The sequence below is a fragment of the Shewanella sp. FeAMO genome (genome assembly GCF_053653955.1).
In genome coordinates this window covers 3,682,867-3,738,770 of sequence record NZ_CM132201.1, presented here as the reverse complement: position 1 = coordinate 3,738,770, position 55,904 = coordinate 3,682,867, and the positions used below count along the sequence as shown (strand labels likewise).

General features: G+C 53.5%; 55 protein-coding genes and 6 tRNA genes (2 of these 61 only partly in view). 27 read left to right on the top strand and 34 right to left on the bottom strand.

Features of this window, described 5'->3' with window-relative positions; genetic code table 11:
• Together ACWAU4_RS16850 and ACWAU4_RS16845 are read left to right on the top strand one after the other, a co-directional pair.
• Positions 1 to 469 carry the 3' portion of a DJ-1/PfpI family protein gene (locus ACWAU4_RS16850; RefSeq protein WP_028781593.1) on the top strand. 89 nt of this gene lie to the left of the window's left edge, so the window shows 469 of its 558 coding nt (coding positions 90-558); the start codon falls outside the window, past its left edge; it ends in the stop codon at positions 467 to 469.
• A 76-nt stretch (positions 470 to 545) separates the two neighbouring features.
• The gene (locus tag ACWAU4_RS16845; RefSeq protein ID WP_054745756.1) at positions 546 to 866 is read left to right on the top strand and encodes a ribbon-helix-helix domain-containing protein; all 321 of its coding nucleotides are present in this window, start codon (positions 546 to 548) and stop codon (positions 864 to 866) included.
• Positions 867 to 960: 94 nt separating this feature from the next.
• On the opposite strand, the gene ACWAU4_RS16840 is transcribed toward ACWAU4_RS16845, so the two are convergent.
• The 12 genes from ACWAU4_RS16840 to leuS all read right to left on the bottom strand — a co-directional run bounded on the left by ACWAU4_RS16840 (position 961) and on the right by leuS (position 14,379).
• Entirely contained in the window at positions 961 to 2,262 is a 1,302-nt protein-coding gene (locus ACWAU4_RS16840; RefSeq protein WP_208125016.1) for a DEAD/DEAH box helicase, read from the bottom strand.
• A 272-nt stretch (positions 2,263 to 2,534) separates the two neighbouring features.
• The gene (locus ACWAU4_RS16835) at positions 2,535 to 3,716 is read right to left on the bottom strand and encodes a serine hydrolase (protein WP_093982408.1); all 1,182 of its coding nucleotides are present in this window, start codon (positions 3,714 to 3,716) and stop codon (positions 2,535 to 2,537) included.
• 128 nt (positions 3,717 to 3,844) lie between these two features.
• On the bottom strand, positions 3,845 to 4,636 hold the full coding sequence (locus ACWAU4_RS16830; protein WP_454290333.1) for a septal ring lytic transglycosylase RlpA family protein: 792 nt from the start codon (positions 4,634 to 4,636) through the stop codon (positions 3,845 to 3,847).
• On the bottom strand, positions 4,623 to 5,618 hold the full coding sequence (gene mltB, locus ACWAU4_RS16825) for a lytic murein transglycosylase B (protein ID WP_454290332.1): 996 nt from the start codon (positions 5,616 to 5,618) through the stop codon (positions 4,623 to 4,625). The genes ACWAU4_RS16830 and mltB overlap by 14 nt, the downstream gene beginning before the upstream one ends.
• 11 nt (positions 5,619 to 5,629) lie before the next feature.
• Positions 5,630 to 6,733 carry a rod shape-determining protein RodA gene (rodA, locus tag ACWAU4_RS16820; protein WP_025889581.1) on the bottom strand — a complete coding sequence of 368 codons (1,104 nt, stop codon included), beginning with the start codon at positions 6,731 to 6,733 and terminating at the stop codon, positions 5,630 to 5,632.
• Positions 6,717 to 8,561 carry a penicillin-binding protein 2 gene (gene mrdA, locus ACWAU4_RS16815; RefSeq protein WP_025011673.1) on the bottom strand — a complete coding sequence of 615 codons (1,845 nt, stop codon included), beginning with the start codon at positions 8,559 to 8,561 and terminating at the stop codon, positions 6,717 to 6,719. The genes rodA and mrdA overlap by 17 nt, the downstream gene beginning before the upstream one ends.
• Before the next feature lie 87 nt (positions 8,562 to 8,648).
• On the bottom strand, positions 8,649 to 9,119 hold the full coding sequence (gene rlmH, locus ACWAU4_RS16810) for a 23S rRNA (pseudouridine(1915)-N(3))-methyltransferase RlmH (protein ID WP_039034324.1): 471 nt from the start codon (positions 9,117 to 9,119) through the stop codon (positions 8,649 to 8,651).
• On the bottom strand, positions 9,119 to 9,448 hold the full coding sequence (rsfS, locus tag ACWAU4_RS16805) for a ribosome silencing factor (RefSeq protein WP_025011675.1): 330 nt from the start codon (positions 9,446 to 9,448) through the stop codon (positions 9,119 to 9,121). Before rsfS ends, rlmH begins: the two co-directional genes overlap by 1 nt.
• 91 nt (positions 9,449 to 9,539) lie before the next feature.
• The gene (gene nadD / locus ACWAU4_RS16800; protein WP_454290331.1) at positions 9,540 to 10,232 is read right to left on the bottom strand and encodes a nicotinate-nucleotide adenylyltransferase; all 693 of its coding nucleotides are present in this window, start codon (positions 10,230 to 10,232) and stop codon (positions 9,540 to 9,542) included.
• Between the two features lie 9 nt (positions 10,233 to 10,241).
• Positions 10,242 to 11,273: a DNA polymerase III subunit delta gene (holA, locus tag ACWAU4_RS16795; protein WP_208125015.1), complete on the bottom strand. Its 1,032-nt coding sequence runs from the start codon at positions 11,271 to 11,273 to the stop codon at positions 10,242 to 10,244.
• The gene (locus tag ACWAU4_RS16790) at positions 11,273 to 11,782 is read right to left on the bottom strand and encodes an LPS-assembly lipoprotein LptE (protein ID WP_109248059.1); all 510 of its coding nucleotides are present in this window, start codon (positions 11,780 to 11,782) and stop codon (positions 11,273 to 11,275) included. Before ACWAU4_RS16790 ends, holA begins: the two co-directional genes overlap by 1 nt.
• Before the next feature lie 17 nt (positions 11,783 to 11,799).
• Entirely contained in the window at positions 11,800 to 14,379 is a 2,580-nt protein-coding gene (leuS, locus tag ACWAU4_RS16785; RefSeq protein ID WP_454290330.1) for a leucine--tRNA ligase, read from the bottom strand.
• Positions 14,380 to 14,501: 122 nt separating this feature from the next.
• On the opposite strand from leuS, the gene ACWAU4_RS16780 reads away from it, so the two are divergent.
• Positions 14,502 to 15,002, top strand: a complete 501-nt coding sequence (locus ACWAU4_RS16780; protein ID WP_025011679.1) for a zinc ribbon-containing protein — start codon at positions 14,502 to 14,504, stop codon at positions 15,000 to 15,002.
• 163 nt (positions 15,003 to 15,165) lie between these two features.
• Here the strand turns inward: ACWAU4_RS16780 and ACWAU4_RS16775 are convergent, their stop codons facing one another.
• The 5 genes from ACWAU4_RS16775 to ACWAU4_RS16755 are packed head-to-tail and all read right to left on the bottom strand — an operon-like array spanning position 15,166 to position 19,312.
• Positions 15,166 to 15,819 (bottom strand): tetratricopeptide repeat protein, encoded by a 654-nt coding sequence (locus tag ACWAU4_RS16775; RefSeq protein ID WP_025011680.1) that lies wholly within the window; start codon positions 15,817 to 15,819, stop codon positions 15,166 to 15,168.
• Positions 15,806 to 16,651 carry an SDR family oxidoreductase gene (locus ACWAU4_RS16770; RefSeq protein ID WP_167717464.1) on the bottom strand — a complete coding sequence of 282 codons (846 nt, stop codon included), beginning with the start codon at positions 16,649 to 16,651 and terminating at the stop codon, positions 15,806 to 15,808. The genes ACWAU4_RS16775 and ACWAU4_RS16770 overlap by 14 nt, the downstream gene beginning before the upstream one ends.
• Positions 16,652 to 16,665: 14 nt before the next feature.
• The gene (locus ACWAU4_RS16765; RefSeq protein ID WP_044735010.1) at positions 16,666 to 17,337 is read right to left on the bottom strand and encodes a TenA family transcriptional regulator; all 672 of its coding nucleotides are present in this window, start codon (positions 17,335 to 17,337) and stop codon (positions 16,666 to 16,668) included.
• Entirely contained in the window at positions 17,337 to 18,968 is a 1,632-nt protein-coding gene (locus ACWAU4_RS16760; RefSeq protein ID WP_208125013.1) for an AMP-binding protein, read from the bottom strand. Before ACWAU4_RS16760 ends, ACWAU4_RS16765 begins: the two co-directional genes overlap by 1 nt.
• Positions 18,965 to 19,312, bottom strand: coding sequence for a thermostable hemolysin (locus ACWAU4_RS16755; protein WP_454290329.1), 348 nt, complete (start codon positions 19,310 to 19,312; stop codon positions 18,965 to 18,967). The genes ACWAU4_RS16760 and ACWAU4_RS16755 overlap by 4 nt, the downstream gene beginning before the upstream one ends.
• Before the next feature lie 47 nt (positions 19,313 to 19,359).
• On the opposite strand from ACWAU4_RS16755, the gene ACWAU4_RS16750 reads away from it, so the two are divergent.
• Positions 19,360 to 20,435 (top strand): IS3 family transposase gene (locus ACWAU4_RS16750; protein ID WP_208124939.1). Its coding sequence is split into 2 segments (ribosomal slippage): positions 19,360 to 19,609 and positions 19,609 to 20,435, totalling 1,077 coding nucleotides; the frame shifts between segments, so codons are not numbered across the junction.
• Between the two features lie 28 nt (positions 20,436 to 20,463).
• Here ACWAU4_RS16750 and ACWAU4_RS16745 read toward each other — a convergent pair.
• From ACWAU4_RS16745 to ACWAU4_RS16715, 7 genes are all read right to left on the bottom strand, one after another.
• On the bottom strand, positions 20,464 to 20,886 hold the full coding sequence (locus ACWAU4_RS16745; protein WP_454290328.1) for a thermostable hemolysin: 423 nt from the start codon (positions 20,884 to 20,886) through the stop codon (positions 20,464 to 20,466).
• A 112-nt stretch (positions 20,887 to 20,998) separates the two neighbouring features.
• Positions 20,999 to 22,552 carry an apolipoprotein N-acyltransferase gene (lnt, locus tag ACWAU4_RS16740; RefSeq protein ID WP_454290327.1) on the bottom strand — a complete coding sequence of 518 codons (1,554 nt, stop codon included), beginning with the start codon at positions 22,550 to 22,552 and terminating at the stop codon, positions 20,999 to 21,001.
• The gene (gene corC / locus ACWAU4_RS16735; RefSeq protein ID WP_025011682.1) at positions 22,549 to 23,430 is read right to left on the bottom strand and encodes a CNNM family magnesium/cobalt transport protein CorC; all 882 of its coding nucleotides are present in this window, start codon (positions 23,428 to 23,430) and stop codon (positions 22,549 to 22,551) included. The genes lnt and corC overlap by 4 nt, the downstream gene beginning before the upstream one ends.
• Positions 23,431 to 23,462: 32 nt before the next feature.
• A complete protein-coding gene (gene ybeY / locus ACWAU4_RS16730; protein WP_044735008.1) occupies positions 23,463 to 23,924 on the bottom strand; it encodes an rRNA maturation RNase YbeY in 462 nt (153 codons plus the stop codon).
• Entirely contained in the window at positions 23,914 to 24,960 is a 1,047-nt protein-coding gene (locus ACWAU4_RS16725; protein ID WP_025011683.1) for a PhoH family protein, read from the bottom strand. Before ACWAU4_RS16725 ends, ybeY begins: the two co-directional genes overlap by 11 nt.
• A 129-nt stretch (positions 24,961 to 25,089) precedes the next feature.
• Positions 25,090 to 26,514 carry a tRNA (N6-isopentenyl adenosine(37)-C2)-methylthiotransferase MiaB gene (miaB, locus tag ACWAU4_RS16720; protein WP_025011684.1) on the bottom strand — a complete coding sequence of 475 codons (1,425 nt, stop codon included), beginning with the start codon at positions 26,512 to 26,514 and terminating at the stop codon, positions 25,090 to 25,092.
• A gap of 97 nt (positions 26,515 to 26,611) precedes the next feature.
• Complete coding sequence (locus ACWAU4_RS16715; protein ID WP_025889590.1) at positions 26,612 to 26,935, bottom strand: hypothetical protein; 324 nt, start codon at positions 26,933 to 26,935, stop codon at positions 26,612 to 26,614.
• A 152-nt stretch (positions 26,936 to 27,087) separates the two neighbouring features.
• On the opposite strand from ACWAU4_RS16715, the gene ACWAU4_RS16710 reads away from it, so the two are divergent.
• The 9 genes from ACWAU4_RS16710 to ACWAU4_RS16670 all read left to right on the top strand — a co-directional run bounded on the left by ACWAU4_RS16710 (position 27,088) and on the right by ACWAU4_RS16670 (position 31,132).
• Positions 27,088 to 28,356, top strand: coding sequence for an FAD-dependent oxidoreductase (locus tag ACWAU4_RS16710; RefSeq protein WP_096140868.1), 1,269 nt, complete (start codon positions 27,088 to 27,090; stop codon positions 28,354 to 28,356).
• Positions 28,357 to 28,548: 192 nt separating this feature from the next.
• Positions 28,549 to 29,136 (top strand): aminoacyl-tRNA hydrolase, encoded by a 588-nt coding sequence (gene pth, locus ACWAU4_RS16705; protein ID WP_025011686.1) that lies wholly within the window; start codon positions 28,549 to 28,551, stop codon positions 29,134 to 29,136.
• Between the two features lie 85 nt (positions 29,137 to 29,221).
• Positions 29,222 to 30,313, top strand: a complete 1,092-nt coding sequence (gene ychF, locus ACWAU4_RS16700; protein ID WP_025011687.1) for a redox-regulated ATPase YchF — start codon at positions 29,222 to 29,224, stop codon at positions 30,311 to 30,313.
• Between the two features lie 176 nt (positions 30,314 to 30,489).
• A tRNA-Met gene (locus tag ACWAU4_RS16695) sits at positions 30,490 to 30,566 on the top strand.
• A 32-nt stretch (positions 30,567 to 30,598) separates the two neighbouring features.
• A tRNA-Leu gene (locus ACWAU4_RS16690) sits at positions 30,599 to 30,683 on the top strand.
• Between the two features lie 35 nt (positions 30,684 to 30,718).
• Positions 30,719 to 30,793 (top strand) — tRNA-Gln (locus tag ACWAU4_RS16685).
• A 20-nt stretch (positions 30,794 to 30,813) separates the two neighbouring features.
• Positions 30,814 to 30,888, top strand: a tRNA-Gln gene (locus ACWAU4_RS16680).
• 25 nt (positions 30,889 to 30,913) lie between these two features.
• Positions 30,914 to 30,990 (top strand) — tRNA-Met (locus tag ACWAU4_RS16675).
• A 67-nt stretch (positions 30,991 to 31,057) separates the two neighbouring features.
• A tRNA-Gln gene (locus tag ACWAU4_RS16670) sits at positions 31,058 to 31,132 on the top strand.
• A gap of 299 nt (positions 31,133 to 31,431) precedes the next feature.
• On the opposite strand, the gene ACWAU4_RS16665 is transcribed toward ACWAU4_RS16670, so the two are convergent.
• From ACWAU4_RS16665 to ACWAU4_RS16655, 3 genes are all read right to left on the bottom strand, one after another.
• Positions 31,432 to 31,845, bottom strand: coding sequence for a hypothetical protein (locus ACWAU4_RS16665; RefSeq protein WP_071237171.1), 414 nt, complete (start codon positions 31,843 to 31,845; stop codon positions 31,432 to 31,434).
• A complete protein-coding gene (locus tag ACWAU4_RS16660; RefSeq protein WP_025012151.1) occupies positions 31,842 to 32,300 on the bottom strand; it encodes a hypothetical protein in 459 nt (152 codons plus the stop codon). Before ACWAU4_RS16660 ends, ACWAU4_RS16665 begins: the two co-directional genes overlap by 4 nt.
• 94 nt (positions 32,301 to 32,394) lie before the next feature.
• Positions 32,395 to 33,528 (bottom strand): pyridoxal phosphate-dependent aminotransferase, encoded by a 1,134-nt coding sequence (locus tag ACWAU4_RS16655; RefSeq protein ID WP_208125011.1) that lies wholly within the window; start codon positions 33,526 to 33,528, stop codon positions 32,395 to 32,397.
• Positions 33,529 to 35,220: 1,692 nt separating this feature from the next.
• Here ACWAU4_RS16655 and ACWAU4_RS16650 point away from each other — a divergent pair.
• Complete coding sequence (locus ACWAU4_RS16650; protein WP_071237174.1) at positions 35,221 to 35,565, top strand: hypothetical protein; 345 nt, start codon at positions 35,221 to 35,223, stop codon at positions 35,563 to 35,565.
• Positions 35,566 to 36,070: 505 nt separating this feature from the next.
• Positions 36,071 to 36,553, top strand: coding sequence for a hypothetical protein (locus ACWAU4_RS16645; protein WP_208164126.1), 483 nt, complete (start codon positions 36,071 to 36,073; stop codon positions 36,551 to 36,553).
• A gap of 421 nt (positions 36,554 to 36,974) precedes the next feature.
• Here the strand turns inward: ACWAU4_RS16645 and ACWAU4_RS16640 are convergent, their stop codons facing one another.
• The gene (locus tag ACWAU4_RS16640; RefSeq protein ID WP_208125009.1) at positions 36,975 to 37,949 is read right to left on the bottom strand and encodes a transposase; all 975 of its coding nucleotides are present in this window, start codon (positions 37,947 to 37,949) and stop codon (positions 36,975 to 36,977) included.
• Positions 37,950 to 38,242: 293 nt separating this feature from the next.
• On the opposite strand from ACWAU4_RS16640, the gene ACWAU4_RS16635 reads away from it, so the two are divergent.
• Positions 38,243 to 38,917 (top strand): Shedu anti-phage system protein SduA domain-containing protein, encoded by a 675-nt coding sequence (locus ACWAU4_RS16635; protein WP_144218729.1) that lies wholly within the window; start codon positions 38,243 to 38,245, stop codon positions 38,915 to 38,917.
• Positions 38,918 to 38,924: 7 nt separating this feature from the next.
• On the opposite strand, the gene ACWAU4_RS16630 is transcribed toward ACWAU4_RS16635, so the two are convergent.
• The gene (locus tag ACWAU4_RS16630) at positions 38,925 to 39,896 is read right to left on the bottom strand and encodes an IS110 family RNA-guided transposase (RefSeq protein ID WP_454290326.1); all 972 of its coding nucleotides are present in this window, start codon (positions 39,894 to 39,896) and stop codon (positions 38,925 to 38,927) included.
• A 334-nt stretch (positions 39,897 to 40,230) separates the two neighbouring features.
• On the opposite strand from ACWAU4_RS16630, the gene ACWAU4_RS16625 reads away from it, so the two are divergent.
• Positions 40,231 to 40,521 (top strand): hypothetical protein, encoded by a 291-nt coding sequence (locus ACWAU4_RS16625; RefSeq protein WP_039034289.1) that lies wholly within the window; start codon positions 40,231 to 40,233, stop codon positions 40,519 to 40,521.
• A 181-nt stretch (positions 40,522 to 40,702) separates the two neighbouring features.
• On the top strand, positions 40,703 to 41,065 hold the full coding sequence (locus ACWAU4_RS16620; protein ID WP_101060084.1) for a hypothetical protein: 363 nt from the start codon (positions 40,703 to 40,705) through the stop codon (positions 41,063 to 41,065).
• Between the two features lie 599 nt (positions 41,066 to 41,664).
• Here the strand turns inward: ACWAU4_RS16620 and ACWAU4_RS16615 are convergent.
• The 3 genes from ACWAU4_RS16615 to lolB all read right to left on the bottom strand — a co-directional run bounded on the left by ACWAU4_RS16615 (position 41,665) and on the right by lolB (position 44,238).
• Positions 41,665 to 42,612, bottom strand: a complete 948-nt coding sequence (locus ACWAU4_RS16615) for a ribose-phosphate pyrophosphokinase (RefSeq protein ID WP_028779717.1) — start codon at positions 42,610 to 42,612, stop codon at positions 41,665 to 41,667.
• 79 nt (positions 42,613 to 42,691) lie between these two features.
• Complete coding sequence (gene ispE / locus ACWAU4_RS16610) at positions 42,692 to 43,570, bottom strand: 4-(cytidine 5'-diphospho)-2-C-methyl-D-erythritol kinase (RefSeq protein WP_208125007.1); 879 nt, start codon at positions 43,568 to 43,570, stop codon at positions 42,692 to 42,694.
• A complete protein-coding gene (gene lolB, locus ACWAU4_RS16605) occupies positions 43,567 to 44,238 on the bottom strand; it encodes a lipoprotein insertase outer membrane protein LolB (protein WP_208125006.1) in 672 nt (223 codons plus the stop codon). Before lolB ends, ispE begins: the two co-directional genes overlap by 4 nt.
• 238 nt (positions 44,239 to 44,476) lie before the next feature.
• Here lolB and hemA point away from each other — a divergent pair, with 238 nt between their 5' ends.
• From hemA to ACWAU4_RS16565, 8 genes are all read left to right on the top strand, one after another.
• Positions 44,477 to 45,727 (top strand): glutamyl-tRNA reductase, encoded by a 1,251-nt coding sequence (gene hemA / locus ACWAU4_RS16600; RefSeq protein WP_028779720.1) that lies wholly within the window; start codon positions 44,477 to 44,479, stop codon positions 45,725 to 45,727.
• Positions 45,728 to 45,741: 14 nt separating this feature from the next.
• The gene (gene prfA / locus ACWAU4_RS16595) at positions 45,742 to 46,827 is read left to right on the top strand and encodes a peptide chain release factor 1 (RefSeq protein ID WP_025011691.1); all 1,086 of its coding nucleotides are present in this window, start codon (positions 45,742 to 45,744) and stop codon (positions 46,825 to 46,827) included.
• An 11-nt stretch (positions 46,828 to 46,838) separates the two neighbouring features.
• Positions 46,839 to 47,684, top strand: coding sequence for a peptide chain release factor N(5)-glutamine methyltransferase (gene prmC / locus ACWAU4_RS16590; RefSeq protein WP_190532959.1), 846 nt, complete (start codon positions 46,839 to 46,841; stop codon positions 47,682 to 47,684).
• A gap of 156 nt (positions 47,685 to 47,840) precedes the next feature.
• On the top strand, positions 47,841 to 48,236 hold the full coding sequence (locus ACWAU4_RS16585; RefSeq protein WP_025889918.1) for a SirB2 family protein: 396 nt from the start codon (positions 47,841 to 47,843) through the stop codon (positions 48,234 to 48,236).
• Entirely contained in the window at positions 48,236 to 49,027 is a 792-nt protein-coding gene (locus ACWAU4_RS16580; protein ID WP_096140857.1) for a transglutaminase family protein, read from the top strand. Before ACWAU4_RS16585 ends, ACWAU4_RS16580 begins: the two co-directional genes overlap by 1 nt.
• A 79-nt stretch (positions 49,028 to 49,106) precedes the next feature.
• On the top strand, positions 49,107 to 50,378 hold the full coding sequence (locus ACWAU4_RS16575) for a DUF819 family protein (RefSeq protein ID WP_371872575.1): 1,272 nt from the start codon (positions 49,107 to 49,109) through the stop codon (positions 50,376 to 50,378).
• 44 nt (positions 50,379 to 50,422) lie between these two features.
• Positions 50,423 to 51,271, top strand: a complete 849-nt coding sequence (kdsA, locus tag ACWAU4_RS16570; RefSeq protein ID WP_025011695.1) for a 3-deoxy-8-phosphooctulonate synthase — start codon at positions 50,423 to 50,425, stop codon at positions 51,269 to 51,271.
• Positions 51,272 to 51,452: 181 nt separating this feature from the next.
• Complete coding sequence (locus tag ACWAU4_RS16565; RefSeq protein ID WP_208125005.1) at positions 51,453 to 52,325, top strand: DMT family transporter; 873 nt, start codon at positions 51,453 to 51,455, stop codon at positions 52,323 to 52,325.
• A gap of 1 nt (position 52,326) precedes the next feature.
• On the opposite strand, the gene ACWAU4_RS16560 is transcribed toward ACWAU4_RS16565, so the two are convergent.
• Both ACWAU4_RS16560 and ACWAU4_RS16555 read right to left on the bottom strand, forming a co-directional pair.
• Positions 52,327 to 53,112, bottom strand: coding sequence for a substrate-binding domain-containing protein (locus tag ACWAU4_RS16560; protein WP_044734998.1), 786 nt, complete (start codon positions 53,110 to 53,112; stop codon positions 52,327 to 52,329).
• Between the two features lie 69 nt (positions 53,113 to 53,181).
• Complete coding sequence (locus tag ACWAU4_RS16555; RefSeq protein WP_028779725.1) at positions 53,182 to 54,951, bottom strand: flavocytochrome c; 1,770 nt, start codon at positions 54,949 to 54,951, stop codon at positions 53,182 to 53,184.
• Between the two features lie 285 nt (positions 54,952 to 55,236).
• Here ACWAU4_RS16555 and ACWAU4_RS16550 point away from each other — a divergent pair, with 285 nt between their 5' ends.
• On the top strand, positions 55,237 to 55,904 hold the 5' portion of the coding sequence (locus ACWAU4_RS16550) for a porin (RefSeq protein ID WP_243756793.1). It continues 349 nt past the right edge of the window; the window shows 668 of its 1,017 coding nt (coding positions 1-668); the start codon lies at positions 55,237 to 55,239; its stop codon lies off the right edge, out of view.

Here is a 55,904-nt window from a genome sequence, read left to right as displayed (position 1 = left end):
GGTTACTGCTGTGTGCCCTGAAAAAGAGGCCGGTGATACTGTCAGGACGGCTATTCATGATTTTGAAGGCGATCAAACCTACAGTGAAAAACCTGGGCACAACTTCGTCCTCAACGGTGACTTTGAACAGATAAGTGCCGATGATTTTGATGCGCTGTTGATCCCCGGCGGCCGAGCACCCGAGTATCTGCGTCTCTATGATGAAGTGCTTGAGCTGGTTCGAGCCTTTGCCAAGGCGGATAAGCCGATTGCCGCAGTCTGTCATGGGGCGCAACTGCTGACCGCCGCCGGAGTGGTGCAGGGCAAGAAGGTGTCGGCTTATCCTGCCTGTGCCCCCGAAGTGCGCCAAGCCGGTGGTGAATATGCCGATATCGAGGTGACAGAAGCGATTACTGACGGCAAGTTGGTTACAGCGCCGGCTTGGCCTGCCCATCCTCAGTGGTTGGCGCAGTTCCATGCCTTGCTCTGAATTCCACTGCCCAGGGCCTTGTCCGCTCTGACGGAAAAGGTCATCTAAACGGGTCTTTCACTTGGCCGGAGATGCTATGTGTGAAATCTATTCCGGGGCGGCTCCCGCCTTGTTTGAGTTGAAAACCCGCTCGGTGCGTTTGGGTGGCGTCGTCACCAGTATTCGCCTGGAAGCGATTTTTTGGCAGTTGCTGGAGGATATCGCTGCCGAGGCGGGGTTGAGTCTCGGTGAGTGCCTCAGCCGTATACACCAAGAGGCCTGCTGCAAGGAAGGGCGAGTCAGCAATTTTGCATCCTTGCTGCGGGTGGCTTGCACCACCTATCTCAATCGCGGTGAGCGCTTGTCCCTTAGGGGAGCAAGCTTTGCCGCCGAGAATGCAAGTGTTTCCAGCCAGTGATAAATCCAGCTAAAACTCAACTAGCCAAAAGCCGCGCAGTGCGCGGCTTTTTAATGATTCAACATCGGAGCAAAAGCCCGTCAAGCGGGGCGGCTCATTTGAGCTTCTTGGGCTTGATGCCGCTGGAGCCGACTTTAACCTTAACTCTGCGGCCGGACATGCTCTTTTCCGCCGCGACCTGCTCCGATGCGCTGCTGGCGCCCGGCTTTTTCTTGGCGAAGCTGCGGCGCTTTTGCAGTTGCTTGAGCAGGATATCGCGATTACTCACTTCATAGCCTGGCATCATGATGCGCTTGAGTTTTTGGCCGATCAGTTTTTCGATGTCGGCCAGAGTGCGCTCTTCTTCGCGGCTGACAAAAGAGATGGCGACCCCCGTCTTGCCGGCGCGGCCGGTGCGACCAATACGGTGCACATAGTCCTCAGCCAGGAAGGGCAGATCGTAATTGACCACATACTCGAGATCCGGAATATCCAGGCCGCGGGCGGCCACTTCGGTGGATACCAACACTCGTACCTTGCCTTCCTTGAATTCTCTGAGCGCCCGGCGACGGCTGCCCTGGGCTTTTTCACTGTGCACCACGGCACTGGCGATACCGTCGAGATTCAGTTCCTTGACCAGATGATCCGCATCTTCACGGGTGGCGGTAAACACCAGCACCTGCTGCCAGTTCTTGCGCCCGATAAGCTCAGACAGGAGTTCACGCTTGCGGCGCTGCTCTACCGGGTAGACCACCTGGCTGACGGTCACCGCTGTGGTGTTTTGGCGGTCGGCCGTGATGACCTTGGGCTTGTTCATTATCTCATCGGCCAGGCGCCTTACCGCGCCAGAGAAGGTGGCCGAGAACATCAGATTTTGCCGTTGCTTGGCGGCGCTCTGAAGTATTTTGTTGATATCGTTGATAAAGCCCATATCCAGCATACGGTCGGCTTCATCCAGCACCAGCACTTCCAGCGAGCCCAGACTCAAGTTACCGGCCAGCAGTTGTTCCAGTAAACGCCCCGGAGTGGCCACCACTATGTCGGCGCCTTGCTTGAGCTTGTTGACCTGAGATGCCGACTTGACGCCGCCAAACAGAGTGGCCACCGACAGTTGCAGGTATTTGCCGTATTGGCGGGCATTGTCGGCAACCTGGGACACCAACTCACGGGTCGGTGCCAGGATCAGGGCCCGGATATTGCCGGGTTTGAGTTCGAGCGGGGTATCCTGCAGGCGCTGCAAAATAGGCAGCACAAAGGCGGCTGTCTTGCCTGTGCCCGTCTGGGCGCTGGCCAGCACGTCCTGACCGCGGCGAACCGCAGGGATGGCCTGTCTCTGAATCGGTGTCATGCTCTCATAACCGCACTCATTGAGCGCGCGGAGTATTTCGGGGGCAAAACTGTAAGATTCAAACTTCATCTCGATATTCCTGTATTCAACAGCTTGGCGTGTGTCTTAGCTATTTCGGGTGTCGGCGGCCCAAATGCCGGAAGCTCAGGCCTGAGTAAACGCCAAGTGCCGGGATAACCCGGGCGGGCGCGGAGTATAGCAAAAAAATCCACCAAGGCCTGCTCATTTCTGCTTTATTCTTGCGCTGCAAGGATAAATGCCCTGAGGCGCTGCGGATATCACTGTCTCTTGCAGATACAAGAATGCCGCCCGCAGGCGGCATTCTCTCACGATTTATTGGCTTAGCTGAACCAGCCGGCAAACATCTGCTTGAAGTAGTCCATCAGCTTGCTGAACCAGCTGCCTTCGTTGACTTCTTCCAATGTCACCAGTGGGAACTGGGCAATGTCTTTGCCATCGAGCTGGAAGTATACCCGGCCGACGACTTCACCCTTGGCCAGCGGTGCGGTCAGCTCTTTGGTCAGTTCGAAGTTGGCCTGCAGGTTTTTAGCCTGACCCCGGTTGATAGTGACAGGAGTGTCAGTGGTTACACCCAAGTCCACTGTGTCACGGTCGCCGTACCAGATCTTCTGGGTGACAAAGCTGTCACCGGCCTTGTAAGGGGTGATGGTTTCAAAGAAACGGAAGCCATAGTTGAGCAGTTTCTTGCTCTCGGCCTTACGGGCGGCTTCACTCTTGGTGCCCATGACCACGGCAATCAGGCGCATGCCATCTTTGGTGGCTGAGGATACCAGGTTATAGCCGGCACCCGAGGTGTGGCCTGTCTTGATGCCGTCGACATTGAGGCTGTTATCCCACAAGAGGCCGTTACGGTTGTACTGCTTGATACCGTTGTAGGTAAAAGATTTTTCCTTGTAGATATCGTACTCGTTGGGTACATCACGGATGAGGGCCGCGCCCAGCAGCGCCATATCATAGGCGGTAGATTTGTGGTTGTCTGAATCCAGGCCGTGGGAGTTTTCAAAGTAGCTGTCACGCATGCCCAGCTGTTTGGCCCAGGAGTTCATCAGATCGACGAAGGCGCCTTCGGTTCCGGCAATGTGCTCGGCCATGGCAACACAGGCATCGTTACCGGATTGGATAATGATACCCCGGTTCAGATCCGAGACTTTAACCGTCTTGCCGACTTCGATAAACATCTTGGAGGAGTCGGGGAAGTTCTTCGACCAGGCGTTCTTGCTGATGGTCACATCGTCATCGGGAGAGACATTACCCGCCTTGATCTCCTGACCTATGACATAGCTGGTCATCATCTTGGTCAGGCTGGCAGGGTTGAGGCTTTCGTAGGCGTTATTTTCCGCCAGTAAGCGCCCTGAGTTGTAATCCATCAAGACATAGGCCTTGGCGGCAACATCCGGTGCATCTGGGACGACTATCGGGGCATTGTTGGCCTGTGCGGCGGAAACTGAGGCACAGGCCAACAACAGAAAGGCTTTCGCGGGACTTTTTACAAAATTCATCATTACCTGAATACGTCTTCTGGTTGGAGTCGGAAAATATGCTGAAATTCGCAGCGAGTATAACATTAGTCGACCGGAGATTTCAGTTAAGGTTCCTTAATTAGTTAAAAATATGGTGGAATTTTGAACGCTTATGATTTTGGTTCAGTCACCATATAGCTGCTCGGGAAGCCTTCCTGCTTCAGCTTTTCCAGCAATTTGGCGGCAATACCTTCATGGCTGACCGGGCCGAGTTGCAGCCTGTATACCGGCTTGGCATCGGTAATTCGGCTCTTGACCTGATACTTGTTTTCAAGCTCTGAAGCCAACTCAAGCAGACGTTCGCGCGAGCCGGATGCCATCACCTGCACATAGTGCAAATTGTCGCTGCGAAGCTCGGCCATGGTCTGGCTCTCTTCACTGTCCTCAAACAGGACTTCCAGCCTCACCCTGGCGGTGCCTGTCTTCAGCATGTCCAGCCGGTAAGCCGCGGCGTAGGACAGATCTATCACTCTGTCGGGGTGAAAGGGGCCACGGTCATTGACCCTGACAACCACGCTCTTGTTGTTGGCCAGGTTGGTGACCCTGACATAGCTGGGCAGTGGCAATGTCTTGTGCGCCGCCGACATGGAGTACATGTCATAGGTTTCACCGTTGGAGGTCAGATGGCCGTGAAACTTGGCACCATACCAGGATGCCAGCCCTTCGGCCTTGTAACCTCTGCCGGATGGCATCACCTGGTAGGATTTGCCTCTGACCTGGTAATCCTTGTTGCCCTGTTTGCTGTAGGGCTCGAACCTGGGGTGGGCATCTTCCACCTTGGAGACATCCGGGGCATCGGCCGGAGGCCTGTCATCTTTCATGGTGTAACGGCCCGAGTTGCCGGCACAGGCGGCCAGCAAAATCGAAGCGGTCAGTGGCAGCAATAGTTTAAGTCTTGTCATGGTGGGCTTTAAGTTGTTCACTGAATTGATAAACCGCCATGGCATACAGCGGGCTGCGATTGTAACGGGTGATCACATAGAAGTTGTTCAGCCCCAGCCAATAGTCTTTGGCATCGGCCTGTTCCAACTCGATAAGCAGTGCTTTTTGGCTGGCATCCAGATCCCGGTTTTCCTTCAGTGCCACCTCGGGAGAGAGGATATAGGCCACTTGGTAATTGAGCTTTTCTCCCTTCCAGACCTTGGCCTTGGGCGTAGCTGTGGTGCTCAGTTCCAGTGCCACCGGCTCACCGGCTTTCCAGCCGTGACGGTGAAAATAGTTGGCTACTGAGCCTATGGCATCGTCGACACTGCCCAGCAGATCCCGCTTGCCGTCACCGTCAAAGTCGACCGCGTAGGCCAGATAGCTTGAAGGAATAAACTGGCCATAGCCCATGGCGCCGGCGTAGGAGCCCAGGAGGGTTTCCTTATCGAGTTGCTCCTCTTTAAGCAGCGTCATCAGCTTGGCAAATTCGCCGCGAAAGAAAGTCGCCCGTGGCGGGTAGTAGAATCCCAGGGTATAGAGGGCATCGATCACCGGGTACTTGCCCATGTAACCGCCGTAGAAGGTTTCAATACCGATAATGGCCACTATGATTTGCGGATCCACGCCATAGGTCTTGGCGGCGCGCGCTATGGTCTGTTCGTGCTGCTGCCAGAAACTCAGCCCGGCTTCGAGGCGCTTCTCGGTCAGAAAAATGGGGTAGTACTGATGCCAGGGTTTGGCCTCCCAAGGACTGGAGATGGCATCCAATACCGCCTGGTTTTTCTGGGCCGAGGCGAGGAAGCTTTCGACTTCTTCTTGACTAAATCCCTGGCTCCGTTGCTGTTTGATAAAATCCTGCTTGAGCTGCTCGGGAGAGGGCACCTCGGCGGTGGCACAGGCGCTGAGGTTGAGACTCAGCAGCAGGCCCAGAGGTGCGAGCAGCTTTTTGAATGTCGGCATGTAAGGCGTTCCTATCTGTCGATGAAGCGTCTATGGGTGTGAATACTCATTAGAATGCCAAAAGCGGCCATCAATGTCAGCATAGAGGTGCCGCCATAACTTATCAGCGGCAGTGGGACTCCCACTACGGGCAAAATACCGGACACCATGCCGATATTCACAAACACATAAACGAAGAAGGTGAGGGTCAGCGAGCCGGCCAGCAAGCGGGCAAAGCTGGTTTGAGCCCTGGAGGCGATCACCAGGCCGCGGCCGATTACATAGAGATAGAGTGCCAGCAGCAGCAGACTGCCGATAAGGCCAAACTCCTCGCCGATCACGGCGAAGATAAAGTCGGTGTGGCGCTCCGGCAAAAACTCCAGTTGCGACTGAGTACCATCGAGCCAACCCTTGCCCCAGAGTCCGCCTGAACCTATGGCAATCTTGGACTGAATAATGTGGTAGCCGGTACCGAGCGGATCGGCCTCGGGATCCAGCAAGGTCATCACCCGATTGCGCTGGTAGTCGTGCATCAAAAAGAACCACAGAATCGGCAGCAGCGCCAGCACAGCGGCGATAAAACCGCCGACAATGGCCCAGCTCATGCCGGAGAGAAACAGTACAAAAATTCCTGAGGCGGCCACCAGAATTGAGGTGCCGAGATCCGGCTGTTTGGCGATAAGCAGAGTGGGGATCAGCAAAATCACCCCGGCACCGGCCAGATAACGCTTCTTTGGCGGCAAGGGAAACTTGGAGATAAACCAGGCCATGGTGATAGGGAAGGCCAGTTTCATCAGCTCAGACGGCTGAAACTCCATAAAGCCCAGGTTGAGCCAGCGTTGGGCGCCCTTGTTGATCTCACCGAAGAAATGCACCCCCAGCAGCAGCGCGACCCCGGCAATATAGATGGGTAGAGCCCAACGGCGAAACACCTCGGGGTTAATCTGGGCGATAAACAGCATTAGTCCAAGGGACAGCCCCATACGGAATAGCTGCCGCTCCATCATGGCCAGGTCTTCACCGCTGGCAGAATAGATGACGAACAGGCCAAAGCCCATCAGGCCCAGGATGCCGAGCAGCAGCGGCAGATCGATATGCATCTTCTGCCAGATATTGGGTTTACGGCTGTGGCTCATGTTTCAACTCCCAGGTATCCCGTAGCAGATATTCATCCAGCATGGCCCGGGCAACCGGCCCGGCGTTGGCGCCGCCCCAACCGGCGTTTTCCAGTACCACCGCCAGCACTATTTTCGGATTTTCGTAGGGGGCATAGGCGATGATCAGCGCGTTGTCGCGCAGATGCTCGTCAATGGAGTCCGCATCATACTTCTCATCTTCGGCAACGCTGAAGACCTGGGCGGTACCTGTCTTCATCGCCGCGGTATAACTGGCATCAGTGAAGCGACTCTTCTGCGCGGTGCGGCGCATGGCCTCGTTGATGATCTCCCAGTTATTTTTGTTTTTCAGCACTATAGGCGGCCTTTCATCCACAGGCGTCTCGATGCGGGCTGTGTTGTCCTTGATGGCCTTGAGCAGGTGCGGAGTAAAGCGTTTACCGCGGTTGGCCAAAATGGCAGTGGCATTGGCCAGCTGCAACGGCGTGGTGGTCCAGTAACCCTGGCCAATCCCGACCGAGATGGTGTCGCCTATGTACCAGGGTTGGTTGTACTTGAGGCGTTTCCAGTCCCTCGATGGCATTACCCCGGCAGACTCTTCGAAGATATCCACCCCGGTATTCTGACCGAAACCGAATTGATCCATAAAGCCGGAAATCTTGTCGATGCCCACTTTGTAAGCCATGTCGTAGTAGAAGGTATCGCAGGAGTGAACTATGGAGTCATATACGTCCACCCAGCCGTGGCCCCAGCGTTTCCAGTCGCGATATTTACGGTCGACCCCAGGGATCTGCCAAAAGCCCGGATCCCAGATGCGAGTCTTCTCGCTAATGGTTTGATCTTCCAGTCCCAGGAGCGCCAGATGTGGCTTGACCGTGGAGGCCGGGGCATATTGCCCTTGGGTTGCGCGGTTAATCAAGGGGCGTGAGCGACTGTTGAGCAGCTCGCTGTATGCCTTGGAACTGATCCCGTGCACAAACTGGTTCGGGTCATAGCTGGGGCTGGAGACCATGGCCAGAATCCCGCCGTCTCTTGGGTCTATTGCCACGATTGAGCCGCGGCGGCCATCCAGCAGTTCGGTGGCCTTTTGCTGCAGCTGCAGATCCAGCGTCAGGTAGATATCTTGTCCTGGCTCGGGCTGGGTCACCTTGAGGGTGCGGACACTACGCCCCAGGTTATTGACCTCTTCCTCCAGATGCCCGGGCAGGCCGTGGAGCAGGCTCTCATAGAACTTTTCTATCCCCTGTTTGCCAATGTCTTTGGTGGCGGCATAGTTTTTCCAACTGCCGGAGCGTTCCAGCGCGTCTCTGTCCCTGGAGTTGATTTTGCCGACATAGCCCAGCACATGGGTCAGCAGGCTGCTGTAGGGGTAGTGGCGTTTAAGACCGGCATCGACATAGAAACCATCGAACCTGTGTTGGTTAACACTGAACAGGGCCACCTCGTCTTCCGTCAGCCGGGTCTTGAGCGGCAACGGCTTGAAGCGGCGGTGATATTTCAGTGATTCGGTGAAGCTGTCACGCTCATCCTGACTGAGGTCGATAACGGTCGAAAGCTCATCCAGCGTCTGCTGCATGTTCTTCACCTTCTCAGGGATTACTTCCAGGGTGTAGAAGGGCAGGTTCTCTGCCAGCAGCTTGCCGTTGCGGTCATAGATCAGGCCGCGGCTGGGCGCCAGCGGTACCACTCGGATACGGTTATCATTGGAGCGGGTTTCGTAGTCTTTGAAAGACACCACCTGCAGATAGTAGAGGTTGCCGAGCAACAGGCTGAGCAAAGCGACCACGCAGACAAAGGTAAACAGCGCCCGGCGTTTGAACAGTGCCGCCTCGGCGGCGTGATCATGCATGGTTATTCGCTTTCTACGCGGCAATGGATTCTCTCCGGCTCAAACAGTTAATGCAAAGTCAGCTAATGCAAGTGGCTCTTGGGTGCCTTATTCCCTGTGGTAGGGATGATTGTTGTTGATGCTCCAGGCCCGGTAAAGACTCTCGGCCACCACGACTCTCACCAAGGGGTGGGGCAGGGTCAGGGCCGACAGACACCAGCTTTGGCTGGCGGCTTGTTTACAGGCGGGAGCCAAGCCTTCCGGGCCGCCTATCAGCAGGCTGACATCCCGGCCATCGAGCTGCCATTTTTCCATGGCAGAGGCGAGTTCCGGAGTAGTCCAGTTCCTGCCCGGCAGATCCAGAGTGACGATATGGTTGCCCTTGGGAATCGCGGCCAACATGGCTTCGCCCTCTTTTTGCAGAATACGGGCGATATCGGCATTCTTGCCCCGCTTGCCGGCAGGAATTTCAACCAGCTCCAGCGCCATGTCCCTGGGGAAGCGGCGCTGGTACTCGGCGAAACCCTTGCTGACCCAGTCCGGCATTTTGGTGCCTACGGCAACGAGTTGCAGTTTCATCAGGCGTTGGCGTCAGACCAGAGTTTTTCCAACTGGTAATGTTCGCGGGTTTGCTCCTGCATCACATGCAGAATCACATCACCCAGATCCACCAGAACCCAGTCGCTGCTGTCGCGGCCTTCTACGCCCTGAGGTTGCATGCCGGCTTGCTTGGCTTCGGCAACCACATTTTCAGCAATGGCGCGAACATGGGTCTTGGATGTGCCTGAGCAGATAACCATAAAGTCGGTCACGTTGGACTTTTTGCTGACATCCAGCACGACTATGTCCCGAGCCTTGAGATCATCGACCTTGTCGACAACAAATTGTTTCAGTTCTGTGCCTTGCACGCTGAAGATCCTCTCATGTTTTTGATCAAGCGCAGTAGTATATCAGCGCAGGCGGGCAAGTCCCATAGCATTTATCGCCCATCCACCGCAGTTAACCGCCAAGATAGAGGCGGTTTGCGACTATATACTCGAGCACGGCTTTGGGCATGGCGGCGCGGCAGGCATTAATGTCACCGGCAGCGATGGCGCGGCGAATGGCCGTGGAGGAGAAGGGCTGCGGCTTGACCGAGAGGCTGATGATTTTGCCGTATTGTGCTTTTTCAATGCCACCGCTACTGCTATTGCCATTTGCATCGTCACAGACTCTTGCCGCCAAGGCCTGGGTGACCGAGCAGCCTCTTTGGGCCAGTTCGGTTTGGATTTCGGCGTCCTTTGGTAGGTTCCAGTCCGGGCGCTGGCAAACCACCAGGTTACACAGGGAAAACAGCCGCTGCCATTGATGCCAGCTCGGCAGCGACAGCAAGGAATCTGTACCCATGATGAATTGAAATTCGGCGCCTGGGAAAGCCTGCTGCAGCGCTTCCAGCGTCGCGACGCTATAGGAGGGGGCATTGCGCTTGAGCTCGATATCGCAAATGTCCATATCGGGGAACTCGTCGCAGGCCAGTTTAAGCATGGCCAGGCGCTGCTCGCTGCTGGCGGTGGCCTTGGCCTTGTGCGGCGGAATATGGTTCGGCAGCAACCAGAGCTTATCCAGCTCTAGCCGGGCTTTGACTTCGGCTGCGGGTTTGAGGTGACCATAGTGAACTGGGTCGAAAGTACCGCCCATCAGCCCGATACGCATCCTGTCTCCTCAGTCGAACTCAATATGGCCAAGGTGGCGCGCCGCCTTGGGATCGAACAGCAAACACAGATGGGAAAGGCCGGTCCAGTTTTCCTGGCCTTGCTGTTTCAGTGCCAGCTCCAACTTGGAGGCGATAGCCAGCATGGACTCTATGGCTTCCAGGCTCAGCCGGGTGAGGGCGCCCTGATAGAGCGGCTTGCGCTTGTCCCAAATTCTATGCTTGCCGAACAGGCTATTGAGGTTCTCGCCCTGACTGCGGGCCGATTGCAGCGTCAGCAGCAAGGTCAGCTCCTTTTGCAGCGCCCAATGGATAATGGGCATGGCGGTTTCTTCGGCCTTGAGCTGGGCAAGGATATGTTGGGCCTTATCCTGTTGGTTGGCCAGCAGGGCATCGGTCAATTGGAATACGCTGAAGCGGGATTGGTCTTCGAAGTAGCGGCTCAGCTCTTCGCTGTCCACAGGACGGGCTCCGGCCAGCAGTTGCAGCAGTTGCATCGCCTGATCGGCCGCCAGCAGATTGCCTTCGTAGAGGGCATACAGCATGGCTCTGGCATCGTTTTTGAGATTGAGCCGATAGTATTGAATACGGCCGTCGAGCCAGCGCTGGAACTGGGCCCCTTCGGGTGTGGCGCAAGGAACATAAAGACCCTGGCTGTCCAGGGCTTTGAACCACTTGCTGTTTTGCTGATCGCGGCCAAGCTTGGGGCCGTCGATGATAAGCAAGATATCCGGGTTTTGTTCGGCAATAAGGCTTTGCAGCATGGCGCCGCCATCTGCACCCGGCTTGGCCTGGGGCAGGTTGAGCTCTATGATTCTGCGACTGGCAAACAGGCTCATGGCGTGCCATTCGTTGGCGAGATCCTGCCAGTTGAAGTTGGCTTCCTGAGTCAGCTGTAACCTTTCTTCAAAGCCTTGGCTGCGGGCGGCAGCCAGGATTTGCCGCTTGCTGCTGTCCAGCAGATAGGGATCGTCGCCCAGCAGCAGATAGCAGGATTTCAGCGGCGACAACTGCCGGTGTAACTGATCCGGATAGACCCGCATCAGTTCACCTCGATGGCGGCCAGAGTCTGGATGATGTTATCGGCGGCCTGAATGCGCATCTCTTTGACCAGCAACTCCATCTCCCGGCTCTTGGCCAGCGCGGTGCGGGGATCGTCGAGATAATCGCGGCGGATTTCCACATCGAAAGGTTGTGCTTCCTTGCCCGGCAGAGACACGGCAAAACGCACATGGTAGATGAGTTCATATTCGGCGACGTTGCCTGTGGGGTAGAGCGACAAGGTTGAGCGCTCCAGAGTGTCGCTCAGCAGCACCAGCCGGGGAATGCCCTTGGCGGGTTCCTCTATGCCGACATTGTTGAGACGCAGGCGTTCACGCACCAGGCGGCTCAGCTCGCTGTATTTGTCGCTGCTCTCCAGGCTCAGCTTGCTGAGCTCGGGCGGAATGGAATAACTTCCCTGAAGTTGAAAGCCGCAACCGGCACTGGTCATAATGACCAGTGCCAGCAGGGCGAACATCAACTGCTTCACGCTTAAAGATAGTTTCAGCATGGATGTCCTGTTTTTTCTCAGTTGGCGACTATGTTCAGCAGTTTACCGGGAACATAGATCACCTTGCGGATGGTCTTGCCTTCGGTGTGCTTCATCACCTGCTCATCGGCCAGACCCAGGGCTTCGACCTCTTCCTTGGCAGCATCGGCTGCCACAGTGATCTTGGCTCTGAGCTTACCGTTGACCTGCACCACGATAAGCTTGCTGTCTTCGACCAGTGCAGATTCGTCGGTTTCAGGCCAGCTGGCTGACTCGATATCGCCTTCCATGCCCAGCTCCTGCCACAGGTTGAAGCTCAGGTGTGGGGTGATGGGGTACAAGAGACGCACAATGGCAGACAGGGCTTCGGCCATCAGGGCTCTGTCCTGCTCGGTTTCCTGTGGAGCCTTTTGCAGCGCATTCATCAGTTCCATCACGGCGGCAATGGCGGTGTTGAACATCTGACGGCGGCCGATATCGTCGGTCACCTTGGCGATGGTCTTGTGCAGTTCGCGGCGCAGCGCTTTCTGCTCGCCGGTCAGTGCCGCGATATCCAGCGCTGGAGCCGCGCCCTTGGATATATGGTCGTGGGCCAGTTTCCACAGACGCTTGATAAAGCGGTGGGCACCTTCTACGCCTGACTCCTGCCATTCCAATGTCAGCTCCGGTGGTGCGGCAAACATCATGAACAGTCGCACAGTATCGGCGCCGTACTTCTCCACCATCACTTGCGGGTCGATGCCGTTGTTCTTCGACTTGGACATCTTGCTCATGCCGGTGTAAGTCAGCTCATGGCCTTCGCTGTCCACCGCCTTGAGGATCCGACCCTTGTCGTCTTTCTCAACCACGGTCACTTCCAATGGCGATACCCAAACGCGGGCGCCTTTCTCGTTGCTGTAGTAGAAGGCATCGGCCAGTACCATGCCTTGAGTCAACAGACGCTTGGCAGGTTCATTGGAGTTAACCAAACCGGCATCACGCAGCAGTTTGTGGAAGAAACGGAAGTACAACAGGTGCATACAGGCGTGTTCGATACCGCCTATGTATTGATCTACCGGCAGCCAGTAGTCGGCCTTGGCTGGATCCAGCATCTGATCGGCCTTGGGCGAGCAGTAGCGGGCATAGTACCAGCTGGACTCCATAAAGGTGTCGAAGGTGTCGGTTTCGCGCAGGGCATTTTGGCCGTTGACTGTGGTCTTGGCCCACTCTTTATCGGCCTTGATTGGGCTTTGGACCCCATCCATGACCACATCTTCCGGCAGAATGACCGGCAGTTGTTCTTCCGGCGTAGGCATCACAGTGCCGTCTTCCAGAGTCACCATAGGGATAGGTGCGCCCCAGTAGCGCTGGCGGCTGACGCCCCAGTCGCGCAGACGGAAATTAACCTGGCGCTTGCCTTTGCCTTCGGCACTCAGCTTGTCGGCGATGGCGTTGAAGGCGGCTTCAAAGTCCAGACCATCGAACTCACCTGAGTTGAACAGTATGCCTTTTTCAGTGTAAGCGGCTTCAGAGATATCCAGCTCGCCGTCGGCAGGCTTAATCACGCCCTTGATGGCAAGGCCATACTTGGTGGCGAACTCATAGTCACGCTGGTCGTGGCCGGGAACCGACATCACGGCGCCGGTACCATAGTTCATCAGGACAAAGTTGGCGGCCCAAACCGGGACTTCTTCGCCTGTCAGCGGGTGGATCGCCTTGAGCCCGGTATCGACACCTTTCTTCTCCATGGTGGCCAGCTCGGCCTCGGAGGCGGTGCTCTGCTTGCACTCTTCAACAAAGGCTGCCAGCGCCGGGTTGTTGGCGGCGGCTTTCTCGGCCAACGGGTGACCGGCGGCAATGGCCACATAGGTCACGCCCATCACTGTATCCGGACGTGTGGTGTAGATGTCGAAGCTATCGTCGGAACCAGCCACCTTGAAGGTCATCTCGACGCCTTCGGAGCGACCAATCCAGTTACGCTGCATGGTCTTGACCTGCTCAGGCCAACCTTCGAGGGTATCGATATCGTTCAGCAGCTCTTCGGCGTACTGAGTGATCTTGATAAACCACTGAGGGATCTCTTTTTGCTCAACCACAGTGTCGCAGCGCCAGCAGCAACCATCGATAACTTGCTCGTTGGCCAGTACAGTCTGGTCATTGGGGCACCAGTTGACCGAAGCTGTTTTCTTGTACACCAAGCCTTTTTCATACAGTTTGGTGAAGAACCACTGTTCCCAGCGATAGTATTCCGGGGTACAGGTGGCAATTTCACGGCTCCAGTCGTAGCCGAAACCCAGCATTTTCAGCTGGTTCTTCATGTAATCTATGTTTTCATAGGTCCAAGGCGCCGGCGCAGTGGCGTTCTTGATCGCGGCATTTTCTGCCGGCAGACCGAAGGCATCCCAGCCGATGGGCTGAAGCACATTTTTACCCTGCAGACGCTGGAAACGGGAAACTACGTCACCTATGGTGTAGTTACGCACGTGTCCCATATGCAGCCGACCTGAAGGATAGGGGAACATAGAGAGGCAGTAGAACTTCTCTTTACTCGGATCTTCGGTGACTTCAAAAGTTTTCTTTTCTGCCCAGTGCGTTTGCACTTTGGCTTCGATTTCTGAGGGATTATATTGCTCTTGCATCAGGTTTTTCGGCAATGCCGCCCATTATTTTGACATGCGCGCTATACTGCGCCGTTTAGATCTGCATAGAATAAACCAGAAGTGAGTCATTAAGAAAGGTTCGTCTTAAAGGAGTATTGGCCATGAGTGAGAGAAGTACGGAGTTACTGGCGCTGTATCAGGCCTTGATTGACAGAGTCAAACAACAGTATAACCAAGATAACTCATTGACAGTTAAGAGCTTATTTAACTCTATCAAGGAAGGGAAAGAGTATTTGGCCATCAAGCAGCAGGCCGGTGAGGCCGAGCTGTCTCTGGTCGAGGAGTTCCTCAAGCGGGATATCGCCAGTTATATCCAGAGCCAAACGGAAGATGACATCAGTTACAGCCCCACTATGCTGACACTGGAAAATACCCTCTGGCATTGGCTGGGCGAAATCAGTGACCGCAGCCAGGTGGAGTGGCACGAACTGGCCCATGAGTTCAAACACCATGGTTATTATCAGAGCGGCGATATCGTCAGTCAGGGCAAGATGGTCTGCAGTAACTGCGGCCATGAGATGGACTTCGAATTCCCAGGCATCATTCCCGATTGCCCCGAGTGTGACCACTCGGAATTTACCCGTGAAGCGCTGGCGCCCTGAATCATAGATATTCAGGCTTTCAATGGCTTGGAGCTCAAGGGAAAAACCTTAAACCCACAGACATAAAAACGCAGGCTCCGGCCTGCGTTTTCTATGCTGTTTATGCCGTTTGAGACTGGCAGGCTTTGGCTGCAGATGTGCCGCTTCTCAACACAGGTTGTGATCAACTGTTATCGCGATAGGCGGCGATTTTGGCGAGTGCTGCCTTGATTTCCTGCTTGCGACCCGCATCTGCCAGCTCGCGCCCTGGCCTTGGGGCGGCTTCGAGAGCCTTTTGCAGGAAAGGCAGGGCTTCGTCATACCTGTCCTCTTCCAGCAGGAAGTCGCCGTAGAAGTAGTTGCTGTCTATACCATCGGGGTTGAGCTCCAACGCCTGTTTCAGCAACTCCTCGGCCTTGTCATCGTCCCCAAAGCCCAGCGGCCAGCCGGGCACCTTGTAGTAAAGCACCCCAAGACTGGTGTAGGCCGAGCCCTTGAGCGCGGTGGGATCTTGCTTAAGCGCCTGCTCGAAATCACTGCGAGCCCGTTTGGCATATTTGAGGGCACCGAGGCCGCCGCTGACCCCGGCATAGGTAGAGTTGATAATCCCGTGCCAGATGCGCACGCCTGTACTTTGGGGGTGGGACTGCACCGACTCATCCGCCAGCTTCAGCAGTTTGACAAAGGCTTTTTCCTGCTCGTCGCCGCTGAGTTGATAGTTGTTGATGGCCCAGTCGTGTTGCAGCTGTTTGACGGCCAGATCGCTGGCGTCATCGGCCCAGAGCGAAGGACTCACCAGCAGCGCTGCGCTCAGGCACAAGAGTTTAAATGGCTTCATGTTTCTCTCCTTCGGTGATGGGGTTGGCCGTGTCTTGTATTGGCATGGCCCTTTGGCAAAACTGGCGGATAAGTGGCAGTTTCTTGCGGGTATCATTGTTAACCAGGCCGGGCAGCAGGGCGTTTATCCGCACAAACAGCTTTTCCGGCCAACCGATAAAGCGGCGGCCCCGGCGATTATCGGCCAGATCGCGGCAGAGGATGTCGGCCACCCACTCAGGGCTGTCCTGACGGTTGCCGAGCGCTGAATTGAGCTGGCGCATCGATTCTGTATTGAGTTCGGTATCCGTGGCTCTGGGGGCGAAATAGAGCACCTTAATCTTGCTGTCGGCCAACTCCCGCTCCAGTGCTTCGGTAAAACCCCTGAGGCCAAACTTGCTGGCGCAGTAAAGGCTGGAACCCGGGTAGCCTATGCTGCCGAGAATGGAACCGACATTGATGATGGCGGCCTCGGACTGGCGTTTGAGCAAGGGCAGCAGGGTGCGGCAACAGTTGATGGGCGCCTCCAGGTTCACCGCCATCATGGCGCGGGTATCACAGGTGTCGCTGGCTTCCAACATGCTGAGTTGATTGACCCCGAGGCAGTTGATTAACACCTTGGGGCTGAACACTCCGGCGGCTTGGCGCAGCTGACATTGACCGCCACTGCAGCTCAGATCGGCGCTTAAGGTGTGATGCTCCCCGGCAAGGCTCTGTTTCAGGGCATCGAGCTTGGCTTGATCCCGGCCGCAGAGCAGCAGTCTGGCGCCTTTGGCGGCCAGCGCCCTGGCGATGGCGCTGCCGATGCCGCCACTGGCGCCTGTGATGATGACATTCAGATGTTTGAGTTCCATATTGGTCACCGTTTTCAGGAGGCCAGCGCCAAGGCCTGGGCCGGCGCCAGCTCGCGGAAGATGTTGCCGTAGAGGCGGTAGAAGTTGTTGGCTGCGTGAATGATCAAGGCCTGTTCTTCGGGATCCTCAATCCGGTTCATCAGCCCCTCAAAGAAATGGATATGTTGCTTATCCAGTTCGCCGTGAGACTTGAGATAACTGAAGGCCGAATCCGGCAGCCCCAGGCGCGATTGCACTTTCTCGGCTGCCAGCAGCGCCAGATTAATGCTGGTGCCTTCCAGTACATTGACCATGCCGAAAAAGCCCAGCGGACTTACCCGATTCACCATGTCGTAGGCGTAAGCCACCATGACCTCTGTGGCAAACAGCGGCGTGCTGCGTCTGGCCTTTTCCTTGTCAAAACCGCAGGCGGCTATGTCATTGAGGATCCACTCCTGGTGGCCTTGCTCCTCTTCGATATACTCGGCTACCGCCACCCTGAGCCATTCCTTGCTTTCCGGCAGTCTGGCGCCTGTGGCCATGAGCAGCGGCGAAGTGTGCTTCACATGGTGATAGGCCTGGTGCAGGAAGGCGACATATTCCTCCAGGCTTATCTCTCCTTGCAGGCATTTGCCTATGATAGGACTGGCCAGCAGATACTCGCGGCCGCTCTGGGTTGCTTGTTGTAATTGGTCGTAGAAATTCATTATAGGGCTCCCTCAATATATGGGGTTTCAGATAGATAGAGCTGTTCTATTTGAGCGGCCAGGGCGCTCAGTAGTGAGGCGCGCTTGACCCTGCCATTGGCTGTGGTGTGAGGCTTGAGCTCGGTTTCATTCAGTCTTATCCAGCGTTTGATCCTGGCGTAGTCGGGCAGTGTGGCATTGACCGCATCCAGCCAGACCTGGAGCTGTTCATTGCTGACTTGGAGCGGAGCGCACAGCAGCGCGCTGAGCCAGGGTTTGGCGTCGCCAAGCACCATACACTGACTCAGCAGCGGTTTGGCCATCAGCGCCGACTCCACCCACTCAGGGCTGATATTGCGGCCAAAGGAGCTGATAAGCAGATGCTTGCGGCGCCCGTTAATGGCGAGCACACCTTTATCGAGTTGGCCAAGGTCGCCGGTGGCGATTTCTCCCTGGCCCCAAGTCTCGGGTTGGCCGAGATACCCCAGGTGACTGGCGCCGCCGACATGGATTTCGCCGCCGCGAATGGTGACTTTGCAGTGAGGCAACACAGTGCCGGCAAAGCCGGGAGTGTCTTTATCCGGGGTGTTGAGCGCCACGACAGAGCCACATTCCGACAGGCCGTAACCCTCATAAACCGGCAATCCAAGCTCCCTGGCCCGCAGCAGCAACTCGGGGGCGACCTTGCCGCCACCGACGGCGACAAAGCGCAGTGAGTCCGGCGCTTGCCAACCTTGCTCGCAGGCACCGACCAGCAGTGTCAGCAACTGAGGAATGAGGATCATGCTGCTCGGCTGCGCTTGGCTTATGGTCTGCAGCAGCGCCCGGCTGTCGAGTCTTGAGCTGCCGTGCATGCCGCGTGCTTTATCCGAGGGCAGCAGCACAGTGCCGCCGCACAGCAAGGGGCTGTAGATACCGGCGATGTTTTCCAGCAAGGTGCTCAAGGGCAACAGACAAAGATGCCGAGGACAGGGCATGGCCGTGACTGTGGCAAGCGATTCGGCCACCCGCCATTGATGCTCGCTGCTGAGACACACCCCCTTGGGATTACCGGTAGAGCCTGAGGTAAAGGTGATTTTGGCTGTGCCCTGAGGGACTTGCGGAAAAGCCGCCGTTTTCTCGGCGCAAGTGCTCTGTTGACCCGGATGTCCGTAGCAGAGCTGTCCGTCAGATAGCTGCTCGTCGGATAACTGCCTGTGGTATAAATGCCAGCCGTGTAGATTGCAGCCCGGTTCAATGAGACCTTGGTAAGGCGTGAAGCCCTTTGGCAAACAAGGCTGAATTTGTGGGCTTTCGCTCAGCACCAGCTCAACCGAGGTTTGTTCAAGGCAGCTTGCCAACTGATCTTGGGAGAAAAACAGCGGCAAGGGCAGGCAAAGAACTCCCGCCTGCTGGCAGGCGAGATCCAGTATTGCCCACTGCACACTGTTGTCGGCATGCAGTGCCAGGCTACGGATATTCAGGCGTTTGAGGAAGTCACTGTAGCGGCGGATTTCTGTTTTCAGTTCAAAGTAGCTGAGTTGCCGTTCAGCATCGATAAGGGCAATGGACTGATCTTCGCCGTTGAGTTTGCCTAGAACATCCCAATCAAGGTTTGTTCCGGCGCCTGACTCAGAGGTATTGGCTTGGCTTAATGGGGGCGATGGAGTCATAGGTTTGGCTCCCGGGTCCTGGCATAAGCCAATTCGGCCGCCATGGAGTTGATATCCGATTCGTGCCTTTGTGCCAGTCGTCTCAAGCGGGGACTGGTTTCTATCACCTCTTGGGCGAGGCGCAGATCGCCAATCATGACTCTGGGGTTGTTGCGGTAGTAATTGCCCCAGATGGCGCTGTCACCTTCCAGTCGCTCAGGATCGGCGCTGCACAGCTGCATGGGCGAAAAGCCCAGCAGTTTCATCAGCGCCTCTACCTGCTCTGTGACGGTAAAGACCATATACTCAAAACCGGCTCTGGCCAGAGTAGCTGCAAGTGACCTTTCCCCCGAATTTAAGACCATGACATTGATGAGATTTCCAATACACTAGAGCCAATGGAGATCTCAACATGAAGAAACGTTACACCGAAGAACAAATCATCAAGGCCATCAAACAGCATGAGGCAGGAGCAAAAGTCGATGACATTTGCCGTGAAATGGGCATATCCACTGGCACTTTCTATAACTGGCGCAGCAAGTATGCCGGGCTGGAAGTGAACGAAGCGAAGCGGCTGAGGGAGTTGGAAGCGGAGAACAACAAGCTCAAAAAGATGTTGGCCGACAAGATGCTGGAAGTCGAAGCAATGAAGGATGTGCTGTCAAAAAAGTGGTAACGCCAGCGGCCAAAAAGCCTGTTGCTCAACACTTGATTGAGGGATTCAGCCTCAGTGAGCGAGTAGCCTGTAAGCTGGCTGGGCTTAGCCGGACTGCATTTCGCTATCAACCCAGGAAAAAGCCAGACAATGGGCTCAGACAGCGACTGAAGGCGCTGGCGACGCAATATCCTCGCTATGGGTATCTGATGCTACATGGTTTGCTCAGGGGGGAAGGCTGGGTCAAAAACCGCAAACGAACCTATCGGCTCTACACGGAGGAAGGCTTGCAGGTCAGGACGAAGAAGCGCAAGAAGTTAACCCGGCCAAGGCAGCCCATGGAGGTGCCAACAGCCCCCAATCAACGTTGGTCTATGGACTTTGTGTCAGACCAACTCAGCAATGGTCGCCGCTTTCGGGTACTGAATGTCGTGGATGATTATTCGCGGGAAATGGTCGGTCAATTAGTCTCTGTGGCCATTAGTGGTAGGCAGGTCGCCAGATTCTTGGACCAATTGATGGAAGAGCGAGGCAAACCCAAGAAGGTTACTTGCGACAATGGGACAGAATTTACCAGCAAGGCAATGTTCTTCTGGAGTAAGGAAACGGGCGTCACACTGGGCTTTATCCAACCAGGAAAGCCGACGCAAAATGCCTTTGTGGAAAGCCTGAATGGCAAATTCAGGAATGAATGTCTGAATCAGCATTGGTTCAGAACCTTAGACGAAGCCAGATACGAAATCGAGCTATGGCGTGAACACTACAACCATGTTCGCCCTCATAGTTCACTGAACTATATGCCGCCTGTTGCGTATGCCAAGCAAGCAGCATAAGCTGGAAAATCTCATCAAGAGATTGGTACTAATCTCGGGGAAAGATCACAAGCAGTACCAGCAGCAGTGGCCCTGAACTCTTGTTGGTGAGTGCCAGATTGCCCACCTCTACCAAGGAAGCCCTGTCCACCGGGCGTTTGGTCAGCAGCGCCACTTGCTGCTCTATGGGATCCTTGAGATATTGCTCCAGAAACAAGGGGTGGTAACAACCGGCTCTGAGTCCGAAGGCACCCTGAGGCTGCCCCTTCATGCTCAGCTGCAGTAAGAAAGGCAAAAATTCCTTGAGCTTGGCACCATGCACCTGAAAGTACTTTGCGGCGATATAGCCTTCGACCTCAGTGCGGCCCTCTGCCTGCTCATGGAACAGGCGACACTCGGGAAGCGAATGAGGTGGGTTGGCAGAGCTTGGGACGTCCTTTTCCAGGGCAGACAGGGGAAACTGCTTGACCATAGAGATACTCCGGATCTGTTAACCAGTATCCAGAGCCTAGAAAAGCAGTCTTAAGAAATACTTATGTATCCATTAATGTTTTATCAATTAGATAAAAATCAATTGGTTGGTTTTAGCTTTTATCGCTCTTTCGCCGTTTGGGGCAATACAACAGCCCCAAAAGCAGCAGCAAGCCACTCAGCCCCAGTACCGGCCATTGACCGACCCGGCTGAACAGGGTCTGGCCCTCGACCAGCGGCACTTCAGCCGTGAGCACGCCCTCGACAAACTGCGGTAGTTTGGCACTGATATTGCCAAATTCATCCACCACGGCGGTGACGCCATTGTTGGTGGCCCGCAGCAGAGGCCGACCCAACTCGGCCGAGCGCATCTGGGCTATCTCCATGTGTTGCAGTGGGCCATTGGACTCACCGAACCAGGCATCGTTGGAGACGGTCAGCAACACCTGGGTATCCTCGGCGACATTGGCCCTGAGTTGCTCGGGGAAAGCGATTTCATAACAGATAGCCGGTGCCAGCGTATGACCCAGCGCCGTCAGGTTGTTTTGCTGATAACTGCCTCTGGCAAACGAGGACATGGGCAGGTTGAAAAAGGGCGCCAGCGGCCGCAGCAGCGACTCCATGGGTACAAACTCGCCTATGGGCAGCAGGTGATGCTTGCGGAACTGGTTGTTGCCAGCTGCGCTATAGTCGGCGTTCTCCTGCTGTTTCTGATGATGATTCCCCAGCACGATCAGCGAGTTGTAGAAGTCGCCATTTCGCTGGCTGATGATACCTGTGATGATGGCGGCATCCCGCAGATTGGCAACTTTGTTGGCGTTGTCGAGAAACTCTGCCACAATGCTTTCCGGGGCCGGTATCGCTGCCTCGGGCCAGATCACCAAGTCTCTGTCCAGATGCGGGCGGGAGAGATCCATATATTTGAGCATAGTCGGCCAGAGCGCGTCCGGATCCCACTTCATGCTTTGGGGAATATTGCCCTGCACCAGCGCCACGCTGAGGGTCTCGCCGGTGCGCTCAACCGTTGAAAATCGCGGCGCCTGCCATACGAGCAGGGCCAGTAGCGCCGAGTTCACCACCAGGCTGAGCCAGCGGCGTTTGAGTAGCAGCACCAGGCTTGCTGCCAGCAGCGCCACCGTAAAACTGAGTCCCAAAGTGCCTATCATTGAGGCCAGCGGCTTCAAGGGGCCCGAGGTTTGGCTATAGCCGCCCCAGAGCCAGGGAAAGCCGGTGAGCACCCAGCCCCGCAACCATTCACACAGAGTCCAGAGCGCTGGAAACAGCCCCAGCAGTTGCCAGTTATGGCGCTTGGGCGCCAGTCGGGCCAGCAGGGCACCGGCCAGCGCCGGATATAAGGCCAGATAGAGGGCCAACAGGGCCATCAGGCCTATGGAAGCAATCAGCGGCAAGCCACCGAATCTGTCCATGCTGACATGCACCCAGCTGATCCCGAAGGCGAAGGCGCCAAAACCAAAGCTGAGCCAATAGCCAAAACTGGCCTTGGGGGAAAGCTTGTCACTGTGCCAAAGGCCAAAGGCCAGCGCCAGCGGGTAGATGGGCCAGAGATCGTAGGGGGCAAAGGAAAGTGCCGTACTGGCACCGGCCAAAAAGGCCAGTACCAGACGCAGCTTGGGGTGGCGTTGTAGCGCCGCTAATGTGGACTTCACTGGTCGTTACTGTCTTCAGTATCGTTGGGATCGGGCAGTTTCACCCTGAGTTGCAATAAACGGCGGGTATCGGCACTGATGACTTTAAATTCAATGCCATCGATGACGATCTTCTCGTTGCGCTCCGGCAGGTGGCCGAAGGCGTGGGACACCAATCCGCCGACTGTGTCGAACTCTTCATCACTGAAATGGGTGTTGAAGGTTTCGTTGAAATCTTCAATCTCGGTCAGTGCCTTGACCATGTAAACCCGGTTACCGGCTTTACGGATCTCAGACTCGTCGCTGTTGTCGTGATCGAACTCATCTTCGATATCGCCGACAATCTCTTCGAGAATATCTTCAATGGTGACCAAGCCGGAAACACCACCGTATTCATCGACCACTATCGCCATATGGTAGCGTTGGGAACGGAACTCTTTGAGCAGCACATCCACTCTCTTGCTCTCGGGCACCACAACGGCCGGGCGGATCACTTTTTCCAGTGAGAAGGGTTCTTCACTGTTGTTGAAGCCGTACTTCAGCAGATCTTTGGCCAGCAGTATGCCTTCGATATGGTCTTTGTCTTCATTGACCACAGGAAAGCGGGAATGAGCAGAGTTGATGACAGTGTTGAGCAGTTCCTCAACAGAGTCATTGAATTGGATGGCGACAATCTGCGCTCTGGGGATCATTATGTCCCTTACACGCAAATCAGATACCTCTAAAACACCTTTTATCATCTCGCGGGTATCTTCTGTGATGAGCTCACGCTGCTCGGCATCGTGGATCACCTCAACCAGATCTTCGCGATTTTGAGGTTCGCCCTGGAATAACTGGCTTACTCGGTCAAACCAGCCTTTCTTATGGGCGCTGGTACTCGGGGGGATATCGTCACTCATAGTGTTCTTCATGACAGGGCGAACCCTGGCAATTATTGCTCCTTGTATGGGTCAGTAAAACCTAAGCTTTCAATAAGTTGGGTCTCTAGCGACTCCATTTCTTCGGCTTCGGCATCTTCGATGTGATCATAACCTAGCAGATGCAGGCAACCGTGCACAACCATATGTGCCCAGTGCGCCTGTAGCGGTTTATGCTGTTCACGGGCTTCATTTTCAACGACTGAAACGCAAATGACAAGATCCCCGAGTAATGGCAGGGTTATTCCAGGTGGCGCTTCAAACGGAAATGACAGCACATTGGTGGGCTTGTCTTTGCCGCGATAGTCCCGGTTCAACTGCTGGCTCTCTTCACTGTCCACCAGACGTATGGTCAGCTCGGCCTGCTCCATACTATTGCCTATGGCAGTACGGGCCCAGAGCTCGAAATCGCTCTGGGATGGCAGATTTTGCGATTCTGTTGCCAGTTGCAGGTCCAGCTGCAGATCAAGACTCATGGGCGCCGGCCTCTGTCAGTTGATATTGGCTGTCGCGTTGGGCCTTGGCCGCCTGCTGGCGCTGATCGTGTGCTTCATAAGCTTCCACTATGCGGGCCACTACTGGGTGGCGCACCACATCCTGGGCCTGGAAGAAGTTGAAGCTGATCTCTTCCACTTCGCTCAGTACTTCAATGGCGTGGCGCAGGCCTGACTTGGCGTTGCGCGGCAGATCTATCTGGGTAATGTCACCTGTGATCACCGCCTTGGAGTTGAAGCCGATACGGGTGAGGAACATCTTCATCTGTTCCACCGTGGTATTTTGGCTCTCATCGAGAATGATAAAGGCATCGTTGAGGGTGCGGCCACGCATATAGGCCAGCGGCGCGACCTCGATAACATTGCGTTCTATCAGTCGCTCGACCTTCTCAAACCCGAGCATCTCAAACAGGGCGTCATACAGAGGCCTGAGGTAAGGGTCTACCTTCTGGCTCAGATCGCCGGGCAGGAACCCCAGCTTCTCACCGGCTTCCACCGCAGGGCGGGTCAGCAGAATGCGGCGGATCTCCTGACGCTCCAACGCATCCACGGCGGCGGCAACGGCCAGATAGGTCTTGCCGGTACCGGCGGGGCCTATGCCGAAGGTGATGTCATGGCGCACTATGTTGGCCACATATTGGGTCTGGTTGGGATTGCGCGGCTTAATCACCCCTTTGCGGGTCTTGATATAGTGCTCTTTGGGTTCTGCACCGCTGTCGTCGGCTTCCAGGGCAATGGCTTCCTGAATGGCGATATGCACCTGCTCGGGCTCCAGATCCGGGGTCGAGCCTTTTACCGGCGCGGTTTCGACATAGAGCTGTTTCAGCAGGTTGTTGGCCGTGAGGCAGTTACGCGGCTGGCCGACAATCTGAAAATGGTTGTTGCGGTAGCTTATCTCGACGCCCACCCGGCGCTCGAGCTGCTTGATATTGTCATCGAACGGACCACACAGAGACGCCAGACGGCGGCTGTCGGCCGGTTCGAGATACAGATTCATGGTGGTTAATTTGTGAGACAAACAAAAACTCCTGTTGATGTCATCTTTGATCAGTTTACGAGCGTGAAGGCATAAATGCTAACGGAAAATCGAGCCTAAAATAAAACGGCCCGGGTCCGAAGAGCCGGGCCGCCGTGGAAGTCTCGGCGCTTACGGGGTGAACTGAGTCACACCCAGGGTATCTTCCTGATTATGCTTGGCCAGAATATCACTGGGGCGCAGGCTCTTGCGCAAGTCCATCTCATCTTCACCGCGAACAAACTTGCCGCGCAGCGAGTTGGTGTAGACATCGACGATTTCCACGTCCACGAAGCTGCCTATGTGCTTGGGCTGGCCTTCGAAGTTGACCACCCGGTTGTTTTCGGTGCGGCCGCGCAGCTCCATGGGGTTCTTGACCGATGGGCCTTCCACCAGAATTCGTTGCACTGTGCCCAGCATCTGGCGGCTGTAGCGCTGCGCCTGTTGGGTGATCCTGTCCTGCAGGATTGCCAGGCGCTGCTTTTTCTCTTCCATATCCACATCATCCGGCAAGTCGGCCGCCGGGGTGCCGGGGCGGGCACTGTAGATAAAGCTGAAGCTGTGGTCGAAGCCCACTTCTTCAATCAGCTTCATGGTGTCGGCAAAATCTTCTTTGCTTTCGCCGGGGAAGCCGATGATAAAGTCGGAGCTTATCTGAATATCCGGTCGCGCCTTGCGCAGACGGCGAATGATAGACTTGTACTCGATTGCCATATGGCCGCGCTTCATCTGGGTCAGAATACGGTCTGAACCCGATTGCACCGGCAGGTGCAGGAAGCTGACCAGCTCAGGAGTGTCTTCATAGACATCGATAATGTCCTGGGTGAACTCTATCGGGTGGCTGGTGGTAAAGCGGATGCGGTCGATACCGTCGATGGCGGCCACATAACGCAGCAGCTCGGCAAAGCTGCAAATTTCGTCATCATGGGTCAGGCCGCGATAGGCGTTAACGTTTTGCCCCAGCAGGTTGACTTCACGCACCCCTTGCTCGGCCAGTTGAGCGATTTCCAGGATGATGTCATCCAGTGGCCGGCTGACTTCTTCGCCGCGGGTATAGGGCACCACGCAGAAAGAGCAGTACTTGCTGCAGCCTTCCATGATGGAGACAAAGGCGGTGGGGCCTTCGGCGCGGGGCTCGGGCAGACGGTCGAACTTCTCGATTTCCGGGAAGCTGACGTCAATCACCGCCTGGTCGCCGCTGCGAACCTGGTTGATCATCTCTGGCAGACGGTGCAGGGTTTGGGGGCCAAAGATAATATCCACGCACTGGGCGCGTTCTTTTATCGCCTTGCCTTCCTGCGAAGCCACACAACCACCCACGCCAATGATCAGCTCAGGATTCTTGTCTTTGAGTGTTTTCCAGCGGCCCAGCTGATGGAATACCTTTTCCTGTGCTTTTTCACGAATAGAACAGGTATTGAGCAGCAGAATATCTGCCTCATCAGCCTCTTCGGTCAGGGTGTAGCCCTGAAATTCGTTTAACAGATCGGCCATCTTGGATGAGTCGTACTCATTCATCTGACAGCCCCAGGTTTTAATATGGAGTTTTTTACTCATCAGTTTTGCGTCGCTCTTCGGAACCACTTAAAAAATAGCGCGCCATTTTACCTGCTGTTAAGTCCGCTGACCAGCTTTTGAACGCCAGGGCTGAGAATTACTCTGGTTGCTGCAATACCCTTTCAACCTGTGCGGGTAAACGGTTGGCGGCCACCTGAATATTTTGCTGCTGGTAGAACTGCTCGGCCATCTCCAGGTTGCTGCCACGGGCCTGGGCATAGATGTCCTCCAACACATCCAAATGAAAGCCGGCCATGGTTTCCGTGATTTGTTGATATAGGGCATAATTCAGCGACGAGCGATAGGTTACAGTTATCACTTCCATCTGGTCTGCCGTGGTGGCGGCCAGAACATGACCAGAAGTAAAGGCAGCCGGGACGACAAGGGCTGCGGCTATCAGGCTGCTGGTAAGTTTGCGCATGGTATCCTCACTTGTTGATGTCTATAACCGCATATGCGGTGTTTGCCATGACAGATACTGCTTGGACACTCAGAGGCTAGCCTAAGGTTGCCAAGGCTCGTGTGTCGGCTTGTAAGCAGGTGTTTCAGGAGGGCCGGCAGCAACATTTGCTCATGATTGAAGCCAAAACAGTTACCATTGAACACAACTCTGTGGCCGAGGCGGCAGAGAAGAGAGACAGCAGGAAAGGCATAGTGACAGAACAACATGAGACCAAGGATATCGTCATCATAGGTGGCGGTATGGTGGGCGCGGCGACGGCGCTGGGGTTGGCCAAACTCGGGCTGGAAGTGGCGCTGGTGGAGGCCTTTGAACCCGAGGCCTTCGATGCCTCGCAACCTCTGGATGTCAGGGTCTCGGCCATCAGTGTGGCATCGGAGGCGCTACTCGAGCGCCTGGGAGCATTCGATACTCTGCTCGGAATGCGCCATGTGGCTTATCGTGGCCTGGAAACCTGGGAAATGGAAGGCTGCATTACCCGTTTCCATGCCAGTCAGATCAAGGCCGAGCGTCTCGGCCACATAGTGGAAAACCGTTTGGTGCAGCTGGCACTGTGGCAGGAATTCGACAACTACCCCAATCTGACCCTCTGCTGCCCGGCCCGGGTCGGGCGCATGGTGCGCTCCAGCGTGGGTATAGAGGTGAGTCTGGACGATGGCCGGGTGTTCGATGCCCGTTTGCTGGTGGGTGCCGATGGTGCCAACTCCAGAGTGCGTCAATGGGCCGGAATTGGCATCAGTGGTTGGGATTATTCCCAGTCCTGCATGCTGATCAATATCGCCACCGAGTGCGATGAGCAGGATGTGACCTGGCAACAGTTTACTCCGCAAGGGCCGCGCTCCTTGCTGCCATTGCCGGGCAAAAATGCGTCCTTGGTTTGGTATGACGATGCCAAACAAGTTCGCAGTTTGATGCAGCTCAGCGACAGCCAACTGAAGCAGGCAATCATCAATCACTTCCCGGATAGGCTGGATCCCCATTTCGAAGTGTTGGCCAAGGGCAGTTTCCCGCTGACCCGGCGCCATGCGCAGCAATACTACCGCGACAACCTGGTGATCCTGGGGGATGCGGCTCACACCATTAACCCGCTGGCGGGGCAGGGGGTTAACCTGGGCTTTAAAGACGTCGAAGCCTTGATAGCGACAATCACCCAGGCGCTGGAGAAGGGCGAAGACTGGTCAAAGGCCACAGTGCTTGAAGGGTTCCAAAAGCAGCGTTGGTTTGACAATCAGTTGATGATGACAGGTATGGATCTCTTCTATGCCGGTTTCAGTAACGATCTGCTGCCACTTAAACTGTTGCGTAACGCCGGGCTCAAGCTGGCGGATATCAATACCCCGGTCAAGCAGCAAGTGCTCAAGTATGCGCTGGGGCTGAGATAACCCCGGTCGATTTGTTGATTGTCGCAAGAGAGTGCTAAAATGCCGCGTTTTTACAAGAATGCGGCATTTTTCATTGGCTTTCACGCAGTGTTTGGGCCTGTAACAGCCAAGCTTCAAGAGCGGTGAATATGTGCCTGGCCTTGTCCGGCCTTCGCAGAACTTCTCGTTGAATAAACAGACTGATAGAGACTGATGACAGAGATTAAACTTATCGTCGGGCTGGCCAATCCCGGCGCCGAGTATGCCCAGACCCGCCATAATGCCGGCGCCTGGTATGTGCAGGAGCTGGCCAGAGGTTGCGGTGCCCAGCTCAGTGCCGACAGCAAGTATTTTGGCCTGACCGCCAGAGTTACGCTCAAGGGCCGCGATGTGCGCCTGCTGATCCCTTCCACTTATATGAACCTGAGTGGCAAGTCGGTGGCGGCATTGGCGAACTTCTTCCGTATTCAACCGGAGGAGATTTTGGTGGCACACGATGAGCTGGACATGCCGCCGGGTGTGGCCAAGTTCAAGCTTGGCGGTGGTCATGGCGGTCATAACGGCCTCAAGGACATTATTGCCAAGCTGGGCAACAACAAGAATTTTTATCGTCTGCGGATTGGCATAGGTCACCCCGGGGACAAGAACAAAGTCAGCGGCTATGTGCTTGGCAAGGCGCCGAGTACTGAGCAGTCGCTGATCGATGCCGCGGTAGATGAAGCGGTGCGCGCCACTGATATCCTCTTTGCCGAGGATATGACCAAGGCGATGCACAGGCTGCACTCCTTTAAAGCGGTCTAAGATTATCCAGGCGTCTGACGCCTGTTTCATTATCCTGTCCGGGGCCGAGTGCGCCGGACTCAAATTAGAGAGAAAGGTAAACATCATGGGTTTTAAATGCGGCATCGTTGGTCTGCCAAACGTCGGTAAGTCAACTCTGTTCAATGCGTTAACCAAGGCTGGCATCGAAGCGGCAAACTTTCCCTTCTGTACCATAGAACCCAACACAGGTGTGGTGCCAGTGCCGGATGCTCGTTTGGACGCCCTAGCTGAAATCGTTAAGCCTGAGCGGGTACTGCCGACCACCATGGAGTTTGTGGACATTGCCGGTCTGGTTGCCGGAGCATCCAAGGGCGAAGGTCTGGGTAACAAGTTCCTGGCCAACATCCGTGAAACCGATGCTATCGGCCATGTGGTACGTTGCTTCGAGAACGACAATATTGTTCACGTGGCCAACAAGGTTGACCCGGCCGGTGATATTGAAGTGATCAATACCGAACTGGCACTGGCGGATCTCGACAGTGTTGAGCGTGCCATACTGCGTCAGCAAAAGCGCGCCAAGGGTGGTGATAAAGACGCCAAATTTGAAGTCGAAGTACTGGAAAAACTCAAGCCGGTACTGGATGAAGGCCATATGCTGCGTACCCTGGATTTGAGCAAAGAGGAGCTGGAAGCCGTGGCTTACCTGAACCTGCTGACGCTCAAGCCAACCATGTATATTGCCAACGTTTCTGAAGATGGCTTCGACAATAACCCGCATCTGGATACAGTGCGTGCCATTGCCGAAAAAGAAAATGCTGTTGTGGTGCCTGTGTGCGCCGCTATCGAGTCAGATCTGGCGGAAATGGATGAGGAAGAGCGCAGCGAGTTCCTCGAAGAGCTGGGCCTGGAAGAGCCAGGGCTTGATCGGGTGATCCGCGCCGGTTACGAATTGCTGACACTGCAAACCTACTTCACCGCCGGGGTGAAAGAAGTTCGTGCCTGGACTGTGACTGTCGGTTCTACCGCACCGCAGGCGGCCGGTAAAATTCACACCGACTTTGAGCGCGGCTTTATTCGGGCTCAGGTTATGGCCTATGATGACTTTGTTCAGTTCAAGGGCGAAGCCGGTTGTAAGGAAGCGGGTAAGCTGCGGGTGGAAGGGAAAACCTATATCGTCAAAGACGGCGACGTGATGCACTTCCTGTTTAACGTGTAAAAGCGACTCTAAATGGGCGATAGAACACGGATTTGCGTATCTGTTGCCCAGTTTGATGGGTTTATAGGCAAACAGCTGGGGTGGCGGGATTTAGCCTAAAAAAGCTGTTGACCTGAATAACCTGAATAAGCATAATACGCCCCGTTCCTCGGCACGGGGAACAACAAAGTTATCGTGGCTATGTAGCTCAGCTGGTTAGAGCACAGCACTCATAATGCTGGGGTCGCAGGTTCAAGTCCCGCCATAGCTACCATCCTTCTTGGGATGTTAAAAATAAGAGACACTGCGGGAGTGGTGAAATTGGTAGACACGCCAGATTTAGGTTCTGGTGCCGCAAGGTGTGAGAGTTCAAGTCTCTCCTCCCGTACCATATTTGTCTCTTATTGAACTAACTTTGATTATTGGTGGGGTATCGCCAAGCGGTAAGGCACCGGGTTTTGATCCCGGCATTCCCAGGTTCGAATCCTGGTACCCCAGCCATCTTTACCAAGTTTATATATTGGGGTATCGCCAAGCGGTAAGGCACCGGGTTTTGATCCCGGCATTCCCAGGTTCGAATCCTGGTACCCCAGCCATAAACGCTAAAGAGAAAAATACAGTGGCTATGTAGCTCAGCTGGTTAGAGCACAGCACTCATAATGCTGGGGTCGCAGGTTCAAGTCCCGCCATAGCTACCATGTTTCTTTAGCAGCAAACTTGGTCTTCACGAGTCTTAAGATTCGTATCGGTTAACACCGACCCTGATGGGGTATCGCCAAGCGGTAAGGCACCGGGTTTTGATCCCGGCATTCCCAGGTTCGAATCCTGGTACCCCAGCCATATTCAACGAAAGAGCCCGTCATAGACGGGCTTTTTTGTGTCTGTTTTTCATCGTTTGAACTTGTCTGCTATTGGCGCATCGGCCGGGATCCCGGCTATTTCGCACCGGCGATCCTGCGACATGGCGAGAGTTACCGGCGATAGTGGTGTAGCAGCGCTCTTTCGAGCGCCAGCCAAAGATGGCTACAGTTCCGCCTGTGCCTGGAAATCCGTGTATGCCTGTAAACTTGTGCATGCCTGTAAACTAGTGCCAAGATTTCACCGAACCAGAGTCATACCTGCCTTGAGCTATCAAGCTTCTACTCGACTTTCAGCTTCTGTCGCAGACTCTCATCTCTAGCGGCCTTGGTGACTTCGAGAGCGATATTGCGCCTGAGGCGAATTAACCAACTGTCGATTTTGGCTTGGTCCATTTTGCAATCGCAGCGGCTGGAGAGCAGGCTAAGCTGCAGTTCCTGTTGCTGCCGTGCTACTTCTACTTCGACCGTGTATCCCTTGTAGTTATTGAGCCGGGCGAGCCAGGTGCCATCTGCGGCAGTTTCCAGTTCCCAGCTATCCCGGGTAACGGCCCGCTGCAACATGGCGGGGATATCTTGCACATAACCACCTGTGGGTACTGGGTTTTGCCAGCGTTGCAATTGATATTCAGTCTCGGCGGAAGCCGGGTTCAGCCATAACAGATTCAGCAGTAGCGGCAGTAGTATTCGTTTCATGATTTTTTCAGCTCCTGGGCGATGGAGAGACGCAGATTCTTGATGTAGTTGTAATAGCCGCGGCCATTCTTGTAGCAGATATCATCAATCAGCTTTTTGCAGACAAAATCCCCCAGGGCGGCGTGGTATTTAAGCTGAATATAGTTGGCGTCGTATTCAATGCGCATCACATTAGTGTCGCCACGATAGTCGAAACGGGCCAGGATATAGCCCTCACCTTCGCCCTCGTATACCCAGGCAAAGCCCTTGGTGCTGAGCATACCTTCGAGAATGGCATAACGAACCTGGGCCTCACTGGCTCCCGCTACCGGGATCTCTTTATGAACGGCTTCGATATAGCTGTTTGAGGATTTGGGCTTGGCATTTTTGTTGATGACTAGCTCGCCCGGGGCGGCTTGCAACGACAGGGAGAAACCGAGGGCGAATAACGCCCCCAGAATGGATTGGACTTGCATATCAGAATCCTTCTGAAAAAGGCTGCGAAAGTCCGAGTCTAGCGAAAAGCCAAGGCACTTGAAAGAGTGCTTGAAACAGCTCTTGAAAGAGAAATTAGAGCAAACCTTCCATACGCTGGCGTTGCATCTCTTTGGCAACTCGTTGCATCTGCATTGGTGTGCCCAAGGTCAAGCGATTCCAGCCTTCAAGCCCAGAGAAGGTACGGCCCACCAGAATGCCGGCCTGCTGCATCCGCTTGCGATAGTCTTCATTGTTACCTTTGATGCGGTGGAAAATAAAACTGGCGTTGAGCGGCAGATAGTCGAGCCCCAGCTGTTTGAGTGTGGCAATGATAATGGCACCGGCTTCTAAGTTGTTGCTGCGGGTCTGCGCCAGCCAGGCGCTGTCATCCAACACTGCCGCTGCCCCATAGAGGGCAAACAGGTTGGCGTTGTCAAAACTCGCCTGGGCCTGCATGGTGGCTATCATTTCTGGAGTGGCAATGGCATAACCGGCCCTTAGTCCCGCCATTCCCCATGCTTTGGAGAACGTCTTGGTCAGCACTGTGTGTTTCTGGCCATTTTGGATGAACGGCAGCGCGGATTGGAAATCGCTACCGGCATACTCGCCATAGGCCTCGTCAATAATAAACTGCAGCGCGGGACTGGCCTTGGCCAGCCACTGTGCAACCGGCGCCTTGGGCAGCAAGAGGCCGGTTGGGTTGTTGGGGTTACACAGATAGACAATGGAAGGGCCAGGGTGTGCGGCCACGGCGGCTTGCATGGCGGCGATATCGGTTTGCAGCTCGGCGGTCAGTGGCACTTCTGTTACCTTGAGCCCCCGGGCCTTGGCATAGTCGGCCACTACGTCAAAGGTAGGCTTGGGCATCACCAACTGGCAGTGAGCGCTGGCCATGGCATCTATGGCGAACTTGAGTACTTCGGAAGAGCCATTGCCATAAATGAGCTGCTCTTGGCTGACACCGTGGTAGCTTGCCAGGCGCTTGAGCAAAGCCTGACGGGCACTGTCGGGATACAGGTGCGCCTCGCCCATATGCTGCATAATGGCTTCCCTGGCACTGCTTGGCATCCCCAGCGGGTTTTCATTGAAGTTCAGCGCCAGGGGACCCTTGGAGGCAGTAGCCTGGGCCTGCTCCTGAGAAGATAAAGAGAAATTACTGCAGCCACTGAGCCCCAGTGCGGTACCGGCTAAACCGGCCTGAATAAAATGCCTACGACTTAATTGCATGTTTATTATGATGTTCTGGATAAGAGGGCGCTCAGTCTACCCAGAGGAAGAGAGAAAATAAATGAATTTTTATTCATTATTTGAAGCTTGTTATTCTTTGGGTTTTAGTTGCTAGGACCAAGTTCATTGGTAAGTTTTGGCTTCAAGCCATAAATAGCCGCTGTGCCAGCGGCGTAAAGTCGTGGTGTTCCACACCACACCGGGCAAGGGGCTTTGCTTGTCCAAAGCCCCTTGCATCCCCAAGGACACCCCGACGTAGCCGAAATCCCCGCTGGCTTATGAAGCAAATTGGCTACACTCAGGACTCGCCTCCTTGCTCGACCTTCGAGCCTCGACATCCCTGTCTCGGCTACGCCAATTTACAACAACGCCAGCGGCGGCTCCGAAGGGGGAATTGGTGCAATTCTGTTAGTACCGAGTAGCTTGAAACATCTGAAGAGTTTGCAGACATACACCTATTTTCCAGGCACAGGCGGGACTGTGACCGTCGAAAACAGGGACGTTTTCGTCGAGGCTACATGGACGTATTCACGCCGTGTCACAGGATCGCCTGTGCGAAAAGCGCACCGCAGGTGATGGACTACACCGTGGCCGGAAGCTCGGCCAGTACTAACTTAGGAACTTTTAGCTGGAAGCTATGATAGCCGCTGTGCCAGCGGCTTAAAGTCGTGTCGTTTTGGGTTCCAACCCAGTCAATTCTGTTGTAAAAACAAACCAAATCAGGGTTTTGTTGCCTTTGTCAAAACTTGACCTTTGGCTAATTGTTTTCAAATTCAGTACTGGCTATTGTATAACCAGTTCAATCGCTTAGCTTTAGCACTTCCTTAAGCTTAAGGTTGGAGGTAGTAGCATTTTTCCTTTTTCAGCGGAATGCAGGGACGAACAGAGTTTGGACCCGTGCGGTAGCCATGGCTTTACTTAACGCTTTTTGTAGGGCCTGGTTGTAGGGCCCTTGGTTGTGCGGCTTGAAGTGCTCATGACAAGCACCTCATAACTGATTTTTATACAGTATTATTGACGTTCTGGACAACATGTCGGAAATTTGCGCGTTATTTCTGTAACATTTTAGAAAATAACATTAAATTCATAATGTTAAAAATACAGCTGGTAGATAATAGGTTTAGAAACCGCGCATGCGCGTTGGGCTGCAAGGGATATTTGGACTAAATTGTATTATATCCAGCTAATACAAACAGATAGCGATACGCGTTTACACTCCTCCGAGGACTAAAACGCGCATGCGCACTATACAGCTGTTAGCTTTACGGAGTAATTCGACCTGCATCGCATATGGAAATTGGAAAAAGGCAGCCCATTGCTTCGTGTGTTTGTGTGGCAAAATTTACCACAGAGGCAACTTAGAACTTTGATTCACAGGTTTGCTACCAAAGAAGCTGCAAAGTTAAAGCAAGGCAGCTCTGAGTTTTATGTTTGGCGTGTGCGCAGACTCAAAGCCGTTGCAGTTTTCGAGAAACGATTTGGCGGCGTACCGGCTATTTTCAAAATGCGTAAAATGACCGTTTTAAAGTCATATTACATAAATAACGGTGTTTACTTGTGGCCAACATCAACATTAATTACCACAAAATAAACAAAGCTAACAAACCGCGTCATTCGGGGCCTGCGGCCCCTGCGACGCTCACAAGCTCGCGCGCATGCGCGGGGCGTTATGTTTCGACAGGGATCGAGTAAATGAAGCTTATTGGAAGTAAAATGGAAAGTGACTTCCGTGAAGAGTTGATCCGATCCAACGAGGCGCTTCAAGCCCGTGATTCCAAGTTAAGAATGGCACTAGAGTCTGAAGGTCATGACTACATAAATTCTTATGTTCTGCATTACGTCCCTGAGCAGCTCGAAGACCTATACACAGTGTTGGTAGGTGGGACTTACGTAGTTGACGTAGAAATCGATAAGTACGACGGCTCTAAGAGCACAATAGCACAGAGACACGAGCTAAAGTCTTATCTGCTTAGGCTAAGTAGAATGAATCAAGTTAGGTTGGCGGTTGCGCAGGACTTGGCATGTTCAAAAACATAACAAACAAAGGCAGCATCGCCCTGCGGGCTGGACGCGCTAACGCGCGCCGCTGCTTGGGGCGTTGATATTATTCCCTTTGTCAAATAGGTAAAAGTGTCCTTACCGGAGACCCAAAAAATCTTCGGTAAGGACACTCTGACAGTCGGACTTTGGCGAGTAAGTGTCGGCGGTTGACCTTGCACTCTTTTGAATAGAACCGCGCGAGTTTGGTTATTCGCATTACTTGTGTTCGCCACATGAGCCTTGCTGATTTTTAATGAGTTTATCAAATAAACGCAGGTTGGTTGGGATTGTGCCATGGTAATGCACAGTCTCAGCAGACTTATCAGAAACCCAGGCCACGTCAGTGGTCTCCTTGTGTACGTCCAACCCGATAAAAAGTGTGTTAGCTTTAGACATGTCGGCCTCTTGTGATTGTTTGCCTATTGGATCAACAAACAGTGTGGCTCTGGTTTAACTAATCCACGAGAAAACACGGAGGCCGACATCTGCACAGGGAATCATTATGTCTATATGCCTTTATCATCTGGCAGTTACATTAAATAAAATAGAAAAAGGATATTTTGTGAAAAAAGCACTATTACCATTTATTATTCTTTCAGCAATGCTTTCAGGTTGTGCTACTCAACCTCCAAAAGCAGAGGATATAAAGCTCGCACCTAAAGATAGATTATACGACCAAAACCTATATAAGCCGGATGAAACTCGGACTATTCCAGTAAAAATCACTAGGGATGTAGGTTTACGTGGTTCTCTAGCTACTGTTTTTCTTAAAATAGATGGAAACTATGTGGTGTGGTTGAATATGAGCGAGGAAATCACAATTTACCTCGCACAAGGTGGATATGTTTTTGAGCTTGTCCACTCACTATGCCCTAAAGAGCAATTATGTAGTACGCTAACTGACGTTACAATTAAAAGTGGCTTCGATAATAACTTTCGAATCCATGTAGATGACGGTTTTTCCCTAATAAGATCAAAAACATAAATTGATATATAACAAGGTGATAACAATGGGCGCCCAGCATTAGCTGAGCAAGAATTATGAGTGTCCTTATTTTGGAGGCCGACACTTGCACAGAGTAAAAAATGGACACCCAGTATTAATGGCACGGAAGTAAACCCCGACTATGCTTTGTTTAGGCATTTAACAAGGAGGTTATTATGCCGCACCCTCACCGAACTCAAATCAGCCTTGACAAGAAATAACAAAGACACCCATTATTAGCTGAGTGAAGACTCTAGTTGCCTGGTTCACAGAAACACTGATGTTTTCACTGGGAGAAAATCATCTTTCAAACCTTTTGAGGGCCATTCAGTTATTGAAATGAGCGCAAAAGTCGAATTTCAGACACGGTGGAGGTCGGACAAAGTTCGATTGGAGAGAAATATCTTGGAGCCTCGGGAATTCAGCTAAACAACTTCTGACAATTAGCGGCCCCTTGCCTTCGTCGTCGTTGTAGGTGAGTACAGTAGTCTGTAAGAGATTCCAGTGTCCCAACCGGCCCCTTGAATAGACGGCTAAAATCAGTCGTTAACTTGAGCCAGTTGTCGATGGGGATGTTTAAACGATTCAAAATGGTTGTTGTGCCGGCAGTAATCTGGCCGCGCTTGTCGTGGCGGATAATGCGCCCGGTATCATCGACCAGTTGCAGATAATCTTTGGCTTCAAAGTGCAATCCTTGTGGCATGTTCAGCCGTTCATTGCCGACAAAGGGGAACAGCTCAGGTGTGTTTTCGCCCTGCATCGCGGCCCGTATCCGCCGTTGAATGCTGGTATAGTCTGAGTTCTCCGGGGTTTTGGCTATTCCCGCGCGGATTGGGTTCAAGTCAACATAAGCCATGCAGGCCAATACGGCTGCATCATCCAATAGCGCCTGGGATTTGAAGCGGCCTTCCCAGAAGCGACCGCTGCATCCGTCTTCCCGATTGGCTTGTCTGGCAATAGGTTCATTGAGCGCCCGCATAAACCAACTGATATCCATCAAACGTTGGCGATAGACTTCAGCGGTTTGTTGCAGGGTGAGATATTCAATATCAGAAAGTGTTTCACCGCGCAGAAAACGCTGGGATAACAGGGTTCCACTGTAAAGCAGGTGCCAACGCTGTAAAACCTGCTCCAATGTCCATTCAGTGGCGGTTTTCAAGTCGACTCTGAGTACCAAATGCAGATGATTGGACATGACTGCATAGGCACACAAGTCAATGGAAAAGACGGCCACCAGTTCCAATAGACGCGACTCAACCCAATCACGGCGATGTTCATAACTCTTGCCGGAATAATCATCAACGCCACATAGAAAGGCGCGACGTACACAGCGGGAGATGCAGTGATAGAAGGGGGTGTCCTCAAGACTGACTTGAGCATATCTTGGCCTCGGCATGGCATCCTTTCCTTTTCAAAGGCTCCATTCAAGCCTAGACAAGGTGAGATAAACCTGCCAAGAATTATGGGTGTCTCCATTTTGATTTCATAGAAAGCTTTAGTTGCCGCTAAAGCCTGGGTCTCACTTTACCCATTTGGCTTGGTTATTATCCATACAAAGCGTTCAAGAGGGACTTGGCACGCGTGGCATTTTCGGTTTGCAGTTTGTTTAGTGGTTAAGGCGTAATGCGGTCACTTTTGTAGTACGTGCCTGCGCCCCTTAACGCGGCGTTAGCCGTAATGGAGATTTGGATGATAAAAATAAGACCTGCAAGCGTTGAATCCATTTTTGAAGATTGGCCTGAACATTGGCCTAAAAAAGAACATTATGTATCGCAGCATGACGTTACGGAAAAGCAGTACTTTGAGTTTGAATCATTAGTAAATGGTAAGGCTAGTGAAACTGAAGTTGAAAAGTATTTTGCCTGCAATCCGGAAGTATTAGCATTAACCGCATTCTTGTTTTCGACAGGCCACCACGCAACTTGGATATACCCTAAACTAGAGCTACGCCCTTCTGCGGGTGACGCAAAAGGGGGAATGATTCCAGATTACGTCATTTCTGGTGCAAATAGTGATGGTTTGCAGTGGTTTATTCTCGAGTTAAAAGGCCCTCGCCAAAACGCTTTTGTTCACAAAGGTAAAAGAGTCTATCTTTCCGCAGATTCTAACAAGGGGATCTGTCAATTAATTAGCTACATCGATACTGCATCAAAATCTCAAGCATATTTGCGTGATGAACTAGGTCTTAAAGGTTTTCGTGAGCCTAGAGGTATTATTCTGATAGGCACGGAAGAAGAGTCCGAAGCAGAAATGGTTAGAGAATTTAAAGCTGCTTGGAATCGGATGCATCCGAATGCTCAAGTAATATCTTATTCTCGATTATTGCGGAAGCTTAAACAAAAAGTGTTTCCAAATTACGGCTAACAAACGACTATGGCGTCAATCCTTTATTTTGGGCGATGTTTTGGCCCCACATGATGCCATCTCGAAGCATAGAGTTTAGGATGACCACCATCTTGCGAACGCAGGCAATAATCGCCACTTTCTTTGGTTTTCCAGCTTCGAGTAATCGAGCGTAAGTGTCCTTGAAAACAGGATTACATTGCATGGCTGACATCATGGCCATGTACAAAACGGTTCTCACCTGTGCGCGGCCTCCTTGGATGACTCGTTTCCCTTTGTAGCGTCCGCTTTCACGTGTAATAGGGGCGACGCCGATGAGTGAAGCCGCTTGCTTGTTGGTAATGTAGCCTAACTCAGGCACATTGCTGATGATAGACGCAGCGGCGATATTGCCGATACCAGGTACACTTTGTAAGAGGGTATTTTTAGTTTGGTATTCGGGGCAATCTTCGATGAGTTTGACAAGCTTATTTTCAATCTTTGAGACCTGATTTTTTATCGCAGTCAGGATGGGTGTCATTGTCGAATGTAGGTGCTTAGGCAAAATTTGAATACGATTTTTCTCCATGGTCTGCATCGCGAGCAGCTGATTGCGGCGAATTACTAAGTCACTCATTAAACGTATGTTCTTAGCCTTTATGACCGTCAAATCAGGTTTAATGGCTTCACCATAATGGGCGATAAGCTGTGCATCTAAGCGGTCATTTTTGGCTCTACGACCAATAGCACCGGCAAAGCGTTTGATATGAACAGGATTGGCACGAACAATAGGCAACTTGGCCTCGGTACACGCTAACACGAAGGGCATTTCTAGGCGCCCAGTCGCTTCGATAACGATACGCTGTGGGTTGTGTTTTTTGATAGTAGCTAAGGCTTGTTTGATACCCTTTTCGTTGTTTGGCACGGTAAAAAAGACATCGAATGGACGGATGTAAATGTCGAGCTGTGATTTGCCGGTATCAACACCAATATTAATGTCTTGAAGTGCGTTTGTATTCATAATAAGCTAACTCTTGCTTGCGAAATGCGGGTTCGAGACCCAGTCGACTATTCGAGGTTTATGCTTGGAGTCCTATGAGGCGTTCATGTTTGTTATCGGTCTCTCGACAGAGGAGCCAGCATTCAACCGAACTGCCACATAGAAAGCTTTAGTTGCCGCTAAAGCCTGGGTCTCACTTTACCCTTTTGGCTTGGTTATTATCCATACAAGCAATTTAAGAGGGATTCACAACGCTTGGCACTTTTGCTTCTACTTCAGTTTTAGTGTTTACGGCACAATGGTTTAAGTTAGGTGGTCTGCGTTGCTCACCACTTAACGCGGCGTTAACTGTCATATGAGCTTCAGAGAAGAATTGGAAAAAAAGTGGAAGATTACTATCGCTTTGTTGAGTGAGGCTCGTGCAGTTCTTTGTGAATGCCCGGGTGTTGGCAAATATATCGCAGAGTACGATGAATACCTTGATCACAACGAGCTAGAACTAGCACTGGATATGCTAGAAGAAGCAGCACTTGAGGCAACAAGTAAGCCTCCAGAAGAAATTTGGGTAAAGCTCAAAGATGCTGCAAAGTCTATGGGCTTAGAGGAACGCTGTGAATTCTATAATCAGCAAATACAAAACAGTTAACAAAATAACAAAAAATAACAAAGACACCCATTATTAATGGACAGATAGAGAAGTGCTGGCAACAACATAGACACCCAGCATTAGCTGAGCAAGAATTATGAGTGTCCTTATTTTGATTTTGGAGTCCGACACTTGCACAGGGAATCATTATTTCTAGGTAACCCCCAAGGAAGGGAATATTGTGGAAGGTTTTAAATTTAGTCCTAAAAGCAAAAAAATTTTGATGCTGCTAATCATATTAGCTCTTACTCCATTTATACCTGAATTGCTCTTGTTTATGGATGTTGCTGGTGTAGAAGTAGCCTTTACATGTATCCTCATCATGATTAAGCCCATGAAACTTTGGATAGAATGCCAAATAGTTAAAATTAAAGAGTTAAGCCGTGTGATGATTCTTGCAGTAAGGCTGCACCCTGTAAGTGATGCTCGAGTCTTTGCAGGTCATTATTTTGCTTTTTCTTTAATATTCCTATTAACAAGCTCACTAATTATGTCAAGTTCAATATGGTTGCCGATTCTAGTCATGGGGAGGTATTGGGTCTAAGGATACTTAACAAGTGACTCTGGTATTTCGCCAATCATTATTTCGCTAATTGTGATAGCTATTATTTCCCGAGAGGAACTCCTTAGCCACGTTATTTGCGCCAACGGCTGTCGGCGACACCGAGGGGGAATAGTGCAATTCTGTTAGCCCTGAGTAGCTTGAAATATTTGATAGATCTGCAGATATACGCCTAATTCCAGGCACCGGCGGAACTGTGACCGTCGAAAACAGGGACGTTTTCGTCGAGCGCCCAGGGATGGGTTTACAGCGTGTCACAGGATCGCCTGTGCGAAAGGCGCACCGCAGGTGATGGGTTACATCTGTGGACAAAAGCCCGGCAAGTATTGACGAGGGATTTAAGGCTTAAAGCAATGCTAGCCACTGTGCCAGTGGCCTAAAGTCGTGGTGTTGCTATGCAACTCTCGCCATGTCACCGTATCGCCTGTGCGAAAGGGCCGTTCTCGAACATCCTGCTCTTCACGGTATTCAGGCTTCCTGCCTATCCACCCCGCAGCTGATGGGCCATATTATGGCAACCCAGATATCAAGCATAAAAAACGCACCCTAAGGTGCGTTTCTTGTTAACTCTGCATGTCAGCTTAGTGCTGGAACATGGCAGAGATAGATTCTTCGTTGCTGACGCGGCGGATAGCCTCGGCCAGTACCGCTGACATGGTCAACTGGCTCACTTTGCCTGTTTTGAGCATTTCTGGGCTCAAAGGCACAGTGTCAGTGACTATGACTTCGTCAATCACTGAATTTACTATGTTGCTGGCGGCATTGCCGGAGAATACCGGGTGGGTCGCATAAGCAAAGACGCGGTTGGCGCCGTGTTCTTTCAGGGCTTCAGCAGCCTTACACAGAGTGCCACCTGTGTCGATCATGTCATCAACTATGATGCAGTCACGGCCTTGAACGTCACCTATGATGTGCATTACCTGAGCCACGTTGGCCTGTGGGCGACGCTTGTCGATGATCGCCAGATCTGAGTCGTCGAGCAGTTTGGCTACGGCGCGGGCGCGAACAACACCACCGATATCGGGGGAAACAACAACTGGGTTGTCCAGTTTCTTGGCCAGCATATCTTCCAGCAGCACTGGGCTACCGAAGACGTTGTCTACCGGTACATCGAAGAAGCCCTGGATCTGCTCGGCGTGCAGGTCACAGGTCAGTACTCTGTCGACACCCACGCTGGAGAGGAAATCGGCAACCACTTTGGCGGTAATGGGTACACGGGCACTGCGGACACGACGGTCCTGACGGGCATAACCAAAGTAAGGGATAACGGCTGTGATACGGCCGGCTGAAGCGCGGCGCAGGGCATCAACCATTACGATCAACTCCATCAGGTTGTCGTTGGTTGGTGCGCAGGTGGACTGAATGATAAACACATCAGCACCACGTACATTTTCGTTTATCTGGACACTGATTTCACCATCGCTGAAACGGCCTACCTCTGCGTCTCCGAGTTTACAAAAAAGACGGTCGGCTATCTTTTTGGCGAGACTGGGGGTAGCGTTCCCAGCAAAGAGCTTGATGTCGGGCACTGTAAGAACCTCAGGCGTTTGCTTTATTTTAGTGGCTGGGACAAAAAACGGCGGACCGCTTCATCCCGGAAGAAACTGTTCAGAGGCGAGCCAGTCGACTCTGAAGCGGCGATCTATTTATCCCTTTGGCAACAAAGCCTTTGAAAGATGGTGGCAGCTGTGCCAGACAATCGAGAGCTTGTTGCTGTTTTTCGAACTCCCCGAACACGCAGGCACCGGTTCCGGTCATTCTGGACGGCGCATATTCTAGCAGCCAGCCCAAGGCCTTGGCAACTTGAGGGTAATGGCGACATACCAGTGCCTGACAGTCGTTTTGCCAAGGGGCGCTCAGCAGTTGCTCCAGAGAAAGCTTAGGAGTATCTCTTGGCAAATCAGGATCATGGAACACTTTTTCAGTGGAGACATGGGCCTCGGGAACCAGCACCAGATACCAAGGTTCGGCCGGTTCCACCGGCTGAAGTTTTTCGCCGACCCCTTCGGCAAAGGCCGCCAAACCGTTAATGAAAACAGGAACATCAGCGCCGAGTTTTAAACCAATTTGCTCAAGTTCAGTTTCACTCAGGCCGGTTTGCCACAGGGCGTTGAGGGCCACCAGAGTGGTGGCCGCGTCCGACGAGCCGCCCCCCAGACCGCCGCCCATGGGCAGTTTCTTGTCGAGCCAGATCTCGGCTCCCAGTTTACAACCACTGGCTTGCTGCAATGATTTTGCGGCCTTGAGAATTAAGTTATCGCTATCCGGGACAGCAGCGCCGAGATTGGAGTGCAGTTTGAGCTCGCCATTGGCGGTGACTTTAAAGTCCAACAGGTCACCATGGTCGAGAAACTGAAACAGGGTCTGCAGTTCATGGTAGCCATCTTCCCGGCGACCATTGATATGCAAAAACAGATTAAGCTTGGCCGGGGCCGGCCAGCCAAGCGAAAGACTATTGGGTTTGGATGTTTGGTCTAGAGAACTCATGGCTGCTGGCTTTCCTTGGTGGTGAGTGTGCTCTGGGCTTCGAGTGCCTGCCACTCGGTTAACTGGATCTTGAGTTCGAGTGCGCCGCGATTGAGTTTAAGAAGGCGCGGAATATCGGCACCGCTTTGTTGCTGCCAGCTGAGATACTTCACTTGCCACGGAGGGCTGACGCTGCCATCTTCCAGGCTCTGGGGTTTATCGTCATTATTTGTGAGCACGAGTTCAGTGTCGGCGGCGCTGAGGCCAAGCACCCAGCGGGGCAGGGCGTTAAGGGGTATACTCCAACTGCTGAGGCCATCGAGTAAACGCTGCGGGTCTCGGTCGCGATAGACTTCACCATCCAACTCCAGTAAGGCGCCCTCCGGGCCACTTTTCAGCAGCATCACACTGGTGCCCAACATGGTGGTGAGTCTCAGCTCTTCTGTCGTTGGGGTGTGCAGCCAATAAAGATTGGTGCTGAATTTTTCCTCGGGAGTTTTTACCGCCAGCTTGCCTTTCAGCTCCCAGGCCTTGGCTTGGTCGGCGTGCTTGACTTGAGTCGCCTGCCAGCGGGCATCGGGCAGGCTGCTACAGGCGCTGAGCAGGCCAAGGAGCAGCAGGGGCAACAGCAGACGTAGGGTCGACAGAGGTGTAAAACAGGTTTTTGTGAAGTACTTCAAAATAATCATCTGTTGTTCACTGTGTTGGCCGCCTATGATACGAGGGCTTTGGCAGAATACCAATAAGCGCCGACCCCTGTGGTGTCGCCCTTATGGCTTTTGCCAGCGCCTGTTCAGCTTAATTGATAAATTGGTTGAGAAGTTAGACCTTTATTCGGTTTTGTTAAGCGTATTCTGTTTTTAAGGTGGCCAATTCAGTAGAATGGCCGCATCCTACAGCGACGCCAAGAGTCCAGAACGAGTTCAGATGAGCCTTGTAGCAATTGGTATAAACCATAAAACCGCCACTGTTGACCTGCGTGAGAAAGTTGCCTTTGCCCCGGACAAGATCCATGAAGCCATGCGCAGCCTGGCCAAGGAGACTCAGAGCGGGGAAGCCGTCATCGTTTCCACCTGTAACCGCACCGAGCTTTACTGCAACACGGAAAATGCCGAGCAGGTAGTGCGTTGGTTGGAAGACTATCATGGCCTGAGCCATGAAGAGGTGGCCCCTTGCCTGTACCAACACTGTGGTCAACCCGCGGTGCAACACCTGATGCGGGTTGCATCCGGGCTCGACTCTCTGGTGCTGGGCGAACCGCAGATCCTCGGTCAGGTCAAACAGGCGTTTGCCAAGGCCAAGGAATCCGGCACAGTGGCACTGACACTGGATCGTCTGTTTCAAAATACTTTTGCCGTGGCCAAGAAGGTGCGCACCGAAACGGAAATCGGCACAGCGGCGGTTTCCGTTGCCTTTGCCGCCGTCAGCATGGCCAAACATATCTTCTCTTCTCTGGCTGCGACCAAGGTGCTGCTCATTGGCGCCGGTGAAACCATAGAACTGGTTGCCCGCCACCTGAAGGAAAACGGCGTCACCAGCATGGTGGTGGCCAACCGCACCATTTCCCGCGCCGAAGCCATGTGCGAAGAGTTCAATGCCCAGGCGATTACCCTGGAGCAGATACCAGATTTTCTCCCCAAGGCCGATATCGTGATATCCTCTACCGCCAGTCCGCTGCCCATCCTGGGCAAGGGCATGGTAGAAAAAGCGCTTAAGCAGCGCCGCCATCAACCTATGTTATTGGTTGATATAGCGGTTCCCCGTGATATTGAGGCAGAAGTCGGTGATTTGGACGATGCTTTCTTGTACACGGTCGATGATCTGCAAAGCATAATCGAACAGAATATGGCCTCCCGTAGAGAGGCCGCCGAGCAAGCGGAAGTCATTGCCGAAGAGCATTCACACCAGTTTATGGAGTGGGTTCGCTCACTGGAATCGGTCGACAGCATTCGCGAATATCGTACCCAGAGCATGGCGATTAAAGATGAGCTGGTTGAACGGGCAATGAACAAGTTGGCGCAGGGAGCAGACACAGAGCAGGTGCTGCTGGAACTGGCTAACCGTCTGACCAACAGACTGATACATGCTCCGACCCAGGCCCTGACTGCAGCCAGTCGTCAGGGTGATCTCAATGCTTTGGGTCAATTGAGAACCGCGCTCGGCTTGGATAAACACTAAGGTTAGCGAGCTAAATGAAGGAATCCGTTATCCGCAAGCTGGAAGGCTTGCTTGAGCGTAATGAAGAAGTATTGGCCCTGCTCAGTGACGCAGATGTCATAGCGGATCAGGACAGGTTCAGAGCCCTGTCTCGGGAATATGCTCAGCTTGAAGATGTGGTCAAAGGCTTTAAGGCCTACCAGCAGGCGCAGGCGGATCTGCAAACCGCACAGGAGATGCTGGCCGAGGAAGATCCTGAGCTGAAAGAGATGGCTCAGGAAGAGATCAAGGCGGCCCGCGCTCAGTTGGAGCAGCTGGAAGGCGAGTTGCAAATTCTGCTGTTGCCCAAAGATCCCAATGATGCCAGCAACGCCTTTCTGGAAATCCGTGCCGGTGCCGGCGGTGATGAAGCCGCTATTTTTGCCGGTGATCTATTCCGTATGTACAGCCGTTATGCCGAGAGCCAGCGCTGGCAGGTCGAAGTCATGAGCGCCAGCGAGGGCGAGCATGGCGGTTTCAAAGAGGTGATTGCCAAGGTCAGCGGTGACGGTGTCTACGGCAAACTCAAGTTTGAGTCCGGTGGTCACAGGGTACAAAGGGTGCCGGAAACCGAATCCCAGGGGCGGGTGCATACCTCGGCCTGTACCGTGGCCGTTATGCACGAAGTGCCCGAAGCCCAGGCGGTGGAAATCAACCCGGCCGAGCTGCGTATCGACACCTTCCGCTCTTCCGGTGCCGGTGGTCAGCACGTTAACAAAACCGACTCGGCGATTCGTATTACCCACTTGCCCACAGGCTTGGTGGTGGAATGCCAGGATCAGCGCTCACAGCACAAGAACAAGGCTCAGGCCTTGAGCGTGCTGGCGGCCCGTTTGCAGGCGGCCGAAGACGAAAAGCGCCGCAGCGCCGAAGAATCTACCCGTCGCTCTTTGGTGGGCAGCGGTGACCGCTCCGAGCGGATCCGCACCTATAATTTCCCTCAGGGAAGGGTGAGCGACCACAGGATCAACCTGACACTGTATCGTCTCAACGAGGTGATAGAAGGAGACCTGGAGCAGCTGCTTGAGCCCTTGATGCAAGAGCATCAGGCCGACATGCTGGCGGCTCTGTCCGACGAATAAAAGGACTGTCTGTGACTAAACTCAATATTGCCGAGGCCCTGCAATGGGCCTCTTCTATGCTGGCCGCATCATCCGAGTCTGCCCATGCAGATGCCGAAGCCCTGTTGCTGCATTGCTTGGGCAAGAACCGCAGTTTTATCTATACCTGGCCCGAAAGAAGTTTGTCGGCCGAGCAGCACAAGCAGTTCACCCAGATGGTACAGCGTCGCAGCCAAGGCGTGCCCGTGGCCCATATTGTCGGTGAGCGCGAGTTCTGGTCACTGCCTTTTATCGTCAACGAATCCACTCTTATTCCGCGCCCGGACACCGAAATTCTGGTAGAAACCGCGCTCAACCTGCCGCTTTCAGATGATATCGCCGTGCTGGATCTCGGCACAGGTACCGGCGCTATCGCGCTGGCACTGGCCCATGAGCGACAAGGCTGGCAGGTGACTGCTGTTGATAAGGTCGAGGCCGCGGTGGAGCTGGCCTGTGCCAACCGGGATAATTTGAAACTGCCGCAGGTGGAGATCCTCCAGAGCGACTGGTTTTCGGCGGTTCAGGGGCGCAAGTTCCAGCTGATTGTTTCCAACCCTCCCTATATCGAGGAGGATGACGAGCATCTGGAGATGGGCGATGTGCGCTTCGAACCCCGCAGCGCCTTGACCGCCGCCGATCAGGGCTTTGCCGACCTGTTCCATATCGCAGCCCATGCCAGGGAGCACCTGCTGCCGGGCGGTTATCTGCTGCTGGAGCATGGTTATGCTCAGGCCGTGAACCTCAGGGAAAAACTTGCCGAGCTAGGTTATCAGCAGGTGGCCACAGTGCGCGACTTTGGCTCCAATGATAGATGCACCCTGGGTTTTTGGCCCGGTTGAGTGTCTGTGCCCGGGGTTATCTCCCGGGCTTGAAAACTGCCGATATCGTCCCCATTTCCTGTCATAATTCCGCCTTTTCGATAGCGGCTTGGCCTTGGTGCTGAGCACTGCGATAGGGTACACTGTCGCCTTTGTTCACCTACAGATAGCTATCCGATGGAAACTTTTTACAGCCTGTATCCGGCAGTTAAACACCTGCACATGACCCTGATCGCCGTCAGCGTATTGCTGTTCATTGTGCGTTTCGTGCTTAAGCTGCGTCAGTCAGCCATTATGGACAAGAAACTGCTGAAGGTAGGTCCGCATGTGATCGATACTTTCCTGCTGCTGTCCGGATTGACTCTGTGTTTTATGATTAAGCAGTATCCCTTCGTCGATCCCTGGATGACGGAGAAGATAGGCGCAGTGGTCGCTTACATACTGCTGGGCGTGATGGCGCTCAAGTCCAACCGTAATCTGATCTTCCGGATCTTCGCCTTCCTCGGTGCTCTGGGCTGGGTGGTTTATGCGGCAAAACTGGCACACTTCAAACAAGCGGTAATTCTGGGGTAATGCAACAATATTCTCTTAAGCAAGACGAACTCTCTCTGCCCGAGTCGGCATTTGAGCTTTGCCAACATCTGGGCTTTGGCTTGGCCAAACAGGCCAACTGGGCCTGGCTGGAACTGTCCGGCTCAGTGCTCAGCCATTATCTGGTCGATCAGCAGCGGCGCTTTCAGGCGCTGCTGAACTGGTTTTACAAGGATCTGGGGTTTGCCCCCAGAGAAGATTATTTTTCCCGGCAGGCGGCCGATCTCGGCCAGTGTATTCTCAGCCGCCAGGGGAACAGCACCACATTGGCAACTGTGCTTATGTTGCTTGGCAAACAGCTGGACTTGAAATTCGACCCTGTACTGCTGCCGGGCACCACAGTGCTGGCCTGCCACGTGGCCGGTGAACTCATCTATCTCGACCCGCTTCGGGGGGAGCGCCTCAGCAAAGAGCGCTTGCATGCCCTGGTTCGCGGCGAGCTTGGCAACAGTGCACCGCTGAAGGCGTCTTACCTCAAGCCGGTTGGCACCCAAAGGCTGATGACCCGCATGCTGCATGAACTCAAGGCCGGCGCCATAGTCGCCCATGAATTTGAAGTCGCGATGGAGTGCTGCAATTTGCTGCTTGAATGGCATGCCGACGATCTCAGCCTGCACCGGGAGCGCGCCTTTATTGCCCAGCAACTGGGGGCGATTCATGTCGCCAGCGCCGATCTGCAGTATTTTGTCGACAACAGCCCGCACGACCCCGTGGTCGAACTGGTGAAGATGCAACTCAGAGAATTGGGAGACGACCCTCAAACCTTCCATTGAACCTGCCCGTGAGGGCAGTGAGAAAAATATAAATATTAAAATAAAACAATAAATTGCAATCGCAAGGGAGATAGGACCTATGAGCAGTACCTCACAGGCGGCCACTGAAATGACTGCGTTGGTGACCAATGACGCCACCGCGCTCGGCATTCTGGCCGCCATTCTCGGCTTCGTTTTTTATACCAACAGCAGCAGTCATCCTTTCTGGCAAAAGTTTTACCGTTTCATCCCGGCCTTGTTGCTGTGTTACTTCCTGCCATCCTTGCTCAATACCTTTGGGATTGTCGATGGCAGTACCTCCAAACTTTACTATGTGGCGTCCCGTTATCTGCTGCCTGCCTGTTTGGTATTGTTGATCCTCAGCGTCGACCTCAAAGCCATTCTGGGGCTGGGTCCCAAGGCGGTAGTGATGTTTTTGACCGGCACCATGGGCATTGTCATAGGTGGCCCGATTGCCCTGCTTATCATGTCGGCAATCGACCCGACATTGACCGCTGGCCACGGCCCGGACGCAGTCTGGCGCGGCATGACGACACTCGCCGGCAGCTGGATTGGCGGTGGTGCCAACCAGGCGGCGATGAAAGAGATTTATGAAGTGGGCGGCAATATCTTCTCCGTGATGGTCACTGTCGATGTGATAGTCGCCAACATCTGGATGGCCGTGCTGCTGTTTATGGCATCCAGGGCCAAGGAGATAGATGCCAAGACAGGTGCAGATACCAGCGCCATTGAAAGCCTCAAGGCCAAGGTGGAGCAATATCATGCCGAAAACGCCCGCATTCCCAGCCTGCGCGACATTATGCTGATAGTGGCTGTGGGCTTTGGTATTACCGGTCTGGCCCATGTCGGCGCCGACCTGCTGGCTCCCTGGTTTGCAACCAACTATCCCTGGACCGAGCAATACAGTCTGACCTCTGGATTCTTCTGGCTGGTGGTGATAGTGACCACCATAGGTTTGCTGTTGTCATTCAGCCCGGCCCGTCATTTGGAAGCGGCCGGAGCCTCCAAGATAGCCTCGGCCTACCTCTACATACTGGTGGCTACAATCGGTTTGCATATGGATGTATCCCAAATTCTGGATACGCCGATTTACTTCCTGGTGGGCATTATCTGGATGCTGGTGCATTCGGGATTGATGCTGCTGGTGGCCAAGCTTATCCGTGCACCGCTGTTTTACATGGCGGTGGGCAGCCAGGCCAACGTTGGCGGCGCGGCGTCTGCGCCCGTAGTGGCTGCGGCCTTCCATCCGGCACTGGCACCCGTAGGTGTACTGCTGGCGGTATTCGGCTATGCTTTAGGCACTTATATGGCCTGGCTCTGTGGCCAGTTGCTGCAGGCCGTGGCCGGCTGATTTAAGTTAACGCCGCATGAGCGGCATTCAAGAGAGAAGTTGCGATGAGTAATAAAACCATACATCTGGGGGCTATTGAGATAGCCAATGACAAGCCCTTTGTGCTGTTCGGTGGCATGAATGTACTCGAGTCGCGGGACTTGGCGATGACCATTGCCGAAACCTACGCGGAAGTCACTCAGAAGCTGGGGATCCCTTATGTGTTCAAGGCCTCCTTCGACAAGGCCAACCGCTCATCCGTCAACTCCTATCGTGGCCCAGGCATGGAAGAAGGTTTGAAAATCTTCCAGGAAATAAAGGACACCTTCAAGCTGCCATTGATTACCGATGTACATGAGCCCTACCAGTGCGCGCCTGTGGCCGAAGTGGTCGACATCATCCAGTTGCCGGCCTTCCTGGCGCGCCAGACAGATCTTGTGGTGGCCATGGCCAAGACAGGGGCTATCATCAATGTGAAAAAGCCTCAGTTCCTGGCGCCCCATGAGATGCGGCATATCATCAAGAAATTCAACGAAGCGGGTAATGATGAGATCATTCTCTGTGAGCGTGGCAGCTGCTTTGGTTATAACAACCTGGTGGTGGACATGCTGGGCATGGATGAGATGAAGCAATCCGGCTACCCGGTGATCTTCGATGCCACCCATGCGCTGCAGCGCCCTGGCGGCCGTGAAGATTCTGCCGGTGGTCGTCGTGCCCAGGCAACCGAACTGGCCCGCAGCGGTATGGCGCTGGGACTGGCCGGGCTGTTTATTGAAGCGCACCCGGACCCGGACAATGCCAAGTGTGATGGCCCTTGTGCCTTGCCACTGCAGCAACTGGAAGGATATCTGAGCCAGATGAAGGCCGTTGATGATCTGGTGAAGTCTTTCCCGGCGCTGGATACCAGTCGCTGAGCCAAGCGCTTGGTTAACCTTGCATAAGCTGTTGCAAGCTGCGCCTTTGGTGGAATAGCGAATCACCTGGCTAGCGTGTTAGTCTCAAACGCCCGCAATCGCGGGCGTTTTTCGTTTCAGTCATGGCTTGCGGTTCATCAGGCAAGCATTCTCGGGCGCAAATTTTAAGGACAAGCCACCCATGTGGATCTTCTTTACCCTGATGGCTGCCTTTATGCAGGCGTGGCGCAACGCGTTTCAGAGCCGTCTCAGTCGCGATGTCAATGTTGTCGGGGTGACGCTAGCGCGTTTTGTTTATGCTGGGCCGTTGGCTGCTGTGTATCTGTTGTCACTTTATGCCTGGCAGGACGCAGGATTGCCGCAGCTTGGGCATGGCGCGCTGCAGTACATCATAGGGGCGGCCTTGGCGCAGATCCTCGCGACCGCCCTGATGGTAAAACTGTTCCAATTGCAGAATTTCGCCGTCGGCGCCGGACTGGCCAAGAGTGAAGCCTTGGTCGCGGCCGTGCTCGGCAGTCTGTTCTTCGGCACGGCGCTGACTGTCACCGGCTGGCTGGGGGTACTTGTCGGTACTGTGGCAGTCTTTCTGCTCAGTACCCAAGGCGGGCGCAAAGGCTTGTCCTTCAAGACGCTGCTGCTGGGGTTGGGGTGCGGCAGCGCCTTTGCGCTGACTTCGCTCTGGGTTCGGGAAGCAAGCCTGGTGCTGGGCTTGCCATTTCCTCACCGCGCCGCCTGGGTACTCTTGTTGGTTATTCTGCTGCAGACCTTGTTGCTGCTAGCCTGGCTTCTTATCAAAGATAAAGAAACCCTTAAAAAACTCTGGCACAGGCCCAGGTTGACCCTGGCCATCAGTATCAGCAGTTGTCTGGGCTCCATAGGTTGGTTCAGCGCCATGTCGCTCACGGCCGTGCCTTATGTGAAAACGCTCGGGCAGGTGGAAGTTTTCTTTATGATGCTGATCTCCAGCCTTTGGCTCAAGCAGCGGGTCAAGGTCAAGGATATGGGCGGCCTGGTACTGATTGCCCTGGCCGCGGTATTGGTGCTTTGGGGATAATTTACTCTGCTGCCACAGGATCCAGCCCTGAGTGGCGTATGCTGCTGAGTACATAAGGTTTATCCGAGGCCAGGTAGTCAATAAGACGTTTGGCTGCTTCAGGTTGCAGGCTGCTTTGGGTGATGCCGCTCGAGAAGGTGGTTACCTTCTGGAATTTGTCCGGGATCGGCCCGACAAATTCGGCGCCTGCGATAGGCAGTATTTCACTTATCTGCTGAAAACCTATCTGTAATTCTCCTCTGGCGACCACGGTGGCGACCCTTTCACTCAAAACCCTTTTGCTCTTGGGTTCTATCATCTGCCACAGCCCCATCTCGGGCCAGAGTTTGCTGGCCAGATAAGTGCCACTGGCGCTGGCCGAGTAACCTATTGAATCGGCTTGTTGCAGCACCTTGATAAAAGCTTCCTCTGTGCTGATGTCCGGCTTGGCTGTGCCCGCTTTAACGCACATGCCTATGCGGGAACGTACCAGATCCCTGTGGCTGTCACTGCGCACATAGCCCTTTTCTGTCAGCTTGTTGAGTGAGCTTTGGGACAGGATCAACACATCGAACGCTTCGTTGCGTTTGAGCCGCTCCGGAATGGAGTCATGGGCACCACCGGATGACGAGCCATAGGAGATGATCAAATCCAGCCCGGTATCCTGTTCTATCTGCTTCTCCATCGCGGTCAGGGTGCCGGCAAAACCGCCGGAAGTGATCACTTTCAATGTCTCTGCCCAACTGCCGAAGCTCAGGGTACAGCCCAGGGCCAACAGCAGTAACTTGCTCTTGAACTTATGCTTCATATCTGTGTGTCCTTAGTGTGTTGGGGAGTGAGCCGGCTCTGAGTGCCGAGGGCACTCTTTGCAGGGAGCCTATTTGGCCAACGCGTTGTCGGCAGCATTCTTACCCGCGATACGACCGAAGATAACCGTATCGGCCACCGCATTACCGCCCAGACGGTTGTAGCCATGTACCCCACCCGTCACCTCTCCGGCGGCATACAGGCCTTTGATGGGCCAGCTTTGCAGGTTCAGTACCTCGGCTTTCTCATCTATGGCGACCCCACCCATGGTGTGATGAATGCCAGGAGCAACTTTCACCGCATAGAAGGGAGCCTGAGTCAGATCAAGCGGCATATTTTCACGGTTGAATTCGCTGTCTTTGCCGACTTTGAAAGAGCGGTTGTAACTACTCACTGTTTGCTCCAGTGCCTTAGGTTGCATGCCGGTGAGTTTGGCCAACTCGGCTACATTATCGGCCTTTTTCAACATCTTAAGGTGATCATAGCCGCGTACCATTTTGGCTTTTTTGTACAGTTGGTTGTCGAACACCAACCAGGCAAACTGTTCGGGTTGCTTGAGAATGGCATCCGATGCCCGGTCGCGGGTGGTCAACTCGTTGATAAAACGTTTGCCATCCTTGTTGACCATGATAGCCCCGACACCGCGCACGGTTTCAGAGATTAAGATGCGGCTGTCTTTGCCTATGGTTGGGTGTGCCTGGATCCAGTCGATATCTGTCATGCTGGCGCCTATGGACTTGGCCATTTCGATGCCATCGCCGGTTGCGGTAATATTGTTGGAACTGGTCATGCCTTTAAAGGTTGGGCGATAGTAGGCGATCATCTCTTTGTTCATGCCATAGCCACCGGTTGCCAGCACCACGGATTTGGCGCCCAACATGTAATAGCCAGAGTGTTTACCGTGGATCACTACCCCGAGTATCTGCTGCTCGTCATTCACTACCAGTTTCACTGCCCGTGAATTGAGGCGGGTTTCCACCTGATTTTTGTCTGCGGCCTTACGCAGTACATCTATGATATGTGGCCCGACGCTGAGCCCGCCCGATGGTCTGTGTGTCCTGTCCACCCGGGCGCCGCCGGAGCGTTTGAGGTCATCCATATTGGCGCCGAGGGATTCAAGCCATTTGATACCATCGGCTGACTGCTGCGCCAGAATTTGAACCAACTTGGGATCGTTGGCGTAGCGACCGCCTTTCATCGTATCTTCCACATACCAAGCCACTTGGTCGTCCACCTTGTGGGCGGCTTGTTGTTTGGTACCCACGGCGTTATAGCCACCGGCCGCCAGCATGGAGTTGCCGCCGGAGAAGGGGGCTTTTTCCAGCAATACCACCTTGGCCCCGGCCTGTTTGGCGCTGATGGCAGCGTTATAGCCGGCACTGCCGGCACCTATTACCACCACATCTGTGCTTTGTTTTGGTCCCGCGGCGATAGCCTGCTGAATTTTTTGCTGATCCCATTCTTTGTCCCAGGCAGGTTTGGCTTTGACATCGGCAAAGGGCATGGGTTTATGTTCAAAAGAGTGGCATTCATTGCAGTAAAATTTGGGTGCTTCGTGCCCCTTGTGACAACTGGTACAGGCGATATCACCCAGGTGAGAGCCGTGGGGATCTATCTCCAGGGCTGGGTTCTTCAGGTCACTGTAGTCTCCGTGACAGCTGCGGCACTGTTGATTTTCATGGGCCTCGCTGTCGTCAATCTTGTTAGGCGAAACATGGCAGGTTTTGCAGCCTTGCTGGCTGTCGCTGTGAAATTTGCCTAGATCCTGAGGTGCCGCCTGCACTCCGGCTGCACCGAAAAGGCAACAGGCCAGCAGACCGCTGAGATAAGTGAGTTTCATATTGCTCCCTAAAATATTTGTTATTGGATTCGTTATTAGCATGAGCAAATAAAATGTAAAAAAAGGTGAGGCGGCTCAAGTTTGATGTCGCGTTATTAATTGTTGAAATAGGTTTCAAGTTTTCTTAATTCATGGTTTTGAATTCGCTTAATTCATTTTCAATAAAATTGAAAATGATGCCTCTGTTATGAGTGTGTGATCCAGTCAATGCTCAAATGGGTATAAAAGTTTTTACTATATTTCGGCACTAACTCATATCTCAACTCATAAATATAAAGAGACAAAATGATGAACCTAAGAAAAACGATTCTTGCTGGAATTACCTGCTCGCTGTTGCCGCTGGTCAGCCAGGCTGCACCCGACTTTTATGGCCGGGCTTGGCTTGGGGTGAGTCACTCGGACAGCGGTTTACTGTCAGATAGAAAGGAAAACGGTGCTTATCTGGAAAACTATGCCTCCTTTATCGGTATCAAGGGTAAAGAAAAACTCAACGACAATATCAATATTGTTTATGTGATGGAATTTGGTAATAACGGCGGCTACTTTGATACTTCTTCGCTGTTTAAATCCCGTAATACTTATCTGGGTGTCGAAAGCCAATTGGGTACACTGGTATTTGGTCGTAATGATACTGTGTTTAAAAAGACGGAAGGTAAGGTGGATTTATTCAATATCACTTCCAGTGATATGGCAAAAATTATCGCCGGGAATGACCGCCTGGGAGATTCAGCTACTTATTACTCACCCAAATGGTATGGAGTGCAGCTGGGCGTGAGCTATCAATTTGCCGATAATCTGCCGGAGCAAAATGGCTCAAACGGCAATTATGCACTGAGCCTGACAGCGGGTGATGCCAAATTGAAACAACATGCCTGGTATCTGGCGCTGGCCTATGCCGATAGTCTCAATGCCTTGGATGCCGTACGAGCCGTTGCCGGTGCTCGCTTGGCCGG

Coding starts and splice junctions, on each gene's coding strand:
- ACWAU4_RS16845 (WP_054745756.1), top strand. CDS start 546: ATGTGTGAAATCTATTCCGGGGCGGCTCCCGCCTTGTTTGAGTTGAAA.
- ACWAU4_RS16840 (WP_208125016.1), bottom strand. CDS start 2,262: ATGAAGTTTGAATCTTACAGTTTTGCCCCCGAAATACTCCGCGCGCTC.
- ACWAU4_RS16835 (WP_093982408.1), bottom strand. CDS start 3,716: ATGATGAATTTTGTAAAAAGTCCCGCGAAAGCCTTTCTGTTGTTGGCC.
- ACWAU4_RS16830 (WP_454290333.1), bottom strand. CDS start 4,636: ATGACAAGACTTAAACTATTGCTGCCACTGACCGCTTCGATTTTGCTG.
- mltB (WP_454290332.1), bottom strand. CDS start 5,618: ATGCCGACATTCAAAAAGCTGCTCGCACCTCTGGGCCTGCTGCTGAGT.
- rodA (WP_025889581.1), bottom strand. CDS start 6,733: ATGAGCCACAGCCGTAAACCCAATATCTGGCAGAAGATGCATATCGAT.
- mrdA (WP_025011673.1), bottom strand. CDS start 8,561: ATGCATGATCACGCCGCCGAGGCGGCACTGTTCAAACGCCGGGCGCTG.
- rlmH (WP_039034324.1), bottom strand. CDS start 9,119: ATGAAACTGCAACTCGTTGCCGTAGGCACCAAAATGCCGGACTGGGTC.
- nadD (WP_454290331.1), bottom strand. CDS start 10,232: ATGCGTATCGGGCTGATGGGCGGTACTTTCGACCCAGTTCACTATGGT.
- holA (WP_208125015.1), bottom strand. CDS start 11,273: ATGCGGGTCTATCCGGATCAGTTACACCGGCAGTTGTCGCCGCTGAAA.
- ACWAU4_RS16790 (WP_109248059.1), bottom strand. CDS start 11,782: ATGCTGAAACTATCTTTAAGCGTGAAGCAGTTGATGTTCGCCCTGCTG.
- leuS (WP_454290330.1), bottom strand. CDS start 14,379: ATGCAAGAGCAATATAATCCCTCAGAAATCGAAGCCAAAGTGCAAACG.
- ACWAU4_RS16780 (WP_025011679.1), top strand. CDS start 14,502: ATGAGTGAGAGAAGTACGGAGTTACTGGCGCTGTATCAGGCCTTGATT.
- ACWAU4_RS16775 (WP_025011680.1), bottom strand. CDS start 15,819: ATGAAGCCATTTAAACTCTTGTGCCTGAGCGCAGCGCTGCTGGTGAGT.
- ACWAU4_RS16770 (WP_167717464.1), bottom strand. CDS start 16,651: ATGGAACTCAAACATCTGAATGTCATCATCACAGGCGCCAGTGGCGGC.
- ACWAU4_RS16765 (WP_044735010.1), bottom strand. CDS start 17,337: ATGAATTTCTACGACCAATTACAACAAGCAACCCAGAGCGGCCGCGAG.
- ACWAU4_RS16760 (WP_208125013.1), bottom strand. CDS start 18,968: ATGACTCCATCGCCCCCATTAAGCCAAGCCAATACCTCTGAGTCAGGC.
- ACWAU4_RS16755 (WP_454290329.1), bottom strand. CDS start 19,312: ATGGTCTTAAATTCGGGGGAAAGGTCACTTGCAGCTACTCTGGCCAGA.
- ACWAU4_RS16745 (WP_454290328.1), bottom strand. CDS start 20,886: ATGGTCAAGCAGTTTCCCCTGTCTGCCCTGGAAAAGGACGTCCCAAGC.
- corC (WP_025011682.1), bottom strand. CDS start 23,430: ATGAGTGACGATATCCCCCCGAGTACCAGCGCCCATAAGAAAGGCTGG.
- ybeY (WP_044735008.1), bottom strand. CDS start 23,924: ATGAGTCTTGATCTGCAGCTGGACCTGCAACTGGCAACAGAATCGCAA.
- miaB (WP_025011684.1), bottom strand. CDS start 26,514: ATGAGTAAAAAACTCCATATTAAAACCTGGGGCTGTCAGATGAATGAG.
- ACWAU4_RS16715 (WP_025889590.1), bottom strand. CDS start 26,935: ATGCGCAAACTTACCAGCAGCCTGATAGCCGCAGCCCTTGTCGTCCCG.
- ACWAU4_RS16710 (WP_096140868.1), top strand. CDS start 27,088: ATGATTGAAGCCAAAACAGTTACCATTGAACACAACTCTGTGGCCGAG.
- pth (WP_025011686.1), top strand. CDS start 28,549: ATGACAGAGATTAAACTTATCGTCGGGCTGGCCAATCCCGGCGCCGAG.
- ychF (WP_025011687.1), top strand. CDS start 29,222: ATGGGTTTTAAATGCGGCATCGTTGGTCTGCCAAACGTCGGTAAGTCA.
- ACWAU4_RS16665 (WP_071237171.1), bottom strand. CDS start 31,845: ATGAAACGAATACTACTGCCGCTACTGCTGAATCTGTTATGGCTGAAC.
- ACWAU4_RS16660 (WP_025012151.1), bottom strand. CDS start 32,300: ATGCAAGTCCAATCCATTCTGGGGGCGTTATTCGCCCTCGGTTTCTCC.
- ACWAU4_RS16655 (WP_208125011.1), bottom strand. CDS start 33,528: ATGCAATTAAGTCGTAGGCATTTTATTCAGGCCGGTTTAGCCGGTACC.
- ACWAU4_RS16650 (WP_071237174.1), top strand. CDS start 35,221: ATGAAGCTTATTGGAAGTAAAATGGAAAGTGACTTCCGTGAAGAGTTG.
- ACWAU4_RS16645 (WP_208164126.1), top strand. CDS start 36,071: ATGTCTATATGCCTTTATCATCTGGCAGTTACATTAAATAAAATAGAA.
- ACWAU4_RS16640 (WP_208125009.1), bottom strand. CDS start 37,949: ATGCCGAGGCCAAGATATGCTCAAGTCAGTCTTGAGGACACCCCCTTC.
- ACWAU4_RS16635 (WP_144218729.1), top strand. CDS start 38,243: ATGATAAAAATAAGACCTGCAAGCGTTGAATCCATTTTTGAAGATTGG.
- ACWAU4_RS16630 (WP_454290326.1), bottom strand. CDS start 39,896: ATGAATACAAACGCACTTCAAGACATTAATATTGGTGTTGATACCGGC.
- ACWAU4_RS16625 (WP_039034289.1), top strand. CDS start 40,231: ATGAGCTTCAGAGAAGAATTGGAAAAAAAGTGGAAGATTACTATCGCT.
- ispE (WP_208125007.1), bottom strand. CDS start 43,570: ATGAGTTCTCTAGACCAAACATCCAAACCCAATAGTCTTTCGCTTGGC.
- lolB (WP_208125006.1), bottom strand. CDS start 44,238: ATGATTATTTTGAAGTACTTCACAAAAACCTGTTTTACACCTCTGTCG.
- hemA (WP_028779720.1), top strand. CDS start 44,477: ATGAGCCTTGTAGCAATTGGTATAAACCATAAAACCGCCACTGTTGAC.
- prfA (WP_025011691.1), top strand. CDS start 45,742: ATGAAGGAATCCGTTATCCGCAAGCTGGAAGGCTTGCTTGAGCGTAAT.
- ACWAU4_RS16585 (WP_025889918.1), top strand. CDS start 47,841: ATGGAAACTTTTTACAGCCTGTATCCGGCAGTTAAACACCTGCACATG.
- ACWAU4_RS16580 (WP_096140857.1), top strand. CDS start 48,236: ATGCAACAATATTCTCTTAAGCAAGACGAACTCTCTCTGCCCGAGTCG.
- ACWAU4_RS16575 (WP_371872575.1), top strand. CDS start 49,107: ATGAGCAGTACCTCACAGGCGGCCACTGAAATGACTGCGTTGGTGACC.
- kdsA (WP_025011695.1), top strand. CDS start 50,423: ATGAGTAATAAAACCATACATCTGGGGGCTATTGAGATAGCCAATGAC.
- ACWAU4_RS16565 (WP_208125005.1), top strand. CDS start 51,453: ATGTGGATCTTCTTTACCCTGATGGCTGCCTTTATGCAGGCGTGGCGC.
- ACWAU4_RS16560 (WP_044734998.1), bottom strand. CDS start 53,112: ATGAAGCATAAGTTCAAGAGCAAGTTACTGCTGTTGGCCCTGGGCTGT.
- ACWAU4_RS16555 (WP_028779725.1), bottom strand. CDS start 54,951: ATGAAACTCACTTATCTCAGCGGTCTGCTGGCCTGTTGCCTTTTCGGT.